Source organism: Paenibacillus sp. P4_A9 (assembly GCF_056402415.1).
Window position 1 is genome coordinate 1 of record NZ_JBFUHL010000033.1, and the last position, 57,671, is coordinate 57,671.

At 46.2% G+C, this 57,671-nt stretch carries 60 protein-coding genes, 2 pseudogenes and 1 riboswitch (1 of these 63 running past the window's edge); of the genes and pseudogenes, 19 read left to right on the top strand and 43 right to left on the bottom strand.

Translation table 11 applies throughout. From position 1 onward, the window contains the following. From AC1DVJ_RS19435 to AC1DVJ_RS19475, 9 genes and pseudogenes are all read right to left on the bottom strand, one after another. The coding region (locus AC1DVJ_RS19435; RefSeq protein ID WP_477592885.1) for a PDC sensor domain-containing protein at positions 1-992 on the bottom strand (992 nt) is incomplete at its 3' end. Between the two features lie 39 nt (positions 993-1,031). Further along, the gene (locus AC1DVJ_RS19440) at positions 1,032-2,597 is read right to left on the bottom strand and encodes an extracellular solute-binding protein (protein ID WP_477592886.1); all 1,566 of its coding nucleotides are present in this window, start codon (positions 2,595-2,597) and stop codon (positions 1,032-1,034) included. Between the two features lie 78 nt (positions 2,598-2,675). Beyond that, positions 2,676-3,557 (bottom strand): carbohydrate ABC transporter permease, encoded by an 882-nt coding sequence (locus AC1DVJ_RS19445; RefSeq protein WP_477592887.1) that lies wholly within the window; start codon positions 3,555-3,557, stop codon positions 2,676-2,678. Positions 3,558-3,582: 25 nt separating this feature from the next. Then, on the bottom strand, positions 3,583-4,440 hold the full coding sequence (locus AC1DVJ_RS19450; protein WP_477592950.1) for an ABC transporter permease: 858 nt from the start codon (positions 4,438-4,440) through the stop codon (positions 3,583-3,585). Between the two features lie 307 nt (positions 4,441-4,747). Then, positions 4,748-4,960: pseudogene (locus tag AC1DVJ_RS19455) on the bottom strand (sugar ABC transporter permease); the annotation flags it as partial. A 401-nt stretch (positions 4,961-5,361) separates the two neighbouring features. Further along, complete coding sequence (locus AC1DVJ_RS19460) at positions 5,362-7,044, bottom strand: hypothetical protein (protein ID WP_477592888.1); 1,683 nt, start codon at positions 7,042-7,044, stop codon at positions 5,362-5,364. Positions 7,045-7,127: 83 nt separating this feature from the next. After that, positions 7,128-8,756 carry an extracellular solute-binding protein gene (locus AC1DVJ_RS19465; RefSeq protein ID WP_477592889.1) on the bottom strand — a complete coding sequence of 543 codons (1,629 nt, stop codon included), beginning with the start codon at positions 8,754-8,756 and terminating at the stop codon, positions 7,128-7,130. Between the two features lie 126 nt (positions 8,757-8,882). Then, positions 8,883-9,758 carry a carbohydrate ABC transporter permease gene (locus AC1DVJ_RS19470; RefSeq protein ID WP_477592890.1) on the bottom strand — a complete coding sequence of 292 codons (876 nt, stop codon included), beginning with the start codon at positions 9,756-9,758 and terminating at the stop codon, positions 8,883-8,885. A gap of 16 nt (positions 9,759-9,774) precedes the next feature. Then, a complete protein-coding gene (locus AC1DVJ_RS19475; RefSeq protein WP_477592891.1) occupies positions 9,775-10,677 on the bottom strand; it encodes an ABC transporter permease in 903 nt (300 codons plus the stop codon). Positions 10,678-11,029: 352 nt separating this feature from the next. Between AC1DVJ_RS19475 and AC1DVJ_RS19480 the strand changes: the two genes are divergently transcribed. Continuing rightward, positions 11,030-11,935, top strand: a complete 906-nt coding sequence (locus tag AC1DVJ_RS19480; protein WP_477592892.1) for an AraC family transcriptional regulator — start codon at positions 11,030-11,032, stop codon at positions 11,933-11,935. Here the strand turns inward: AC1DVJ_RS19480 and AC1DVJ_RS19485 are convergent. From AC1DVJ_RS19485 to AC1DVJ_RS19530, 10 genes are all read right to left on the bottom strand, one after another. Beyond that, positions 11,919-13,001, bottom strand: coding sequence for a Gfo/Idh/MocA family protein (locus AC1DVJ_RS19485; protein ID WP_477592893.1), 1,083 nt, complete (start codon positions 12,999-13,001; stop codon positions 11,919-11,921). The two genes, AC1DVJ_RS19480 and AC1DVJ_RS19485, sit on opposite strands and share 17 nt — an antisense overlap. A gap of 26 nt (positions 13,002-13,027) precedes the next feature. Beyond that, the gene (locus tag AC1DVJ_RS19490) at positions 13,028-14,182 is read right to left on the bottom strand and encodes a Gfo/Idh/MocA family protein (RefSeq protein ID WP_477592894.1); all 1,155 of its coding nucleotides are present in this window, start codon (positions 14,180-14,182) and stop codon (positions 13,028-13,030) included. 199 nt (positions 14,183-14,381) lie between these two features. Then, a complete protein-coding gene (locus tag AC1DVJ_RS19495; RefSeq protein ID WP_477592895.1) occupies positions 14,382-16,073 on the bottom strand; it encodes a helix-turn-helix transcriptional regulator in 1,692 nt (563 codons plus the stop codon). 14 nt (positions 16,074-16,087) lie between these two features. Beyond that, on the bottom strand, positions 16,088-16,528 hold the full coding sequence (locus AC1DVJ_RS19500; RefSeq protein WP_477592896.1) for a hypothetical protein: 441 nt from the start codon (positions 16,526-16,528) through the stop codon (positions 16,088-16,090). Positions 16,529-16,753: 225 nt separating this feature from the next. After that, positions 16,754-17,017: a hypothetical protein gene (locus tag AC1DVJ_RS19505; RefSeq protein ID WP_477592897.1), complete on the bottom strand. Its 264-nt coding sequence runs from the start codon at positions 17,015-17,017 to the stop codon at positions 16,754-16,756. A 237-nt stretch (positions 17,018-17,254) separates the two neighbouring features. Beyond that, positions 17,255-17,878, bottom strand: a complete 624-nt coding sequence (locus tag AC1DVJ_RS19510) for an MBL fold metallo-hydrolase (RefSeq protein WP_477592898.1) — start codon at positions 17,876-17,878, stop codon at positions 17,255-17,257. A gap of 17 nt (positions 17,879-17,895) precedes the next feature. Continuing rightward, positions 17,896-18,462, bottom strand: a complete 567-nt coding sequence (locus tag AC1DVJ_RS19515) for a thioredoxin family protein (RefSeq protein WP_477592899.1) — start codon at positions 18,460-18,462, stop codon at positions 17,896-17,898. A gap of 76 nt (positions 18,463-18,538) precedes the next feature. After that, positions 18,539-19,138: an undecaprenyl phosphate transporter UptA gene (gene uptA, locus AC1DVJ_RS19520; protein ID WP_477592900.1), complete on the bottom strand. Its 600-nt coding sequence runs from the start codon at positions 19,136-19,138 to the stop codon at positions 18,539-18,541. 82 nt (positions 19,139-19,220) lie between these two features. Beyond that, a complete protein-coding gene (locus AC1DVJ_RS19525) occupies positions 19,221-20,036 on the bottom strand; it encodes an acyltransferase domain-containing protein (RefSeq protein ID WP_477592901.1) in 816 nt (271 codons plus the stop codon). After that, positions 20,033-20,938 carry a LysR family transcriptional regulator gene (locus AC1DVJ_RS19530; RefSeq protein ID WP_477592902.1) on the bottom strand — a complete coding sequence of 302 codons (906 nt, stop codon included), beginning with the start codon at positions 20,936-20,938 and terminating at the stop codon, positions 20,033-20,035. The genes AC1DVJ_RS19525 and AC1DVJ_RS19530 overlap by 4 nt, the downstream gene beginning before the upstream one ends. Before the next feature lie 117 nt (positions 20,939-21,055). On the opposite strand from AC1DVJ_RS19530, the gene AC1DVJ_RS19535 reads away from it, so the two are divergent. The 9 genes from AC1DVJ_RS19535 (at position 21,056) to AC1DVJ_RS19575 (ending at position 29,481) form a co-directional block, all read left to right on the top strand. Continuing rightward, a complete protein-coding gene (locus AC1DVJ_RS19535) occupies positions 21,056-21,535 on the top strand; it encodes an HPP family protein (protein ID WP_477592903.1) in 480 nt (159 codons plus the stop codon). Between the two features lie 81 nt (positions 21,536-21,616). Beyond that, a complete protein-coding gene (locus AC1DVJ_RS19540; RefSeq protein ID WP_477592904.1) occupies positions 21,617-22,063 on the top strand; it encodes a cupredoxin domain-containing protein in 447 nt (148 codons plus the stop codon). Positions 22,064-22,211: 148 nt separating this feature from the next. Next, positions 22,212-22,892 (top strand): response regulator transcription factor, encoded by a 681-nt coding sequence (locus AC1DVJ_RS19545; protein ID WP_477592905.1) that lies wholly within the window; start codon positions 22,212-22,214, stop codon positions 22,890-22,892. After that, positions 22,889-24,268, top strand: coding sequence for a sensor histidine kinase (locus AC1DVJ_RS19550; protein ID WP_477592906.1), 1,380 nt, complete (start codon positions 22,889-22,891; stop codon positions 24,266-24,268). The genes AC1DVJ_RS19545 and AC1DVJ_RS19550 overlap by 4 nt, the downstream gene beginning before the upstream one ends. A gap of 74 nt (positions 24,269-24,342) precedes the next feature. Beyond that, positions 24,343-26,526, top strand: a complete 2,184-nt coding sequence (locus tag AC1DVJ_RS19555) for an MMPL family transporter (protein ID WP_477592907.1) — start codon at positions 24,343-24,345, stop codon at positions 26,524-26,526. 162 nt (positions 26,527-26,688) lie between these two features. Then, positions 26,689-27,006, top strand: a complete 318-nt coding sequence (locus AC1DVJ_RS19560) for a dehydrogenase (RefSeq protein ID WP_477592908.1) — start codon at positions 26,689-26,691, stop codon at positions 27,004-27,006. Between the two features lie 471 nt (positions 27,007-27,477). Further along, positions 27,478-27,747: a DUF421 domain-containing protein gene (locus AC1DVJ_RS19565; protein ID WP_477592951.1), complete on the top strand. Its 270-nt coding sequence runs from the start codon at positions 27,478-27,480 to the stop codon at positions 27,745-27,747. Further along, the gene (locus AC1DVJ_RS19570; protein WP_477592909.1) at positions 27,687-28,133 is read left to right on the top strand and encodes a DUF421 domain-containing protein; all 447 of its coding nucleotides are present in this window, start codon (positions 27,687-27,689) and stop codon (positions 28,131-28,133) included. The genes AC1DVJ_RS19565 and AC1DVJ_RS19570 overlap by 61 nt, the downstream gene beginning before the upstream one ends. 343 nt (positions 28,134-28,476) lie before the next feature. After that, entirely contained in the window at positions 28,477-29,481 is a 1,005-nt protein-coding gene (locus AC1DVJ_RS19575) for a methyltransferase (protein WP_477592910.1), read from the top strand. A 475-nt stretch (positions 29,482-29,956) separates the two neighbouring features. Here the strand turns inward: AC1DVJ_RS19575 and AC1DVJ_RS19580 are convergent, their stop codons facing one another. The 5 genes and pseudogenes from AC1DVJ_RS19580 to AC1DVJ_RS19600 all read right to left on the bottom strand — a co-directional run bounded on the left by AC1DVJ_RS19580 (position 29,957) and on the right by AC1DVJ_RS19600 (position 33,100). Beyond that, positions 29,957-30,115 (bottom strand): hypothetical protein, encoded by a 159-nt coding sequence (locus AC1DVJ_RS19580; RefSeq protein ID WP_477592911.1) that lies wholly within the window; start codon positions 30,113-30,115, stop codon positions 29,957-29,959. Positions 30,116-30,189: 74 nt separating this feature from the next. Continuing rightward, positions 30,190-30,300 (bottom strand): annotated as a pseudogene (locus tag AC1DVJ_RS19585) (IS1595 family transposase); the annotation flags it as partial. Positions 30,301-30,416: 116 nt separating this feature from the next. Then, complete coding sequence (locus tag AC1DVJ_RS19590) at positions 30,417-30,713, bottom strand: hypothetical protein (RefSeq protein WP_477592912.1); 297 nt, start codon at positions 30,711-30,713, stop codon at positions 30,417-30,419. Positions 30,714-30,904: 191 nt separating this feature from the next. Beyond that, positions 30,905-31,783, bottom strand: coding sequence for a hypothetical protein (locus tag AC1DVJ_RS19595; RefSeq protein WP_477592913.1), 879 nt, complete (start codon positions 31,781-31,783; stop codon positions 30,905-30,907). 348 nt (positions 31,784-32,131) lie between these two features. Further along, positions 32,132-33,100 carry a helix-turn-helix transcriptional regulator gene (locus AC1DVJ_RS19600; protein ID WP_477592914.1) on the bottom strand — a complete coding sequence of 323 codons (969 nt, stop codon included), beginning with the start codon at positions 33,098-33,100 and terminating at the stop codon, positions 32,132-32,134. Between the two features lie 107 nt (positions 33,101-33,207). On the opposite strand from AC1DVJ_RS19600, the gene AC1DVJ_RS19605 reads away from it, so the two are divergent. Further along, positions 33,208-33,687 (top strand): hypothetical protein, encoded by a 480-nt coding sequence (locus AC1DVJ_RS19605; protein WP_477592915.1) that lies wholly within the window; start codon positions 33,208-33,210, stop codon positions 33,685-33,687. Between the two features lie 80 nt (positions 33,688-33,767). Next, positions 33,768-34,244 carry a GyrI-like domain-containing protein gene (locus AC1DVJ_RS19610; RefSeq protein ID WP_477592916.1) on the top strand — a complete coding sequence of 159 codons (477 nt, stop codon included), beginning with the start codon at positions 33,768-33,770 and terminating at the stop codon, positions 34,242-34,244. A gap of 505 nt (positions 34,245-34,749) precedes the next feature. Here the strand turns inward: AC1DVJ_RS19610 and AC1DVJ_RS19615 are convergent. From AC1DVJ_RS19615 to melA, 3 genes are all read right to left on the bottom strand, one after another. Then, the gene (locus tag AC1DVJ_RS19615; RefSeq protein ID WP_477592917.1) at positions 34,750-36,036 is read right to left on the bottom strand and encodes an IS110 family RNA-guided transposase; all 1,287 of its coding nucleotides are present in this window, start codon (positions 36,034-36,036) and stop codon (positions 34,750-34,752) included. A 108-nt stretch (positions 36,037-36,144) separates the two neighbouring features. After that, the gene (locus AC1DVJ_RS19620) at positions 36,145-36,708 is read right to left on the bottom strand and encodes a hypothetical protein (protein ID WP_477592918.1); all 564 of its coding nucleotides are present in this window, start codon (positions 36,706-36,708) and stop codon (positions 36,145-36,147) included. Between the two features lie 227 nt (positions 36,709-36,935). Next, positions 36,936-38,234: an alpha-galactosidase gene (gene melA, locus AC1DVJ_RS19625; protein WP_477592919.1), complete on the bottom strand. Its 1,299-nt coding sequence runs from the start codon at positions 38,232-38,234 to the stop codon at positions 36,936-36,938. A gap of 145 nt (positions 38,235-38,379) precedes the next feature. On the opposite strand from melA, the gene AC1DVJ_RS19630 reads away from it, so the two are divergent. Continuing rightward, the gene (locus AC1DVJ_RS19630) at positions 38,380-39,246 is read left to right on the top strand and encodes an AraC family transcriptional regulator (RefSeq protein ID WP_477592920.1); all 867 of its coding nucleotides are present in this window, start codon (positions 38,380-38,382) and stop codon (positions 39,244-39,246) included. A gap of 79 nt (positions 39,247-39,325) precedes the next feature. Here AC1DVJ_RS19630 and AC1DVJ_RS19635 read toward each other — a convergent pair whose 3' ends face one another. The 3 genes from AC1DVJ_RS19635 to AC1DVJ_RS19645 all read right to left on the bottom strand — a co-directional run bounded on the left by AC1DVJ_RS19635 (position 39,326) and on the right by AC1DVJ_RS19645 (position 42,086). Beyond that, a complete protein-coding gene (locus AC1DVJ_RS19635; protein WP_167067077.1) occupies positions 39,326-39,619 on the bottom strand; it encodes a Dabb family protein in 294 nt (97 codons plus the stop codon). Positions 39,620-39,749: 130 nt separating this feature from the next. Then, entirely contained in the window at positions 39,750-40,433 is a 684-nt protein-coding gene (locus tag AC1DVJ_RS19640; RefSeq protein WP_477592921.1) for an NAD(P)H-binding protein, read from the bottom strand. Positions 40,434-40,454: 21 nt separating this feature from the next. Next, complete coding sequence (locus AC1DVJ_RS19645; protein ID WP_477592922.1) at positions 40,455-42,086, bottom strand: sensor domain-containing diguanylate cyclase; 1,632 nt, start codon at positions 42,084-42,086, stop codon at positions 40,455-40,457. Between the two features lie 178 nt (positions 42,087-42,264). Here AC1DVJ_RS19645 and AC1DVJ_RS19650 point away from each other — a divergent pair, with 178 nt between their 5' ends. Beyond that, entirely contained in the window at positions 42,265-44,412 is a 2,148-nt protein-coding gene (locus AC1DVJ_RS19650) for a DNA topoisomerase III (RefSeq protein ID WP_477592923.1), read from the top strand. 87 nt (positions 44,413-44,499) lie between these two features. Here the strand turns inward: AC1DVJ_RS19650 and AC1DVJ_RS19655 are convergent, their stop codons facing one another. The 4 genes from AC1DVJ_RS19655 to AC1DVJ_RS19670 form a co-directional block, all read right to left on the bottom strand. Further along, a complete protein-coding gene (locus AC1DVJ_RS19655) occupies positions 44,500-44,835 on the bottom strand; it encodes a hypothetical protein (protein ID WP_477592924.1) in 336 nt (111 codons plus the stop codon). A 93-nt stretch (positions 44,836-44,928) separates the two neighbouring features. Next, complete coding sequence (gene lspA, locus AC1DVJ_RS19660; protein WP_477592925.1) at positions 44,929-45,405, bottom strand: signal peptidase II; 477 nt, start codon at positions 45,403-45,405, stop codon at positions 44,929-44,931. A gap of 157 nt (positions 45,406-45,562) precedes the next feature. After that, on the bottom strand, positions 45,563-46,198 hold the full coding sequence (locus AC1DVJ_RS19665) for an HAD-IA family hydrolase (RefSeq protein WP_477592926.1): 636 nt from the start codon (positions 46,196-46,198) through the stop codon (positions 45,563-45,565). Then, positions 46,192-46,488: a hypothetical protein gene (locus AC1DVJ_RS19670; RefSeq protein ID WP_477592927.1), complete on the bottom strand. Its 297-nt coding sequence runs from the start codon at positions 46,486-46,488 to the stop codon at positions 46,192-46,194. The genes AC1DVJ_RS19665 and AC1DVJ_RS19670 overlap by 7 nt, the downstream gene beginning before the upstream one ends. A gap of 164 nt (positions 46,489-46,652) precedes the next feature. Between AC1DVJ_RS19670 and AC1DVJ_RS19675 the strand changes: the two genes are divergently transcribed. Continuing rightward, positions 46,653-47,258, top strand: coding sequence for a CcdC protein domain-containing protein (locus tag AC1DVJ_RS19675; protein WP_477592928.1), 606 nt, complete (start codon positions 46,653-46,655; stop codon positions 47,256-47,258). Positions 47,259-47,563: 305 nt separating this feature from the next. Here the strand turns inward: AC1DVJ_RS19675 and AC1DVJ_RS19680 are convergent, their stop codons facing one another. From AC1DVJ_RS19680 to AC1DVJ_RS19715, 8 genes are all read right to left on the bottom strand, one after another. Further along, positions 47,564-49,516 (bottom strand): ABC transporter ATP-binding protein, encoded by a 1,953-nt coding sequence (locus tag AC1DVJ_RS19680; protein WP_477592929.1) that lies wholly within the window; start codon positions 49,514-49,516, stop codon positions 47,564-47,566. A 44-nt stretch (positions 49,517-49,560) separates the two neighbouring features. Continuing rightward, the gene (yyaC, locus tag AC1DVJ_RS19685) at positions 49,561-50,094 is read right to left on the bottom strand and encodes a spore protease YyaC (RefSeq protein ID WP_477592930.1); all 534 of its coding nucleotides are present in this window, start codon (positions 50,092-50,094) and stop codon (positions 49,561-49,563) included. Positions 50,095-50,272: 178 nt separating this feature from the next. Beyond that, positions 50,273-50,929, bottom strand: a complete 657-nt coding sequence (locus AC1DVJ_RS19690; protein WP_477592931.1) for a hypothetical protein — start codon at positions 50,927-50,929, stop codon at positions 50,273-50,275. A 186-nt stretch (positions 50,930-51,115) separates the two neighbouring features. After that, a complete protein-coding gene (locus tag AC1DVJ_RS19695; protein WP_477592932.1) occupies positions 51,116-52,006 on the bottom strand; it encodes a C40 family peptidase in 891 nt (296 codons plus the stop codon). 3 nt (positions 52,007-52,009) lie between these two features. After that, positions 52,010-52,172, bottom strand: a riboswitch (cyclic di-AMP (ydaO/yuaA leader). 142 nt (positions 52,173-52,314) lie between these two features. Then, positions 52,315-52,827 (bottom strand): GNAT family N-acetyltransferase, encoded by a 513-nt coding sequence (locus AC1DVJ_RS19700; protein WP_477592933.1) that lies wholly within the window; start codon positions 52,825-52,827, stop codon positions 52,315-52,317. A gap of 47 nt (positions 52,828-52,874) precedes the next feature. Beyond that, positions 52,875-53,045: a hypothetical protein gene (locus tag AC1DVJ_RS19705; protein WP_477592934.1), complete on the bottom strand. Its 171-nt coding sequence runs from the start codon at positions 53,043-53,045 to the stop codon at positions 52,875-52,877. Then, the gene (locus AC1DVJ_RS19710) at positions 53,039-53,986 is read right to left on the bottom strand and encodes an acetylxylan esterase (protein ID WP_477592935.1); all 948 of its coding nucleotides are present in this window, start codon (positions 53,984-53,986) and stop codon (positions 53,039-53,041) included. Before AC1DVJ_RS19710 ends, AC1DVJ_RS19705 begins: the two co-directional genes overlap by 7 nt. Positions 53,987-54,314: 328 nt before the next feature. Continuing rightward, complete coding sequence (locus AC1DVJ_RS19715; protein ID WP_477592936.1) at positions 54,315-54,608, bottom strand: hypothetical protein; 294 nt, start codon at positions 54,606-54,608, stop codon at positions 54,315-54,317. A gap of 794 nt (positions 54,609-55,402) precedes the next feature. Here AC1DVJ_RS19715 and AC1DVJ_RS19720 point away from each other — a divergent pair. Beyond that, positions 55,403-55,738 carry an S-Ena type endospore appendage gene (locus tag AC1DVJ_RS19720; RefSeq protein ID WP_477592937.1) on the top strand — a complete coding sequence of 112 codons (336 nt, stop codon included), beginning with the start codon at positions 55,403-55,405 and terminating at the stop codon, positions 55,736-55,738. A gap of 48 nt (positions 55,739-55,786) precedes the next feature. Beyond that, on the top strand, positions 55,787-56,158 hold the full coding sequence (locus AC1DVJ_RS19725; RefSeq protein ID WP_477592938.1) for an S-Ena type endospore appendage: 372 nt from the start codon (positions 55,787-55,789) through the stop codon (positions 56,156-56,158). Positions 56,159-56,220: 62 nt separating this feature from the next. On the opposite strand, the gene AC1DVJ_RS19730 is transcribed toward AC1DVJ_RS19725, so the two are convergent. Then, positions 56,221-56,721, bottom strand: coding sequence for an S-Ena type endospore appendage (locus AC1DVJ_RS19730; RefSeq protein WP_477592939.1), 501 nt, complete (start codon positions 56,719-56,721; stop codon positions 56,221-56,223). A 440-nt stretch (positions 56,722-57,161) separates the two neighbouring features. Between AC1DVJ_RS19730 and AC1DVJ_RS19735 the strand changes: the two genes are divergently transcribed. Together AC1DVJ_RS19735 and AC1DVJ_RS19740 are read left to right on the top strand one after the other, a co-directional pair. Beyond that, the gene (locus tag AC1DVJ_RS19735; protein WP_477592940.1) at positions 57,162-57,458 is read left to right on the top strand and encodes a copper amine oxidase N-terminal domain-containing protein; all 297 of its coding nucleotides are present in this window, start codon (positions 57,162-57,164) and stop codon (positions 57,456-57,458) included. Next, on the top strand, positions 57,406-57,671 hold the 5' portion of the coding sequence (locus tag AC1DVJ_RS19740) for a S1C family serine protease (RefSeq protein ID WP_477592941.1). 772 nt of this gene lie beyond the right edge of the window; only the first 266 of its 1,038 coding nucleotides appear in the window; it begins with the start codon at positions 57,406-57,408; the stop codon falls past the right edge of the window. The genes AC1DVJ_RS19735 and AC1DVJ_RS19740 overlap by 53 nt, the downstream gene beginning before the upstream one ends.

Consider the following 57,671-nt stretch of genomic DNA (forward strand, 5'->3'; position numbering starts at 1 on the left):
GCACCAGCCCTCGAATCAACTAATYGGTACAATTTGCGAACTGGTGAGTACATCTTTTTCGAACCGTACCATGAAAGCAATGAAATTAACAACGTAATCATAAGCGCTGTTAAGAATGTGAACCAGCCAATTGCTTTCGCATCCTTCGTCATGTCGCTTATGGCATTATCCGATATATAAATCCAGCCATTATATGACGACTTTCGGAATGTGATACTATGTTTGTCGTCTTCAAGTCTGACTGTAAATGTGCCCTCAGATAGTGACGAGGATTCCGCCAAAAGCTTATCGTAATACACGCCTGATAACTTCGTGCCAAGCAACTCGGTCCGTGAATGAGCCAATATCGTAAAATCTCGATCCAAAATCATCATGTTGCCGATACGTTCCCCGTTTGTTATGAGCTGGTTCAACTCAAAGCTAGGAATTTGTATCTTCAGTAATCCGACAGCTTTTGGCATATTGATTGGCATATGCTTAACCAAACTGACATCATAGGCAGAATGATTGGATGATGACCTCATCTTGATCCATTCGGAGGCAGATGAGAGACTTCCATATTGTTCCAACCAGGTGTTATCAACCATATCTTTCAAATCATACAGCCCTCTATCTTCAAGCACCCACTGATTTTTCAGGTTTATCAATTGTACTTCTTGTGCATCCAATCCTGGCACCTGCAGATCTACAATACTTTGTTGCAGCATCTGAAACAAATCAAAGCGAAAGGTATCTTTCGCCTGATCAAGTGCGTCATAAGCAAGGTTAGAAATAATGAACGACGTCATCTTCTGGTCTGCCGATTGAAGCACATATTCTACTTTCAGTTGACTTTCCAGCAACAACTGCCTGTTGCTTTCCCCTACCTTTGATTGAATAGCGGACGAGGACTTCCAATAAGAGGAGATGCCCAAGACGATAACTGGAAGTGTTCCCAAGAGAAGGCTGTATAGCAGCAATCTCCTCAGATATGATGGTTTCTTTATCGGCATGGGCAAAATCTTCCTCTCACTGCATACTCCGGTCTAAAATCATTTTTTCATTTTAGCATATTCAGCGGTCATTTCCTCAATAATTTTGTCACCGCCTTCTTTGCGCCATTGTTCAATCGCCGCGTTCCAACCTGCTTCATCAAGTTGTCCCATTACAAATTTAGTACGGGCATCCTTATAGATTTTTTCCAAATTAGGACCTTTTGTCGAGAATGTATCCGAAATAATCGCTTCACCTGGGTTAGTTATTACCATTTTCTCATTCTCTTCTGTCGCTTTCGCAACTTTCACACTAAGCGGCGAATCTTTATCAGTTATCTCTGATGGTGCTTCTTTCGAATAGGTCAATTCATAAGCCCATACATCATTTTTCAGCTTATTCCAGGAATCAGTGTCAATCAGTTTCTTCACTTTACCATTATCTAACTCCCAATGCTTCCCTTTAATCCCGTAGTATTGCAAATCAGTTCCTTCTTGTGAAGACAGCTTATCGAATGCAGCCAAAATTTGCTTCAACTCAGCCTCGGTCTTAACACTGGTTTTCGGGAATAAGAAGACACCATTGAATCCTGGCTCAGAAGGCCACTTAGCGCCTTTCGTACCGTTAATTACGTTTTGAACATCAATTTGTGCGTTCGGGAACAATTTAAACAGGTCCGCGTGCTTATTCGTTGAATCGCCCATATTGCCCACATATACGCCAGCTTTGCCCTTGTTGATATTTTCAAAAATTTGTGTTGATTTCGCAACTGCAAAGTCTTGATTAATCAAATTTTCAGTATACAGTTTTTTATAGAACTTCAGAGCTTCTAAGTATTCCTTAGACATAAACTCTGGTGAAAGTTTGTTGTCTTTAACTTCCCATTTGTTTGGCACACCGAACCAAGAGGAAACGGCAGTGAAAGCCAAATCTTGATTCACGTAAAATGGAATGGTATCATTCTTGCCATTTTTGTCAGGATCTTTTTCTTTGAATGCTTGCAACATTTTGTAGAATTCATCGATTGTTGTTGGTGCTTTCATACCTACATTATCCAACCAGTCTTTGCGGAAAACGACCCCAGCTCGTGACAATGGTCGTGGACGATACAAACCATACGTTTTTCCGTCAATTGAACTATTTGCCACGGAAATTGGATTCATTTTGCTCAGGTTCGGATAGTCCTTCAACAATGGACCGATCTCCCAGAACGCGCCTGAGCGAGCAGAGTTAACAATAATTGGCGCTTTAATGTCTGTAGCTAACATAACTTTTGGCATGGTGTTGGAAGCAATGGTTGTATTGACTTTGTCATTATAGCTTGCTGAAGGTACCCAAGTTGTATTGTACTTAACATTCAGCAGCTTTTCGTAGGCAACTATGATTTCATTGTCCGCTTTTGGCGGTTCTGTACCATAGTAGATCGTCATAATACTGAGATCAAGCGGAGCCTTGTTTTCTGTAGCCTTTGCCGTTGACTGTGTCTGTTCCTTCGCAGCTGGCGTGCTGCTACCTGCCGGAGCTCCCGTGTTGCCACCGCAAGCAGCAAGCAAACTTGCGCTCATTGCCATAATACAAGTTGAAGCAAGCGTTGTTTTAAGTAGACCTTTTTTTCCCTGTTTCATTTGGCCATGTCCCCCTAAATTATGATTTCGTCTAAAAGTACGCACATTATATCAAAAATTAATTTGCATGAGGACAAATCAACCTTTAACCGAACCTAATAGTACACCTTTCGCAAAATGCTTTTGCAAAAACGGATACACGAGTAAAATTGGCACTGTAGCAACAACGATAACGGCCATTTTAATCGTTTGCACTGGCGGAAGTACAAAATTGGAGTCCATCGTCGTCTCATCTCCGATGCCACCCTGAGCCATAATAACAATTTGACGTAATAGCACCTGAATCGGCCACTTGGTGGAATCGTTCATATAGAGTAGTGCCGAGAAATAACTATTCCAATGACCAACTGCGTAAAAGAGTGAGAATGTAGCTATTGCTGGCATGGATAGCGGCAGTACGATTCGGAATAAAATGCCGATATCGCTGCACCCATCAATTTCGGCCGATTCCTCCAGTCCATCAGGCAATTGCTGAAAAAAATTTTTAAGAATGACAAGATTGAAAGCGCTAATAAGTCCTGGAATGATTAACGCCCAAATCGTATCCAACATATGAAACTCTTTGACAACTAGAAACATTGGAATCATCCCACCGCTGAACAACATCGTGAAAACGACCATCATCATAATTGCTTTTCTTCCAAATAACGTTGACCTTGCTAGCGGGTAAGCCATAAGACATGTAAAGAAAAGGTTCATGAAGGTTCCGAAAACCGTTAAATATACGGTAAATGAAAGACTTCGGAATAACGTTTCAGTAGAAAAAATATACTGATACGCATCGAGCGAGAAGGCAGTAGGAAATAAGACAAGTCCTTTTCGCGTTAACTCTTCGGAAGTCGTAAATGAAGCCGACACAATATAAATAAATGGAAGAATTGTCATGATCGAAAATAAAGTAAGCAACACTACGTTGATGCCGTCGAACAGACGCTCGCCCCAAATTCTGCTCTGTACCATGGTTATACCTCCTCATTCGAACATTTTAGTAAACCCCTTCTTCGCCGGCCTTTTTCGCCAAATAGTTCGATGTCACAACCAAAATAAGCCCAACGACTGACTTAAATAAACCAACTGCCGTTGAATAACTGAATTGTCCTTGACGAATACCCGTATCATACACATAGGTATCAAACACTTCACCGACATTACGATTTATTGCGTTAAGCATCAAAAAGATTTGTTCAAATCCGTTATCCATAAAGTGCCCCAGACGCAAAATGAGCAAAATAATAATCGTAGTGCGCAATGCAGGCAGTGTAATGTGCCACACTTGTCTCCAGCGATTAGCTCCATCAATGCGCGCAGCTTCATAGAGCTGGGGATCAACGCCAGACAGTGCAGCCAAGAAGATAATTGTTCCCCAACCTGTTTCCTTCCAAATGACCTGCGATGTAATCATGGTTCGGAACATGTTTTCACTTGAGAGGAAGTCAAGTTTTTCCCCACCCATTTGGACAATGAGATCGTTTACAACCCCACCTTCAGTCGTAAACATGATATAGCTTATCCCGATGACGACAACCCATGAGAAGAAATGCGGTATATAGATAAGCGTTTGCACAAAACGCTTGAACATTTCTAACCGCAACTCGTTCAGCATCAACGCGATAATAATTGGCAACGGGAAGAAAAACAGCATATTGTATAAAGCCAAAACGATTGTATTTCGAAATAGCAGCCAGAAAGATGATTCATTAAAAAACGTGATAAAATGTTCGAAGCCTACCCATTCGCTTTTATTGAAACCAAGAAATGGTTGATAGTTTTTAAACGCAATGAGTACACCCCACATAGGCAAATACTTCATTGTGATAAAAAATAGCACGCCCGGCAATAACATCAAGTATAACCAGCGATCTCGGTACAATGCTTGTTTAGAAGGCAAAAAACTGACTTTGTTTTTGCGCGTTTTTGGCGCATTTTGTCGCAAGGCAGTTTCACTTGTAGCCATCATTTTTCCCCACCCATCAACTATTATGTTATGCGTTTATCATATGAGATGGCTGAATAAATTTCTATAATCACTTCAGAAGCACGCTGTGATTCTAGCAAAAACCTTATTTAGATGCAGGATCAACAATGCAATAATCTCTATGGGTGATCTTATAATCATCTGAGGTTATAAAAAAGACGATCCCCCTTATGGGATTCCCCAGCAGCTCGCGATAATTCGCTATCCCCACGAAAGAGCCGTTAATCGGGCTGTCCATGAGCGAATAATAAAACCCCATCCCAAAAGGTATCAAGAAAAACACTGCAAATCCTGCCAGGCTCGGCAATAGAAATAGAAGTGCTGTAAGACCCTCGTTGTTGCGTATCCATCTCAGCACAAATGGGTTCCTCCTTCCCTCAGAGCACATTCTCTCATGTGAAAATTAGAAATGGATTAGAGCGTGTTCACGCAGATGGCCGATGCACCCAAAGCAAATAAGCCCAAGACTATGTCTTGGACTTATTTTGATCGCTAGCTAAATACACTCATCCCGCGCTGAATCGCGATATTTCCGCACCACGACAAAGTTACGGAACGTCGTTCCGCTATTTGCCGAAAGTTGCACTAATGCGCCAAGTTGCGGAACGTGGTTCCGCTATTCGAGCGATTTGTGCCCAAAATACTCTTATATCGCGTAAATAGCGTCCTCTCGTTCCGTTAGTGCGCCAAATCTCCTAAAAATCAGGAAATAGCGGAACCACGTTCCGTATCTATTTCCTGATCTAGACCCCCTGCGCATCCTCGTTCCCCTCCGACTACTTAACCCCATTAACGATCCCGCTCGAGCAGCTCCATCTCCACTCCTGCGGCCTTCACAACCCGAATGGTGAAGTGCATCCGATCGGCTTCACCTGGCACATACAGATAGATCAAATCCAAATACCCCTCACGCGCAACCACGGATGGCGCTGACGCATCTGCTTCTACAGCAAGCACAATGCCTGGTTGTTTCCACACAGTAGGCGTTAGTCCTGCCGCATCCAGCCCTGATCCCCTGAACTCGAAGACCAATTCAATCGGCTGCTCCGCCGTAAAATGGACATCGATCGAAAGTCCCTTCTGATCTGCCTTGGCATCATATCGAATCCCTCTCAAATGCTTATTCCAGTGACCGCCTACTTCTCGGCGAACGAGCCGCACCGAATACACTTCGCCGTCTTCCGCTTGCCAATGGATGGTTGCAGCGTGAAGCTGACCATTCGTGTTCTCACTCCCCGACAGGCCGCCCATCATGTAGGTCTCGTCGATCCAAGCTGTAGCCGTGCAAAGCGGTGTGTTCTCACCTGGCTTATTTCGCTCACATAACTCGCGGAATTGCTTCGTCACTTGTCTTGCTTCACGATGCTCAGCGAGCAACGGCTTCACGCTATTCGGCACTTGCCCACCGACATAAATCAGCAGCGGGTCAAGCTCCTCATCATCACCATTTTCAACCAGATGCTCATATCCCTCACCTAATGCGAGATAAATATGTGCGCCTAGCGAACTGTGATGCAGCATTTCCATTTCATAGGAACGTGCATACGGACCCGATAAGTTCTCCAACTTTGGATGATAAAATAACGCAATATTTTCCCAAAGCCCCTGTTGCACCTGGGCACCTACTTCGTTAATGGCAGCCGATTTACCAAAGCTTCTCCATAAACCAAGTGCCGTGAGATCGACTGCATAGTAGACCGTCGAATTAAACTCCGCAAAGGAATTAAATTCACTAAAATGCACGCGGAATTTAAGGATTTCCTTTTGCGCATGCTGAACCCAAGCTGATTTCCCAAACCGATGACCGAAAAAATCGACGATAAAAATATGCATCAACACAATATTCGTATTCATCGGAATCGCATCGGACAGGCGCCGAGCAATCGAGGCACCAACCGTTTTATCCATCGCCGCATCCATTCGGGCCACGAGCTCAGCAGGCAATTTCTCCTCGAACATCTCTAGAATGGCCCCGAACGAACATCCGATGAATTCGCGCCAATTGGGATCATAGCTTGCCCATACCCGAGGGAGAACGCGATCCACCGAATCCCGAAATTGCGCTTGTACACCGCTCTCTTGGCCCATCGCCTTCCCCAGCTCAACGCCAATACGTGTCAACGTCTCTTCTAAAAAGAAAGCGAAGCCCGGTGTATCCACCTGTTGCCATGGATAATTCCCCTGCGGTGGCATCCCATCGGTCGGCCTCCTCTTGAATGTCCCATGATAGATTTCCTCTGGCGCATCGTATTGTAAGCCAATAACACTTTCAATGAGGTCACAAGCCCGCTCCACATCTCCTGACTGATCCCGCAGCAGAAGTCCGAACGCATAATGCGCGCTAGCACGAGAGTCATGTTGGGACGCTAGATTGCGAAGCAATTTGGCCTCACCATCATAGCGAACGTCACACCCTTTTACATAATGACGTAATAAATAATCCTGTTTCTCGCTCAACTGCTTCTTTCCCATTCTTCTCCCACTCCTTTTTAATAGATAAATACGAGCCTGCATTAAGGCGCAGACCCGCATTTTGTATTTTTCATTATTATCGCTTATTTCTTACCTTCCGCATAGGCAGCTTTACGCTCGTCAGCCACCTGTTGTCCGCCTGCTTTGAGATATTGGGAAAGTGCCTCGTCATAAGTTTTATCGAAGTCAGCGGCTTTCGCCATGATCGATTTCGCAAGAAGCTCTCTGTACTTGTCGGCTAATGCAGCGCCGAATTTACCTTCGGATTCGATTGGACGTGTGAAGTGCGATTGGGCAAAACCGTCATGCAATGCAATATTCGTTGATTTAACAATGAGATCCTTGGCTGCTGGATTTGCAGTTAACGCGTTAGCTTCAATGCTTTTGCTAATATCGCCGAAGTCATTCCCGTTTACCACGATCGCCATATCTACATTGTTGTAGAATGTGGCTTTGGCTTCATCGGTTGTAATTTTTTGCGGGAAGCCGTCTTTCATGTTGAAGTGCTGCCCTTCAATCCCATTCACTAATGGGAAGAGAACATCTTGCTTGCTCATCCAATCCAAGTATTTGATCGCTTCTGTTGCATGTTTGCTGTTCTTAGGCACCATCACGAATAGACCTGTTGGGTCATACAGCGGTTTGATATATTTGCCTTCTGAGTTTTTGTACGGCTCGATTGGCAGAAGTGATGCGCTAGGATTCGTTTTTTGCAGCGTGTTCAGAATGTTCGGTGTTGTTACTTGGAACGGTTCGTTAATATCCAATGTGGAGAAGCCGACCAATCCGTTCGCGATATCCGCTTGCAATTTCTTCTTATCTTTATCTAATCCAAAATCCGGACTTACAAGACCTGCGTTGTACAGCTCGTTGAGTTTCTTAACGCCATCTTTGAAGCCAGCCATCAAGATTGGCACATCGTGTCCTTCGAGCTTTTGACTTTGTGTGCTGAATTGCTCATCTGTTGCTGGTTTGAGGAAGGCGTACAAGAACTGCTCATACGTACTGGAAGGACCGTTGGAGCCGATGGAAAGACCCATTGGAATCACTTTACCACCTGTGCCGCCTGGATCCTTCTCTTTAAACGCTTTCAAAACCGTGACCAACTCATCAATGGATTTCGGCTCAGGCAAGCCAACCTTATCTAACCAATCTTTGCGAATAATAGAGGAGTGAATGCCGCGAATGACGCGTTTAGCTGGGATCGCATACTGCTTGCCACCGTCGAATTGACCATATTTCAACAAGTCTGCACCCAAATATTTGCTCAAATTAGGACCATCAGATTTCAAAGCTGCGCTCAGATCCGTTAATCCGCCTGATTTCACATAGTTGAACACAACACCAGCATCGTATGTGAAAACGATATCTGGCGCATCGCCAGTCGACATCAATACATTAAGCTTCGTAATTTCTTCCGAACGTTGAACCGGCGTTAATTGGACATCAATGTTGTTCGGTGTCCCGAATTTATCTTGAATCCATTTCGCGAAGAAATTCGTAGATACAGTCACACCTGATGGGGAGTTACCACGATCGAATACTTCCACTTTCAACGTTACTTTCTCTTTCGGCTTCGCCGCTTCCGTTGCAGCAGCTGTTGTAGATGGTTTGGACGTATCTGTTGCCGTGTTCGTTGAAGAAGAACAACCTGCTAATAGTGCACTTGCACTTAAGAGTGAAACAAGTGTAACAGCTAGTGCTTTTTTCATGTGGACAACTCCCTTAGGTTCTTTTTTTATTATACCTTTTATTTAAAACTTCTTGGAGAGAGTCGAACGAATTCGCCTCTCATCTGAAGAAGAAGTTTACGGTGTTAACCATTTACGTGGTGTACCTTACCCTTTGACGGCACCAAGCATTATACCCGAGACGAAATACCGCTGCAGCCACGGGTAGGCTAGTAGAATAGGAATCGTTGCATAGATGACACTCGCTGCTTTGATGCTTTCCGGTTGAACGACCACCGAGGAGTTCCCTTCAAGCTGTGCGAGATCACCGGTCATGGAGCTAGCGACGATGATTTGGAACAGCTTCATTTGGATCGGGAACAAGTTAATATTGTTAATGTAGTAAAGCGCATCCGTAAATGAATTCCAGCGATACACTGCGTAGAATAGGCTCAGCGTGGCCAGTACGGGAAGCGAAAGCGGCAAGATGACGCGCCACAGGATTTGAAAATGGGAAGCGCCGTCCATATGGGCTGATTCTTCCAAGCTTTCCGGAATGTTCATGAAGAAGGAACGCATGATAATCAGATAGAACGGGCTCACCATCGTCGGCAGCACCATCACCCAGAAGCTGTCTAAGAGGCCTAGCGACTTTATGAGCATATATTCAGGAATCAGTCCGCCGCTAAAGAACATCGTGAAGACGATAACGAACATGAAGAATGATCGGCCTTTCAGCTTCGATTTGCTAAGCGGATACGCCGCAAAAATCGTAAGTGTCATGGCGAACACGGTAAATACCGCTGTTAGGAAAAAGGTAAAGCCAATCGATCGTATAATCGAGGAATCCATAATGACCTTTTTATAAGCCGTCCAGTCCAGTTCTATGGGGTAAAAGCTCACTCGCTGCTGGAGTATCGGACCGCTGCCGCTTAACGAAATCGCTATAATATGCACAAAAGGAATGACACAAGCAAGGATAACGATGATCATAAAGATCGTGTTGAAAAACTCGAAGGGCTTCCAGATTCTTGTCTGTACCATGATTCGCTCACCTACCTTACAATATGGATTCATCTGTCGTTTTCTTAGCGATAAAGTTAGCGGATAGTATGAAGAGCATCCCGATCACGGCTTGGAACAAGCCAATCGCTGTTGCGATCGTGAACCTGCCTGATTTCAAACCAATCGAATACACGAAGGTACTGATCACTTGGGAGAAGTCCTTCACCGTATCATTACCGATGACATAAGGCCGCTCGAAGCCAATGCTCATCATATTTCCGATTTGGATAATGAGCAGCACAATGATCGTGGAACGTAAGCCTGGGAGTGTGATACTCCACATTTTGCGAAATCTGCCCGCTCCATCCACTTCCGCTGCTTCATACAATTCTTTATTAATACCGGCCAGTGCCGCCATGTAGATGATCGTGCCCCAGCCTGCGCTTTGCCAAACGCCGATGGCCAGATACGTAAACAGCCAGTGGTATTTCTCCGTTAAGAAGGGAACCGCGTCAAAGCCCATCGACGTAATCATATTGTTGATGATCCCCGACTTCGTTGAGAACAATTGCAGCGAGATCCCGCCGATAATGACCCAGGAAATAAAATGAGGCAGATAGATGATCGTTTGAACACCCTTCTTCAGCCACGCCCGACTAACTTCATTCATAAAGATTGCGAGGATGATCGGAATCGGAAAAGAAAATAGAATGTCGAGCAAGTTCAGCACGATCGTATTGCGAAAAGCTTTGTAGAAGTCATCCATGTGGAACACTTCTTTAAAAGCATCCAAGCCGATCCAAGGACTTTCGGAAACACCGCGAAATACATTGAAATCTTTGAATGCTATTTGGATCCCCCATAAGGGTCCATATTTGAAAATAATGAAATACGTCAGTGGCAGCGCTAATAGTAGGTATAGCTGCCAATCTCTCTTTAAGGTTCTCACCCTGCTCACTCCTTCTTCATCAGCTTGTGCCCTAACTATAGCCGACCGAATCGAAGAACTTCAATCTTCAAGAATCGCTGTATGCAACCAGATTCACAGGAGATTAAGGAAGGCTGAAAGCCACGTCTGGCAAGGATTTCTACGATGCGATATGCATGATTCGTAGAGGCAACCGTTTTCTCTGCAGACGCAAAACCGCTATCGCGGAGGGAAACAAAATTCCCAAACGCGATAGCGGTTGTTAGTTGATTCTTGTTATACGCAAAGCTCTGAATAGTCTTGCCGATTCAGACCTCATTCTTGTATACTTTGGCTGTAAGGAACGCCTATTACCCTACACAATGGAAAGGAAGTGTCCCTGATGTCCTATGTTCAAAATATCGGTCTGAACGAGACCCCGCTCTATTTTGCCTATCAGCGGAAAACCATTGGATCGGACAAGTTTCAGGGGACGTTCCACGCCCATCAAGGCATCGAAATCCTAGTCGTTCACGAGGGTCACGGGACACTAATTGTTGATCAGAAGAGTTATGAAATCACCTCTGGTATGCTGTGCGTTTTTCAGCCCTATCAGCTGCACCATATTCAGATGGACGCCGAGACGCCATTCGTGCGCACGGTCRTTCAATTCGAACCCTCCGTATATGAAGCCTATTTTGAGCATTGGCCGCGATTGTTGGCTTTTTTCAAGCATATCCATACCAGTGCGTTGCATGCGCCTTGTCTACATGGGCTACGCGAGGCCGAGCAGTTTCATTCCCTATTCCAAAGCTTAGAAACGAAGCTGCCCTCCTTAAATAAAAAAGACGAGCTAGAGGAGTATTCCCTCTTTCTCGTCGCTTTTTACCGTAGCTTCATGCCGCTGTGGGAGCAGCGCGAAGGTCAGATTCGCTCTCGCTCTGGCCCTACGCGCAAAACCCATCAAGCCGAGCGTATTCTCAGCTGGTTGGAGGAGCATTATACAGAACCGCTGCGCTTAGAAACGATGTCCGCTGAGCTCCACCTTTCCCCCTACCACTTGTCTCATCTGTTTACCGAGTGCACAGGCACTAGCATTTCCGACTATGTGACCGCTCGGCGGTTGCAGCAGGCCGTGAAGCTGCTTACGTCAACAGATCAAGCGGTCGCTCGCATTGGCGAGGCGATTGGTGTGACGAATTGCTCTTACTTTTGCAAAATGTTCAAAAGCCACATCGGCATTACGCCACACCAATATCGCAAGCAACTGCAGAAGCAGCATGACGCTTCCCTTACTCAGCTGTCGTAATCATGATCGCATCGCGCTGCGCAATGAGGCACAGCTCCGCTGCTTTGAACGTATGCTCCTGTGTCATTGCCACTTCTGTGTGATTCAAGCAATCCAAGATCAGTTGCCCGAAGTAAGGGTAACCGACTTGGCCGCTAACAGCGAAATGCTGCTCGCCATCCTTGTTCACAAGGTACACATGATTACTCGTCTGCTCTCTGGCGATATCGACATATTTGCGCAGCTCGATGTACCCTTCGCTCCCCAGAATCGTCATGCGGCCATCGCCCCATGTACTTAATCCGTCCGGCGTCATCCAGTCCACTCGGAAATAGCCGGTTGCTCCATTGTCCCCGATCAAAGTCGCATCTCCAAAATCCTCAAAATTCGGATACTGCGGGTAATTGTAGTTCGCTACTTTACTGTGCACAACCTTCGCATCTTTTGCCCCAGTAAAATACAGGAACTGCTCAATCTGGTGACTCCCAATATCGCACAAAATCCCGCCAAATTTCTCCTTCTCAAAAAACCAATCTGGTCTGCTCGATAAACTAATGCGATGTGGCCCTAGTCCAATGACTTGATGCACACGACCGATCGCGCCTTGTTCAATTAATTGCCCCGCGTAGATTGCGCTTTCGACATGTAGACGCTCGCTGTAATAGACCGCATATTTCTGACCTGTCTCCGCTACCTTCGCACGCGCAGCTTCAAGTTGCTCCAGTGTCGTGAATGGTGCTTTATCTGTGAAATAATCCTTACCGCTGTCCATGACGCGCAGCCCCAGAGGTCCACGATCACTAGGAATCGCTGCTGCTGCAACCAGCTTCACTTCGGCATCCTCCAGAATCTCCTCCAGCGAGCTTGCCGCACGAACACTTGGGTACGTGCTTAGGAACTTATCTACTTTTGCCGGATCCGGATCATAAACCCATTTCAATTCTCCGCCTGCTTCCCGCAGACCATTGCACATCCCATAAATATGCCCATGATCCAGCGCCGCCGCCGCAAAAACAAACTCCCCAGGCTGACATACCGTGTTAAAACTCCCTTGTGGTGCGTAATTCATGCCGTCGCTTTTTTGCATCTTCGTCAAGTCTCCTGTCGCTGATTTTATTTGAACGTGCTTCCCGTTGTAATGGTTTGTGGAGCGAAATTTTCGATCGACGTATTCTTCTCGTAGAAGTGCGTCGCATTCGCCTGCACACCGCTTCTCGTATAGAAGGCATCCTCCGCGCCTAGCGGGAATTTCACAAGCTCACCCGTGCTCGCTGATTTGTAAATACCCGTGATAAGCTCCAATGTTTGACGCCCACTAATCCCATCGATGAGAACAGGTGCGCCAGTTTCAATGGCCGTTAATACATTGTCGATCTGACCGACATGCCCTTCATAGATCACTTCTGGCAGCGTATCATAAAAAGCTTGCAGTTCCTTCTCCAGCTCCGTGTTCGGCTCGGGAAAACCATTCGACGTCGAGTTCGACGCCTTCACCTTCCATGGCGCAGATACACGTGCTTTCGCACCTTGGAAAATCAACTGCTGCTCCTCGCCATGATGCACGACCGAGCTCGTGATTTGCCCTAAAGATCCGTTCGCGAAGCGCAGCATCCCGATCGAGAGGTCTTCGACCTCTGCGTTATCATGCGACACATTGCTCATGAACGCTTGCACTTCCGTCGGGCTGCCCATCATCCAGAGCAGCGCGTCGATATGATGCACCGCATGGTTCAGCGTTGGCCCGCCGCCTTCCTTTTCCCACGTGCCGCGCCACCACAGGTCATAGTAGCAGTGGCCGCGCCACCAGAAGGAATCGACTTGGACGTGGACGACTTTGCCCATGAGGCCGCTTTCCAGCACCGATTTAATTTTCATCATCGGCGTCTTGAAGCGATTCTGCGCGACCACTGAGAGGAGCTTGCCTGTCCGCTGCGCAGCCGCATTCATCAGATCGCATTCCTCGAGCGAGGAAGCCATCGGCTTCTCCACCATCACATGCGAACCAGCTTCTAGGAACTCAACCGTCAATGAAGCATGCGTGTATGGTGGCGTACAGATGGACACGAGGTCAATGTCCTCCTGCAGCAATGCTTTGTAATCCTTCACAGCCCTCGCACCTTTTAGCTCGAACTGATCAATGCGCTCCTGCGCCTTATCCTCATAAATATCACTAATCGCAACAATCGTACATCGCTCCGGAAATTGTAAATACGCTTCAATATGCGCCTTTGAGATCGCGCCTGCACCAATAATTGCTACCTTCAGCATCCACTTCATCTCCCTGCTTTTTGTTGTTCCAAGCATACCAAGAATACGATTTCAAAAGTGACACTATCTTGTGAAAATATACCGTTACTTTGCGGTTTGGATGAACAATGAATCGATGAGGAGAAGGTATGAGCACTATCCCCTTCCGCTCAACCACTAAACGCAAAAAAGCCCTTGCACCCCGCAAGGACTCTCACTTTTATTTCTGCACCCATTTCCGATAATCACCAGGTGATATGCCTACGATCCGCTTAAACGTACGGCCAAATGAATTATGGTGCATATAACCAACCTTCAGCGATATCTCGATCAAGGACTCGTCCGTCTGCTCCAGCAGCAGCTTGGCGGCATTCATCCGCACATCGACCAAGAAGTCGACGAATTTCTCATTCGCTTCCTCAATGAACAATTTGCTGAGGTTCTTGGGATTCATATTAAACCTATCACTCAAATGGTTGAGCGACAGCTCGGGATTGCTGTACTGCTCTTGAATGTAGCTCTTGATCTCGATGATCAAGTTCGCATGCTCATGTGAGTTCCGAATCTCTTTCACCATTTCGAAAAACTCGGCGAAAAGCGGACCCACCTCCATTTTCAAACTTTCGACTGTCTCGGAGGCCTTCATCATCTCATTCAAATGCGGAAGGAAACGCGACTCCCATGGCTGCCGCAAGGCATCGCCCTCACCCGCCACCTCCTGATTCATGAGATACATGAGATACTCCATCAGGTTATGAATATCGGCTGCCTTCAAACGATCCTCCTGAATACACCCCATCATGTCCTCGAATGTAGACTTCCATTTCTCATTGCCCAGACTAAATTCCTGCACCATAGTGCGGATTTTCACCAAATAGCCGTAGAAATCGTTCGTCGGATTATCCGCTGCCTGATTCGCAGGAATGATACGATTCTCGCCCAGCGCCATCTTCAATTTAAGTCCTTCTAACGCGACAACGCTGGAGCTATGAACATCCATTAAATTATCGACCACATCACCCAATCCAACAGTAACGGTGAACTTCATTTTCTCTGCCACCCATACCCGATACCGTTCCATGACATCGCGCACTAGCTCTGGAAATTCACTAGCCTCCGACTCCGCTAAAAAGAGGACGTTAAACTGATTCGGTCCCATCCATTCGGACCAGCTCGTGACTTGTGTGCTTTTGGACATTTCATCCATCACGTTCATTAAAGCAAATTTCAGCAACTTCTGATCCCGCACTGAATATCGACTGCAGAATTCCGTGTACCGATCCAACTCCACGACCACGACCATGAACTGACTATACGGGCCTTGCAGACGCAGCTGCTTCAGCATACGATCCCAATCCTCTGGCGTGACGATGCTTTCTCCTTCAATTAACTGCTCGAAGAACTGTTTTCGCTGCAAAATCAGATTCTGATGACTATGCGATTCATACTCGCTTGCTTGTTCGATTAATTGATCGAGCGCAGATTCAATTAACGAAAAATCGCCTGCACCGCCGCTGACCTGCTGATTCTTCTGAAAAGCCTCCACCCGATCCCATATTCGCTCAATTGGCATATAGTTTCGTTTCGTAATGATGTACAGCAGGAGGATGCCGCCAAAAATCGCCAGTCCACCTAACCCCGCCCACACATACGAAATAATCGAAATCCAACTGAATAATTGATATTTGATAATGCCCGTTTGCACATCCCAGCCCAAATAATTCGAATGAATCGTCGTCGTATAACGAGGAGTCGCATTCGGATGTTTGACCTCTGTTGTCGAGTAAATCACGTCATCTCCTGCTCGAATCTGCATATTCGTTACATCGGGATTGACCATTTCCGACGCAAGCTTCTCCAGCATGGTGAAGTTGACATTAATAACGACTAATCCCTCTTGGCCAAGTGGCAATCAAGCCGGCTTCGTCATTGTTTCATTTGTTCCACGACGAAGTTCCTGTCATAAAAAGAATCTAACGAGGACTTCATACTTTGCGTAACAATAAGCTGATCGCTCTTGCGATATAAGTACGTCGAGGCAACCGTCGGATGACTTCCCATGAACTGAAATAAGTTATTCGATACATCGAAATTGACCAACTGCGGATCGGCTAAGGAATTGTTATAGAAAAAATCCCTCATATGATTGTTGCTGACAATTTCCATTGTCATATCATTTTCAATGGATTTGAGCGAACGCTCCATCTGATCCACAAAATACTTCGTCGAAATATAATCCGACTGCTCCGAGTCTTTTTTCAAAATTTGACTAATCAGAAGGAAAGACATCAGCAACAACACTAGCACCGTGACGAAGAAAATAGGCAAGTAGGAGAAGAATAACTTCTTTTTCCAGAGATTCTTCATGTTATTCATCGTATCACGTTCCCTATTATGTAGAATCTGGACCCGCCTCCATCATAGCTGAAAAGCGTTTCAAAGGGCAATCCACATAATTCGCTTCTCTCTACAATTTTCCACGCTAAAAAACAGCGACTCCGCTGGGAGAGCCTCGAAACAAAAAAGGCAACCCCACGAAGACCCGAAGTCCCGTAGGATTACCTTCCCTCTTTTACCCGTGCAATCCGTCAATTAATATTTACAAATGCTGCTCGTAATGATGACTAGCAAAATGAAAAGCACGAGAATACTAGCGGCCGAATTGTTCGGAGGACAAGCGACTGCTTGCGTGTGAACTGGTTTCGGGAATACATATTCAGTTTGTTGGTAGGACGCGTGCAGGTGGATAGGTTGCTGCATTATAGGGGCTGGAGCTGGAAGTGGAGTCGGCATTGGCATTGGCATTGGCATTGGCATTGGTTGCATTGGGTAATTCGGAACTTTTATATGTTCCATGAGTGAGCACCTCCTTCGTATTTTCCCTAAGGGACTTTCACGTTCATAACCGGGCTAAACAGGATTGTAATTGTTGAAGTTGGGTGAATAGCTTACAACATCAGTCTATGGGGAACCACCTACGTTGCACACGGTAAACACCCAGATTATAAATAAAATGGTTGGGTGTCATGGGCGAACAAGCATATGCGCGGTACAAAAAGGACCGCCCCCACATTGGGGGCAGTCCTAATCACTTTACACGTATGGGTTATTCTCACGTTCGAAGCCGATCGTTGTTTTCGCGCCGTGCCCGGAATAGACGTTGACATCGTCATCCAGCAAAAACAGTTTATCCTGAATGGAATCCAGCAGGGTATTGTTATCTCCACCGAGCAGGTCGGTACGACCGACCGATAGTTTAAACAATACATCACCGCTGAACAGGTGTTTGTCATACAAAAAGCTCACACTGCCTGGCGAGTGGCCAGGGGTATGGAACACCTTGAGCTGGATGCCCAGGAACTCAAGCGTTTGTCCTTCATCCAGCGCGAATTCCGCTGGATCCGTAACAATCGGAGCGCCAAGATCCGGCCAGCGTGCAGAGCCGTTTTTCTTCGGATTCGTCAGCCAATCGGCTTCCAGATCGTGAATATACACGGGACAGCCTTTAAGCTTACGAATCTCGTCAACGCCACCGATATGATCGAAATGTGCGTGAGTCAGCAGAATCGCAACAATATCCATATCGGTGATCTTTTTGATCAGCGACTTCGGATTCATACCGGGATCGATAATAATGCCTTGATTCGTCTCTGGATTCGAAAGCAGATACGCGTTCGTCTGAACCGGACCCAAGACGAAGATTTGAATGTTAATCATCGTGATGCCACCCTCACTTAGAACGACTCGATTAATGAACGAAGTTCCTTCACAATAACAGCATGATATCCGTTACCTTCGCCATATTGACGGCCCATTTCGGCTCTGGCTACTTGAATTTTTTCGTTATAATCAGCCGCATCGCGATCTGGATTTTCTTTCTTGAACTGCGTCATTACCGCTTGTACATTTTTCGGACGAGGTCCCCAGTGTCCAAGCACGAAACCGCCTGTATCTGTGAAGATAACGATCGGAATCGCACGGCCGCCGCCAGTTAGGAACTGGTCGATCACATCATAATTTTGCTCGATAATCAGAACTTCTGTCGGCACGCCGCTGTCTTCCAAAGCCTTGAAAACAACAGGTACGTTGCGAACAACGTCTCCACACCACTCAGCAGCAACAATCACGCAACGAAGATCGTCGCGATTATTGAGGGAATCAAAATATTCCTTATCCTCTTCATTATCCCAAGCGAAACCATCGTAATACGCTAGGAATTGCTCTTTATTTTTCTCCATGCCATCGATAAATTGTTTCGGTTTCAAACCTGTGCGCAGCTTACTAGCAAGATTCGTACTCATTGATTTCATCCTCCCAAGATCATCCATATTCTCATTCATTGTAACAAAAGCGAGCGAAACCGCCAAATCTACCTTGCTAGACTTTCGTTTTTCTTTTGAGATAAAATTGATAGCCCGCATACAAAATCGTCAGCACGATCGCAGCGATAATCAACGGTTTGATATAAGGTCCTGCGTACTCGCCAATCGTCTCCCAGTTGTCCTTCAATTTCATGCCCAAATAAATATACAGAAACGAGTAAGGAACTAAAGCTAACGCCGTGTACAAGGAGAATTTGCCCAAAGGCATTTTCGCCATTCCACCTGGCAATGAGATCGCATGACGGACAATCGGAATAAATCTCGCTGTAAAAATCATCCCCGTGCCATACCGGTTAAACCAGGCTTCCGCTACATCAATATGATGCTTACTGATCAGCAGATATTTCCCATACTTCTCCAGAAACGGCCTGCCACCGTAGCGTCCAATCCAATATAACACTATTTGAGCCAAAGTCCCCCCAACGACCGCGCAAAGCATGGCCCCAACGAAGTTAATTTGACCCTTGGATACGAGATATCCTGCATAAGCTAAAAGCAATTCGTTCGGAATGACCTCTAACATGAGTCCAAGGAAAATCCCCCAATACCCTAAGCCTTCCAAATACACTAAAACACTATGAATCAACTCACTCATTCTTAACCCTCTCTTCGCTTCGCTTTCCAGATCATACGTTATTCTATTCCTATTCATAGTAACATAGACGAGCTCTCTTGCTCTACTGTTGTGAAGCTATTCGGATGCCGTACCCGCTTCCCAGCTTATGACCCTCAAGCAAATAAGCTTTGGCGCTTCGCTGCAAGGACGATCCTTCGGCATAATCGTTTGGATCTTCACTTATCCGTGTAAAAATCCGTTCCTCCGCTTGTCTGGATTCATCGTCCACATGGTAAATCTCGAATTGTTTTTGAAAATGAAGAATATTCGAGTCCGCATCTAAGATCTCATGTAATTGTGGATAGAGCAGCCAAGATTGACATATAAACACAGGAGCGATGCCTCTAAAAAAGCTTATAGCCCGCACAAAGGATTCCTCAACGTCCCCAGGACGTAACGGCTCTCCCGCGGGAATGTGGACATTCAGCACGATACGATTGTGCTCCATGGTGTGCCCATCTACGATGACCTCACGATCTAGCGCATAAGGTTGGAATTGCAATCTACCCAATCGAAATAAGCGCAATTGTACATGCTCTTTCAGCCAATTGAATTGTTCGATCCCATACTCATCGTGATTCTGCTTACAAGCTAAGCACCAGATCTGAATATCCGAGAAGGTGTCATAATAAATCGCATCATCAATCCCTCGCACGCGATACGCCTCATGGGCATCAACTGCAAATCGAATGAAGAGATAGAGAAGCAGCTGCCGATCGTCTTCCCGTTGCTTCACCTCAGTTAAAAACGCAGCATTGTCTTTATAAAAATGTTCCTTATACGCCCGATATTCCTGCTGGGCCATCACTCGCTCATACACGAGCTGCTGAGCTTCAGCAGCAAGATCAATACCCTCGCAAAATTGTTGAAGATTCAACGCAAACCCTCCCCCTCATTGAAATACGCCACAATGTGCGCTTTGCACGCTTCCACAGGTGCGCTAAGTTCTTTGCTAGCGCGGTGAACCAGCCCATGCTCCAACGGGATCGATTTCTCCGTACCCACGCGGAGCAGCTTGCCCGATGCAAGCTCTTTCTCCACGGAAGTGACAGGCAGCAAGGAAAGCCCCATGCCGCACATCATCGTCTGTTTGAGCATTTCCGTGCTATCGAAGGCCATTTCGGTAAACGACGTGAGACCTTTATCCGCCAGCACTTGCGAAGCCATTGACTGATAGATGCAGCGGCTGCCGAAGCCGATAACCTGCGTTTGTGCGACAGCTTCCCAACCTTCCAACTCGATGCGCTGCACTAGTGCTGGAGCGCCTACCCACACCAATTCATCCGCTAGCAACGGGATAAACGTAAGATTCCGCACCTTGGGATCCCGCGGCACAATACCTAAATCCACGCGATATGCCGATACCTCCTGGATAATGTCGCGTTGAAAGCCCGTCTCCAGCTGCAGCTGGATGTGCGGAAATTGCGCGAACAACGTAGGCAGCATCATTGGTAGATGCGGCACACAGAACGATTCCAGCGCACGCAGGCGCACCACGCCTTTGGGCTCTTGCAGGCCCGTTAGTTTCTCCTGCAAGGAATCTCCTAACTGCAGGAAGCGATACGCATAGGGCGCCACTTCTCGGCCTGCCGCTGTCAATTCAACCCCGCGCGGCAATCGTGTAAAGAGAGACTGTCCCAAGGTTTGCTCCAGCTGAAGAATATGCATCGTGACGGTGGACTGCACATAACCAAGCTTAAGCGCAGCTTTGCTGAAGCTCTTTTCCTCCATCACCGTAACGAAGGTTTTCATGCTTCGACCATCTAGCTGTTCCAACATACGATCCCGCCCCCAACCCATCGGAATATCAAATATCAATTATCGGAATCATTCGTTATTCAAATATATATACTCATGATACCATCAGGGATATCACAATGAAAAGAGGTACACCCCATGTTAACTCGTCTTCGACCGCTCTCCCCTTTGTTCATCAAGCTCATCCCTGGCATCGGCGGCTTCATCGCCATTCTGTTGTGCAGCTTGCTCGGCGATTTCGTCAGCACCTCGCTGCTGATGGCCCCCTTCGGCGCCTCCTGCGTCATCGCCTTCGCGCTCCCTCAGAGCCCGCTCGCCCAGCCCCGCAGCCTCATCGGCGGCCACGTGCTGAGCACGCTCGTCGGGCTCTGCGCCCTCACCGCGTTCGGCGTGCACGCGTGGAGCCTCGCCCTCGCCGTCGGCGCCGCGATCACGCTCATGCAGCTGACACGCACGCTGCATCCGCCTGCTGGCGCAGACCCGCTGCTCGTGATGCTCACGTGCGCCGGCTGGAGCTTCCTGCTGACGCCGGTGCTGCTCGGCGCAGTGGTGATCGTGCTTGTTGCCATCGGGTATCACCGGGCAACCCGTTCCACCTACCCTACCGCCTGGTGGTAGCACCGCCAGCTCAAACCCGATTCATGCGCTGACAAGCCCCCGCATAAGATGTACAAGACCCTTGTACAGGAGGCGGACCCTATGTCCCGAGTATGGATTGTCAAACGCAAGCATGTTGTTCAGCTTACAGCCGCACTTCTACTCATTCTTATCGGTTGGCTGTATCTAAATCGAGCAAGCATCCTGCCGACCTTAGCCGAACCCACGGCAGAACGCACCATTCATATGGTTGTTGGCGAGTTCAAATCCACCACTGCGGATGGCAAAACCATCGAAGCGTATCGATGGGACCCCGGCTCTGTCGACGTGAGGAAAGGCGAACATATTAAGCTCAGTATCTATGGTGTCAACGGCGAGAGTCACCCCTTTCTCATCGAGGGACTTAATATCAGCGGTGAGATCAAAAAAGGCAAAGAAACCATCGTACATTTTACCGCTAATCAAGCTGGCACCTATCGCCTCATCTGCATGACACATACGGATATGGCGCATAGCGGGCCGATGATCGGCTATATTAATGTGCATTAGTCTCTAGTCCAAGCGAACCTTAAGTCATCCTTCTGCTACCTCGAAACGTCAATATCAGGCGGCTCGATATCAGAAGTGGCATTAAGGTTTTTTTTCGTTTACACTGAGGCCAAGCTCAATTGATTCCAATGAAGAAGGTGCTTCCCCTGTGAAAACACATATACTCGTCGCCGATGACGATGCCCATATTCGCGAACTGATGCGCTTCCTCTTTTCCAAAGAAGGCTATGCTGTCTTTGAAGCAAGTGACGGTGAACAAGCTTCGAGACTGCTGGAAACGGAACAAATCCATCTCGCTGTTGTTGATGTCATGATGCCGCTGCGTGACGGTTTGGAGCTATGCGCGGAAATCCGCGAACACTACGATATTCCCATTCTACTTGTAACGGCCAAAGGTGAAATTGAAGATAAAGAGCGAGGCTTTGCCTCTGGCACCGACGATTACGTCGTAAAGCCGTTCGAGCCGAAGGAATTACTCTTCCGAACGCGCGCGTTATTGCGGCGATACCAGCTGGTTTCCTCGGAGATGATTACATTGGGTCAAACGGTCATCAATCGCAAAAGCTATGAAGTCACGATCGCAGGTGAAACACTGCTGCTGCCGCTCAAAGAATTTCAGCTGCTCGCCCAATTGGCGAGCCATCCGGGACGCATTTTTACACGTGAGCAACTGATTCAAATGCTCTGGGGCACGGATTATGAGGGTGACAGCCGAACCATCGATGTTCATATCAAGCGACTGCGGGAGCGTTTTTATGAGAAAACGAATGATTTTATGATTACGACCGTGAGAGGACTTGGTTACAAGCTTGAGGTGACAGAAGGGTGAAAACATTATACTTTCGCATTGTGGTTACGTTCATTCTCATCGCCATGGTCAGCTCCGTGCTCGCACTCTTTCTTTCGAATTGGTATTATTTAACGAAATTAAAGGATCAGAACGAGGAACAAATCTGGAAGATCACGACGGAAATTCGAGCGCTTTATGAAGAAATGCCCGACGTGGCGCCTGCCACCTATTTCACCCATATTGCCAATATGGGGTTCCAGCTTTATGTCGTGAATGAGCAGACGGCGGGGACCTTTTATGGAACACCGTATAAACATACGCAGTTGGATCCGGAGCAAATTCATCGTGTTTTAGCGGGTGAAACGTACCGCGGTATGCTGCAGGAGCGTCATTTTCTGAAGGTGATCGGGTATTTTGAAAATAGCCTGCGCAACAGCATCGGTGTTCCCGTTGAGGTGCAGGGAAAAACATATGCCTTATTTGTTCGACCTAATTTGGAGCAGCAGATCGGCGGCGTGCGCGTACTGATGGCTTTTCTGCTCGGACTTACCTTCCTTTTCAGCATCGTCCTTATCATTATTTTCTCCCAATTCATCGTGAAGCCAGTCAAAAGATTGAGAGAAGCTACCAGACGGATCGTTGGCGGCAGCTACGAAATGACGATGGACGTTTCCCGTCAGGATGAAATCGGGGAGCTTGCGCGAGATTTCACCTACATGGCGCAATCGCTCAAACAGGTAGAAGCTATGCGGCAGGAATTCGTGGGCAACGTCTCCCATGAAATTCAGTCTCCGCTAACCTCGATTCAGGGCTTCGCCCAATCCATTCTGGATCAGACGACCTCCGAGGAGGAGAAGGCGCGCTATCTTCATATCATTTTAGACGAAAGCAAACGATTGTCCTCTCTCAGTAAGCAGCTCCTAACACTAGCCTCATTAGATAAAGAGAGTCATGTAATTAAGCGCACCGTGTACAGGTTGGATGAACAAATCCGTCAAATTCTCATTCATACGGAATGGCATTGGTCGGATAAAGACCTGGCGATTGAGTTGGATCTACCGGAAACAGACGTCTCGGCCGACCACCAATTGATGCATCAGGTTTGGCTTAACCTCATTACGAATGGCATAAAATATGCGCGGCTTGGCGACTCGTTGCACATTGCGATTCAGTCGTCAGAGACGGGGGTCACCGTCGTGGTACGCGACACAGGGATTGGCATTTCTGAGGCGGAGCTGCCTCATATTTTTACCCGCTTCTACAAAGCGGATCGGTCCCGAAACCGCGCCAGTGCTGGCACGGGCCTTGGTTTATCCATTGTTCAGAAAATCATCGAGCTGCACGGTGGCTGCATTCATGTGCAGAGTGAGCAAGGCAAAGGTACGACATTTACTGTTCGATTGCCACGAATGTAATGACCCATTCATGGTCCGTTCATATTTCTCTCCTACAATCTGAAGTAGATTTAGGAGAGAGGAATGAACCTGCCATGAAACATGCTTTAACACGTCTTGCTCAGTTCGTTAGCAGTGCCAAAGGTGTCAAAATCGTACTCATCAGCTGGCTAGCTGCCATTCTTTTATTAAGCGCTTTTGCGCCATCTTCCAAGGAGGTCGCCCAAAGCGGAGGTGAAGGCAGTGTAAGTGGCCGTACCCTGTCTGAAGTAGCTGAACAGCTTTTACAACAGGCATACCCTTCCCAAGACGGCTTAACCGCCATCCTCGTGTTCCATTCCGAGCAACCTATCACGGATGCTGAACGTAGCGCCATAACTAGCATCAGTTCATGGCTGGCTTCAGATCAGAAACCGCCATACGTCACGCGTGCTATGCCCTTCCATCAAATGCCCGCCGCGCAGCAAGAGCTCTTATTTTCCGCAGATCGGACAACGCTCTTGTTAACGCTCACCCTCCAGAAGGATCTGGCCTCTGGTCCTGTCTACGATACGCTTGAACAAATTCGTCATAGGTCGGAGCAGCAAGGCTTGGGGACAATGAAGCTTGAAATCACAGGTCCCGCGGGCATCTCATCCGATACCATAATGCTCTTCAAAAAAGCCGATTTTGTGTTAATGCTCGCCACACTTGGTATCATTCTTATCATTTTAATCGTCATCTATCGATCCCCGCTGCTGGCCTTGTTACCCTTGGTTATCGCAGGCATGGTGTATGTAGTCGTCGATCGCGTCATAGGCTTAGCAGGCAAAATGGGCTGGATTTTCGTCGAAAAGCAATCCCTCTCCATCATGATGATCTTGCTTTTTGCTGTGTTGACGGATTACTGCTTATTCATTATTACGCGCTATCGTTCTGCCCTGCGGACAACCGATTCCAAATACGATGCGATGTCGAAGGCCTTCTCCAACGTGGCTGAACCGATTTTCTTCAGCGGCGGCACCGTGCTAATCGCCATGTTCACCTTATTCACAGCTGTGTTCAAGCCCTATCATAACTTTGCCCCTGTTTTTTCCATTGCAATGCTGGTCATTCTGCTCGGTGGACTGACGTTAATTCCTGCTATGTTTGCCTTGATTGGGCGGAAAGCTTTTTGGCCGTTTATTCCACGTACTGATGACGTGACTCTTGCAAATGAGCAGCCTCGCGGCTTCTGGGCTTGGGTAAGTACTCGCGTTACCACAAAGCCACGGATTACCGCTTTAGTACTCATTATCGTTCTGTTGGCACCTGCTATTTCTACACTAGGCATGCGCTACTCGTTTAATCTCATGAAATCCTTCCCTAGCGATATTTCTGCCAGACAAGGCTTTGAAATTCTGGAAGCACGATTCCCGGAGGGGCAATTAGCGCCAGTCACCGTTCTTTTGGACTCGAAGAAGGAAATCGTTTGGGATGAGGCGTTTATTGGCAAAATGAACACACTGACCGAACTTATCCGGGGGCATGAGGGGATTAGTTCGCTTACGCCGGGGATAACTGCTGAGAATGCCGATTTACCTAAGCATACGATGAAGCTTCAGCTGATTCTGAAGATGAATCCCTATGATCAATCTGCGCTTGAGGTGATCTCCAGCTTACGCAAGAATAGCGATGCCATGCTTAGGCAGAGTGGCTTCGAGCCTGATCAGTTTACCCTGCATTACGCAGGCCAAACAGCGGAGCAGCTTGATGTTCGTACCATGAATAAGCGTGATACGTTGATTATTTTCTCTCTCATTACGTTATTGATTACCGTTATGCTAATCTGGCAGGCCCGCTCCATTCGATTGGCGCTTACCATGATGGCCACTATGCTGCTGTCCTACGCGGCTACGATGGGCATTGTATGGAGTGTGTTTCATTTCGGCTTTGGACACGATGCCTTCAGTTACCGTCTACCTGTGTACACCTTTATCTTCCTCATCTCGTTAGGCGTGGACTATAACATCATTTTGGTGTCTAGAGTGCAAGAGGAAGCGCGGCGCCATCCATGGCGAGTAGCCGTACAGCGTGGCGCGGCGCTAACTGGCGGCGTCATCTCTTCGGCTGGCATCGTGCTCGCGGCGACCTTCTGTGTCTTAATGACGCAGCCTTTGCAGGAGTTGCTGCTGTTTGGGTTCGCGATGGCGGCAGGCATCCTCATCGATACCTTCCTCGTTCGAGGAATGCTGCTCCCGGCGCTCATGACCAATTTGGGGCCGCGTGAGGCGAAGCATGCTGCGGTGCTGGAGCAGTAGCTAAGCAAGAGTAACGTGTGGACAGGAACAGTAGCGCAAGGGAGCAAAGACAGTTCCCGCCTCAAACCTGACACGAACTTGGGCGTCATAGGTTCTTGTCCCTAGTGGCTCTCCGCCCTCTCTGTGCATACACATAACAGAGAGAGGAGCGTCGATCCCAGCATGGTGTACCAGAAGCAAAGTGAACGACATAAACAGCAATACCCCAACGCTCGTGCCATTCGGAGAGCCTGCGATAAGGAGTTATATCGGACCATTAAGCGGTTAAAAATATGGCTCACCCCCGAGCAAATCAAGTCAGCCGAGACCATCTATGTAAAAAAAGTAATGCTGAGTCTCCCCTTCATCGTCGATAATGGCAGCAACCGCCGACTGCTCGCCGATTGGTTTGGCGAAAACGTAGCGCCAGAGGTCGCCCCTATATGGAACGTGGAGCTCGAAAGCTTAAAAGAAGCGTTTCGCGACGCGTTTGGCGGGTAGGGCAGCCATTACGCGAGCCTATCTCTCGCGCAGGCAAACGAAATAGGCTCGGTTTCCGAGCCTATTTCGCGCGGGCCAACCATTTAGGCTCGGTTTCCGAGCCTATCTCGCGCGGCACAACCACTTAGGCTCGGTTTCCGAGCCCATCTCGCGCGGGTCAACCGCTTAGGCTCGGTTTCCGAGCCTATCTCGCGCGGAACAACCGTTTAGGCTCGGTTTCCGAGCCTATTTCGCGCGGAACAACCATTTAGGCTAGTTTTCCGGGCTTATCTCGCACGGAATATTGTATAAAAAGGTGAGCGCTGTGATTCCAGCGAGATGGGTTCTTGTCTTTTAACTTAACTTATTCTTGTCCACATGTATTCTTTTCTAGGAAAAGAAAAGAATAACAAAGTATTTATATGGGCAGGGAGGATAGTTGATATGTTGTTGGAAACAATTCTCCGGACGGTGGTTGCTTTCGTTCTTATTATGTTAATTACGCGAGTTCTCGGAAAACACACGATAGCACGAATGACTTACAATGATTTTGTCGCTTCGATCACACTAGGTGCCATAATCGGTAATTTAGCATTTAATACTCATTTGAAGACTTGGAATCTTATCACTTCTTTTTTGATCTTCAGTGGCATTACCTATCTCATCTCTTTTATATCCTTGAAGAACCGCAAAATTAGGAAATGGGTTGCTGGAAAACCGACGGTAGTGATAAAAACGGCAAAATTATGGAACAGAACTTAAGGAAAATTCAATTTACACTCGACACTCTAAATCAAGAATTGCGAGAAAAGGACATTTTTGATATCGAAGAAGTACAATATGCCATTTTAGAGCTTAACGGTAAACTATCGGTGCTCAAAAAGCCAGAATATCGTCCCCTTATACATAAGGATTTGCTTTTGACAAACACAACAAAGCTCCAGTTTCCTGTTGAACTAGTTATGGACGGAAAGATTATGTCAGATAATTTACAGCAAATTGGTTTATCGAAAGAATGGCTCTCGAAGCAGCTACAGCAGCGGGGTGTTACAGCAGAAGAAGTCTGTTACGCGATCAGGGGAACGCAAGGCAAACTATTCTTTGATCTATATCAGGATCAAATCCGGCATCCAATTGATCAGGAGTAATAGTCATTTATTGGCACCATTAATTCATCTATCGTTCATTATATCCTCCAACTAAGTTACATCTTCACAAAATGTGAGCATGTCAAAAGGATCTGCCGCGGCAGATCCTTCATCGTTTTTATAAAGCCCTTTATTGAGCTGACTCATTTCTCATTATTTTTCTTATAAATTATCTGAAACCTTTCACATAAAAGAAACAATGTTCACATGCGTGGTTACCACAATTTCAACCTACTTTCTTTCAGACAATATTGAATATAGATCTCGCCGATCCAACGCGTTCTACATGTTAAGAGAAGCGAATAAATTTAATCTTAAATTTATCAAATGAAGGAGAGATCGCATGGCAGGCGAATCGCAGCATTTATACCAATTGATTTTTGGTGGATGGATTCAACAATCCTTATCCGTTGCCGCGAAGTTGGGCATTCCGGATTTGTTAAAAGAGTCTCCTAAAAGCCATGAGCAACTTGCTATAGAAACAAAAACTCATGCACCTACGCTATATCGTCTACTGCGAGCGCTTTCAAGCACCGGGATATTCAAAGAGTTGGACAATAAGTGCTTTGAAAATGGTCCGCTTGGTGTATTCTTACAGACAGACATTAAAGGTTCTGCCAGAGCCATCGCCATTATGGTAGGAGAAGAATGGGATAGGAATTCATGGAGTAATCTTCTGCATGCAGTTCAAACCGGGGAACCCGCCTTCCGGAAAACGTATGGCATCCCCTTCTTCGATTACTTATCGGAGAACCAAGAAGCTGGAGAAATTTTTAATAATGCGATGTCAGGACTTTCAAAAGTAATTGGTCCTACGTTGGAAATTTACGACTTTTCTCCATTCAACAAGATTATTGATATCGGTGGCGGACATGGCCGATTGATGGAAGCGATATTGTGCAAAAATCCTCATGTTACAGGGGCAATTTATGATCTTCCAGTCGTCATTGAAGGAACAAAAACATTCATTCAGAGCGTAGGACTTGAAAATCGTTGCGAATGCATTGCTGGAAGTTTCTTCGATTCGGTTCCGGTAGGCGCGGATGCTTATATTTTAAGAAGTATTATTCACGACTGGAGTGATGAGGAGTCCATCAAGATCCTTCAACATTGCAGACAAGGAATACTTGATCATGGAAAAATTATATTAATTGAAAATGTCATTAAAACAGATAGCGAATCTGATCCCTTTCTCAATTTTGTTGATTTGGAAATGGCTGTGCTCTTAACTGGCAAAGAGCGTACGGAAGCTGAGTTTCGCGAACTATTCGAAAAAGCAGGGTTTAAATTATCGAAAATAGTCCCTACACCAATGAATAATTTTATTATTGAAGGGATACCCGTATAAGGATCCTAATAATTTTGGTGAAAAATTATCTCCGCTCATCCGAGATGATTCCTCTATACATATAGTCATAAATACCTCCAGGGATTTCTTTTTTACTGATAATTCTGTATGAGTGATGTTATTCCTTTTCCCTGGATTACTGACTGTAAGCTGAGAAGGCTGCCGTTCTATGCTGTCGGTAGCCTTCTCCTGATGTCTATTGAGCTATAGTTCTCCGTTTGAGCGCAATGAAATGTTATCTCTGGAAAGAGTTTTAAATTCCCTCTTACTATTGTGACGACTGTGACTATCCCGTTTATTTAATTCTTTGCGGTATTTTATAAGAAGGCTCTGTTAAAGTTCAATGTTGATATTAGGTTAAAAATAGAACTTCCATAAAATTGGAAGTTCTATTTTTATTTATTTGCTTATTAAATTAACCTATCCTTAAGTTATACATCTAACTATTTATAGGTGATTTTTAAAACTGGATATTTTAAAAAAGTGAAATGGTCAGAACTATCGTTGATAAGGTACATGCGGACATTAAAGTTATTATTTTTCCTTTGTTTTTCTCTTCTGAAGATTTTACAAGTTCTCGGGATACAGCAATCCATGTAACAATAGATACGATGGCTGCTATTAAAAGCAACATATTATCTCCCCCTGTTTAAAATTTTCACATACGTTATTTCATTAAATGCTCATTAGTTGAATAAGAAGCAAAAATTATATCATGAACTTAGATAACCTAAGTGTATCATATGTTTCTGTATTTTGAATTAGATTTCCTTTAATAATCTAGTCTTTCATAGTGACTTCGTTTCTCTGGTGCTGGATACCTATCCGCACGCTCTCAGTATCTCCTATCCACACTCCTAGTCGATCCTGGCGACATCACCTTTAGGTTACGCAATGACACCAGAATGCACAAGCACTTAACTATCGGTTCGCCGTTAGTTTAACTCAATCGTTTTATATTCCCTCCAATCTGAGAGGAAACAAAGGAATTTATCACTTGTATCTAACATGCCATGACGAGTTTTCCAAGATCCTCCACCATTAAAAAGATCAATTAATGGTTTGAATAGCTCATTAAATTGAATTGCTATTGGATCTCCTTCATCAGCTAATGAACTCCAAATAACATGATTCGCGCATAGTGCTTGAGTTACTCCATTTGGTGCTGCAATGAGATTGGGACATAACTCAAAAACCTTATCATAATCAATTTCACTTTCCTTATTGGTCAATTTAACTGGATCGATATATGGGTATTTTGATTCCACCGAAAGAAAATCAAGGAAATGTATAAATAAGTTGTTACCTTTTTTGTAACTATTCTGCCCGAATAACTTAATGAGACTGCCACTCGTTTTCGCGGTGGCAGCCTTAATTTGTAGTTTTTTGAAGTAACGTTCTTCTGTTAGTTGAATAAATATTGCTATCTTAAACCCACGAAATCATATAGGCTATATAAAATCTGTAAACTCCTTACTGGACTTACTTCTCCTTCTTTTTGCACTAAATTATCTATAGCAAGATGTGCCCGCCGATGTGTTTGACCTAAAAAACCTCCACCAAACCCATGGCAACCACGTGCTAATGCCCATCCGAAGGCTATGCACTTATTTCTTCTTATCTTTGTGGCTTTCATTCCAGTAGAGCGTTTCCAAGCCCACAAAATGGCCAAGTTTATAAAATAAAAGACATTATCTTCCCAATCTTCTGAACGAGCATCAAGACCTTCACTCTCTAAGACTTGCCCCATTTCCTCAGCGGTTAATATATAGGGGCCGTTCAATAAATCATATCCCATTCTGTCCCGCACTGTAGGAATATGCATTAATGGTTTAATATAATTAGGTGTTGAGTTCCAAAAACTTCGATCATACGCTGATGCATGCAAAGGAATTTGAAGAAGCTCTGGATTTACAATATCCTTCTCACTTAATCCAGGAAACTCCGTAAGTTCATTGGCAGTTTGTCCAGTTGCTTTTTCGGAATATTCGAACCAATACCCACTCTCGTCTTCAATTGTAAGACTCTTTAACATTGGCTTTATCTCATAAAATAATTTCACAATTTTCTGGTGAATCTCTAATGGAGCAAAGCTGGTTTTAACAAAACCAGTAAACCTTTGGTTTTCATTAATACAGAAACCGAGAGTCTCGCAATCAGGGTGTGGTGAGATCATGATAGAATTGGTTTCACAAGTGCTAATCTGCCACTCGTTAATCCTTGCGTAATCTTCAATGTAACTTAAAACTTTTACTACATTTGCTTTCCTAGCTGTGCCCTCATAATGAATCGTTACTCCCATGCCTCGCCTCCAAAAAATCGCTTTATTGGTAATAATCCTGCCCGTTAGCGTATCGCGGCTCCGTTGCAAGCCGGAGTTGTTAGTTAGCTCCCCTCAGTTAGATCAACAAGAAACTGAAGTGATTAAGAATACATAAGATATCCATAGCGCGATCCGTCGGGAATGTCCTCAAGTTCTTGTCATCTGATTTTGACAAGAACTTGAGGACACTAAAAAGAAAAAGCCGCATCACATGCGACTTTTTGTCACCCGACAGCATCTTACTTCCAATCGTGGTAAATATCTCTTCTTTGCTAATTCGTTACTTCTCTACTGGTTTATCGCAAAAAGAAAAATCTCAGATAAGACTCAAGAGAATCTTAAAGTGGCTAAACGCTCTTCCAAAATCACACACAGTTCATCAGGAATCCGTTCAAACTCGACCCCTTTCCCCAAAAACAAAAGCCAATCCGCATAATACGCCAGCGCCTCAACATCGGTCGCATCCAACTGAACATTGAAAATCCCGCTCGACTGAAACATCCCAGTTAAGGACAGAATTATCCCAGGCGGGTGCATACGCTTAAAGCGCTGAATCCCAATCGTATCAAGTTTCACAACAAGATTGGATTCACGTGCACGTAGCAGTTTCTTGTTTAAAATCTCTTGTTCAGTCCACTTCATCTCCCGCTCAGAAATTGCCGAATCCCGCAGCATCTCAACAGGCAAATAAAGAAACTCATCCGTATCAAAATTATAAACCTCGACCAGCCACTTAGCGTTCGAGTTAAATATATGCAACAAAAAAACGTCCAGTAACTGCGGCCATCCAAGACTCAGCTCATAAGTCATGCGTAAATGCTTATCCCGCACAGCAAGCGAAATCAGCTGGTTTAGCTCCGCAGGAGCCGCATCATCGAGCTCCAAAAGATTCGGATTGGCGGGATTTGTATTTTCGAAAAGCAAGATATTATTCAGCTCGATCAGCTCGTCTTGCTGGGTTTGCGACGCGATGCCGATAAGTTTTTCAGTGATTGAGCGGCGATTTTGCAGATAAGGAAGCTGCGAATTTTTCGAGGCGATAAAGCTGATAAAAATCGCCTTCAGCTCTTCTGTCGTGAAGCGAGCGGCGGGCAGATATTGATTTTGCAGGACATTGTATCCGCCACCGCGCCCAAGCTCAGACGTCAGCGGAAAACCCATCGCCTGAATCTCGTTTATGTCGCGGATCGCCGTCGCGCGGGAAATCTTGAACTCTCGCTGAATCTCGGCAATCGTAAAATGCGCACGGTTATTGATGTAACGCATGATCAGGTTCACTCGTTCTGTTTTCTTCATGATTTTATTGTATCATTTCTGTTTTCAATAAAGAGTATCAATTTTTGATACATTTAGCAAATAGAATCAGTCTTGTAAAGAATAAATCCCAAAAAGGAGAGAACAAAATGTCTAACTACTCCATCAAAACAATCTCAGAAAACTACAAAATGACTGCTTTCGGTGTTTCATTTGATGACTACAACGACTGGGCAGGTAATGCAGCTAAAACTGCAGCGAAAAAAGCTGAAATCACTGAAAACGGCAAGCTTGCTGAACTTCTCGCACTCGCTGACGGGCAAGAATATCAAATCAACTACAACCTCGACCGCAAGCCTTGGCGCGGCTTCGGCGTAATGGGTGAGTTTAACGTGGAAGGCGCGGTCGTCCTCGATTTCCTCGCTGGCGATTACATCGTCGTGCCTGGGACAGGCGCTGACAAAGACCGCCTTGCTGACGAAATCACAGGCAAAGTTTTCGGCGGCCTGATCCAAGAAATCACAGAATACAAATACGTTGGTCCTGGTAACTCAACGTTCGTTAAAGCAAATGAAACAGGTGAATTCTACGGCGAAATGTGGCTTCGTGCAAATAAGGTCGAAAACTAATCCTTGTCAAATTTGCCAAAATCAAAAAGCAAGTTGAGTCTGACCTCCCAGAAGTTATACCGGATAAAAGGAGCAATCACATGGCAGTGTATACACTTGAACACAAAAAATCATTCACATTGATCGCTTATGGTTTTTCAATTCAGTCGAATTTTCAAGACATGCCAGCTTTGCAAAAAGAAAAAACCGAGTTTTGGGACAGACTCAAGGCTGACGGGCGTTTTAATAAGCTCAAAGACGCTGCAAAAGATGATCGCGAATGGTCAGTCAATGAGGTTTATCAAGGAAAACCGTGGAATTATTTCGCTGTAGAAGCTGGCAAATCAGTGGCTGACGCAACGCGCATCATCGAGTTTCCAGAGAGCGAGTACATCGTGGTCGCAGGAAATGGCGACAAGGAAACTTTGTTTGATCAGCTGACTTACCGTGCTTTTGGCGAAGTCTTGGCCCAAATCACTGATTATGCTTACATCGGTGGTCCAAATGCGACTTATCGCAAAGATAACGGCAATGGCACTTTCTACGGGGAATTTTGGGTGCCTGTGGTTAAAAAATAAGGGAATTCGGAAGACAAACTTAACCTAATAAATAAATAATTATATCTCAAGTATTCTTTAGTAAAACAGGCAGCCATCATTTAGTCGGCTGCCTGTTGCGTTATATTAAACTATCGTTCTCCCGTCCCTCAGTATTAAGGATTTATCTCACGTAAACTCACTCATTCGCAGGATTTCATCACTTTGGAATACAGCGGCCGTAAGGATATTAAGTTGCAGCGACCTTAAGTTAACCTTTTTAGGCATACGGGAACAGAGGAACACATGGAATATTTCCCCATATCATACTCTACTGCACGCATACTCCACAATCCCTCGGAGATTGACCATCCCAAGGCTCTACGGGTCGTCGCCCTAACATTCCTTCGTTACACCTATCCAAGGTGTGGAGACCGATAGCGTTTAGCGGATGGGTCTGTGCCCTTTTGGAGAACGAACTCGGTCCTCCGTGCTTTCTTTGTTTGAAGTCCTGCGAATGAATCAATTTACGGTTAGTTCAAAGATGTTAGGCAGCTTGAGTATATTGAATGACTGTTTTTTCGGGAGTAAACGATTCCTCGTAATGCACCATGCCAACTAAGATTCGAGCCAGTTTTCCAAGCAATTTAAATATGGACTTCTGCTTACTCATATGTTTGACTTGCACGTTTTTCTCATGTAATTGCTTAAATACAGGGTTTGTTCCCACTAATGTTAAGGTAGCCAGATACAAATATTTTCGAAGTGTGGAATCTCCTCGTTTGGAGAGTATGATTTGGCCTTTTCGCTTTCCAGACATGCTCTCTGCTAGGTTTAAACCGGCTTTCCGTAGCAGTTGACGACCGTGAGCGTACTGCTTTAGATCGCCCGCACCAGCCAGAATTGCTGCGATATAGATTGTGCCCAGACCTTTAATAGTTCGAAGTTGGCTAGAAATTGGGATCTCACCAAGTAAAGCTGCTATCTCTTGTGCTATTTGATTCAATATACCCTCAATGCGCTCGTACTCTTCAATTAAGCGATGCAGATCCTGTTTGGCCTCATTCAGTGCTACAATTTCCCCCACGCTCAAAACCGCTTTAGAGAGCAGTTCAGCTGCCTTCTGAATACCCGTGGAGCCGCCAGCTCGTTTCATATATTTTCTCCAACCTGTAATAATTTCTGATGTAGTTTGACCTTCTAAATCCAACGGGGACGGGAACTCTTTGAGTGTAGCTATGGATCGTGGACAGGTCCAATCTTTAAATACCGAAGCATACTCTGGGAATCGTATATCCAGCCATCGGATGATCCGATTCTGCATACGAACACTATTTGTTACCCAAAATTCCCGATCATTCATTAGGGTCCTTAACCTCTGAAAATGTGTTGCTTGCCGAATGTATTCATAGTAATAGCCACGGCTAACCACATCTGCAATAACAAGGGCATCCTTGGGGTCACTCTTGGAAGGACAATTATCTCGATTCTCCTTGTTTCGTTTCGTCGTTGCAGGATTCACTAATACTACGTTTAAACCTTTCTCAACAAGCCAGTTAGCTAAACTGTACCAGTAATGTCCCGTCGGCTCCATGCCAATTATGATGTTCTTCAGTCGATGTTTCTGTAGCAAACCCTCCATCCAACGATGTAATTTTTCAAATCCCTGGAGTGTGTTTTTGAATGAAAGATGCTGGTTTGTAAGGACAATTCCTCGATAATTAGTAGCTTGAGCTACTTGATTTTCCTTTGCCATATCAATGCCCACAACAAGATGTGAAGTGGTAATTCGTTCAATACGTTGATTTTGTCCGTCTGATTGCTTAAACTTCATAATAAGAGCGCCTCCTTGATGGTGTTGGGTATCTACCCGTCGACAAACCCATCATACCGAGGCGCTCCTTTTTTGACAAAGCCCATTTCTTAGGCTATACAGGAATGTTTAGCGTAACGAGTTTTGAGCTTCTGGTCCCCACTGTATACTGCCAGGGTCTATTTGTGATTGTCTTTTGAGTCCCAATATATTTGCGAAATAATCCAATGTTTCAAATACAGTTAACCGATGTATGTTTTCAGCATTCAATATTGTTGGTTCATTTCTATGGTTAGGTTTGATTGGATTTAAACTGACAACAATTCCACCATTATTTTCACCATGTTCATTAACTGATACATTAAATATAATGTTTTCGTTAAATCCTTTTGCTATGGTAACTAATGTGATAGTTCCCATATGCTTCGTTGGGAACCTCATGTCTCTTTCAACTTTTATTGGTACCATCCACTCTCCTTTTGAATTCGATAAGCCTGTGTTAAGAATCTCTCCATCTTGGTCTATAACAATAAAGCGCGCCTTATTTATTGGGGTAAATGACCCTATTGGTTTAAGTCCATTAAAATAATTAACCTTGAATGTCATTATCGCTTTAATTGGTTTATCGGATTGAGATTCCATTGGTTTCATTCCTAATAACAACAAAGAGAGCAGAACTAATAATATCCGCATAAAATCACCTCAACGGTAGTATTCCCTGGTGTTGGAATTTTTTGCGTTATCCTGCCCGTTCGTAATGCTGAACCCAGTCTAATGCTATATTTTTTCTGTCTAAAACTTTATTTCCATAGTCTAATACCATATTTTCAGTCTAATGGTTTATTTTCTTTTAACACTTAGGCCCGCCCACTAGTCACATAAAAAAGGCCGCGGGGACAACCATCCCCGCGACCTTCTACTTAGTGATACTCAGGCAGCCACTTGCCGTGAGCCGCAATCAACTCATCGCACATCGCGACGATGTCGTCCATCGACAGCTCCGCAGATGTGTGCGGATCCAGCATCGCCGCATGATAAATATGCTCACGCTTACGCGTAATTGCCGCTTCAATCGTCAACAACTGCGTGTTGATATTCGTGCGGTTGAGCGCCGCCAACTGCGGAGGCAGATCACCTACATACGTAGGAGTAACACCATTGCGATCAACCAAGCAAGTCACTTCTACGCACGCTTCACGCGGTAAGTTCGTGATCAAGCCGGTATTCATCACGTTACCGCCGATTTTGAACGGAACATCGGTCTCGATCGCTTCGAAAATATACGAAGCATACTCATGCGAACGCTCATGCGTTAGATTCGCATCGTTCACAAGATCCTCGCGCATTTGCTTCCAGCGGCTAATTTGATCGATACAACGGCGCGGATACTCATCCAATGGAATATTGAAACGGTCCACGAGCTCAGGGTAATTCCGCTTTATAAAATACGGATGGTACTCCGCATTATGCTCAGAGGATTCCGTAATATAATGGCCGAATTTCAGCATCATTTCGTAGCGAACCATGTCCTTGTGCTTCTCTTTTTGCTTCTCCGCCGCCCGCTTCTTAATTTCAGGATAGAGATCCACACCATCCTTTGTCACTTCAAGCAGCCAGGCCATATGGTTAATACCGGCGATTTTCGCTTTGACTCCCGTTTGATCAATCTCCAAGTGTTTAAACAGCTCCGGCACACAACTTTGCACACTATGGCACAATCCAACTGTACGTACACCGCCATACGTATTCATCACATTGGTCAAAACCGCCATCGGATTCGTGTAGTTTAGGAACAACGCATCTGGACATACCTCGCGCACATCAGCAGCGAAATCCAACATGACAGGGATCGTTCTCAAGTTTCTGAAAATACCGCCAATCCCTACCGTATCTGCAATCGTTTGACGCAATCCGTACTTCTTCGGAATTTCAAAATCCGTAATCGTACATGGATCATAGCCACCTACTTGGATCGCATTTACCACATATTTGGCACCGGTCAGTGCCTCTTTACGGTCTGTATACGCTTTAATTATGGATGTACTTCCACTTGTTTTCTTGATGTTATTCAGCATGTTGGCTGAATCTTGTAACCGTTCATGATCAATATCAAAGAGAGCGATTTCAAAGCCTTGCAGAGCGGGTGTAAGTAAACAATCACCAAGTACATTTTTCGCAAAAACCGTGCTTCCTGCGCCTAAAAAAGTAATTTTGGACATGTGAGATTCTCCTCCAATAGTTCATCTAGTATCATATCCTTACTATAGCGCAAGCCCGCTTTGAAAAATATGGATTCAAACAACTCCAATATGGACATTTGTAGTTTATTAGGGTACGCTCAAAACAAAAACATACGAGGCTCCTATGAATCCGGAACACACCTACTTCACAGTAAGTATTAACCCCCTTCACAGTAATCTTGACTTATCTGTCCTTTTTAGCGGTGAAGGCAAACCCAACCCCCTGCATAGAATGGGTCCTGCTGTTCATGACTATTTCTTGGTGCACACGGTTCATGCCGGAACAGGCACCTTTGAAATGTGTGGCCGAACGTACACCTGCACAGCTGGAGATTCGTTCATCATTTATCCAGGCGAGCTGTTCACGTACACCGCTGATGCCGAAACGCCTTGGCACTATACATGGGTTGCCTTTACCGGGCGAGCCGCAGGCACCACTCTCGCACAAATTGGCGTCTCACCCGAGCAAGCTGTCATAACTGGCAGTACGCCGCGTACAATTCGGCACTACTATCGCCATATCCGCTCCTGCTTTAGCCAAACCGCTTTTCCACAGTTAGAGGAGCTGGAAGCCGAGGGCTGGCTGCGCCTGCTGCTTCGTGAGCTAGGACGTGCGAATACACACCATATCTCCGTTAAGCCTGCAGCTGAAAGCGATATCAAACGCCAAATTGGACAAGCCATCCGCTACTTAGAACTGCAGTACACCCAAACGGTCTCTATCGAGCATCTCGCTCGCAGTCTAGGCTATCATCGTACTTATTTGTGCAAAATGTTCAAACAATCCACCGGCTTATCGCCGATGCAGTATCTTTTGAACATCCGCATGGAACGAGCCAAGCAGCTACTGATGACAACCGCCATGACCATCGATCAGGTTGCCTCCTCCGTCGGCTTCAACGATGCACTCTATTTCTCGAAGCAGTTCCACAAATGGAGCGGATCTGCGCCTTCGGTGTATCGCAAAGAAATTCGAAGCTCACAGCCATAAGGCTCGTCAGCCAGCCACTGCAACGAAAAAAAGACAACCGAATACGGTTGTCTTTTTTCATTGCAGTCAGCTTTGGTAGCTAAATCTCAATATCCACAATCAAGCTGTCCTCGCGGCCAACTTCGCGAATATACGCTGCCACCGCTTGGTGCTCAGGGTTAGGTCCATATGCTTCCAATGCGGCTTTATCTTCAAAACGCACGGACAAGACAACCTGATACCCTTTATTTTTCTCGGAAAAGTTAAGACCCGCTTGGATATCAACGATACCTGTCAGATGTGGACGCAGCGCTTTGAAACGATCAACAACCTCTTGCAGCTGCTCCTGTGTTGTTGTTTCACCGAATTTTACAAGGACGATATGATCAATCATGATGTGAACCTTCTTTCTATCATTGTTTAGGACATGAATAATGAACGACACTAATCTTAACAAAAACGTAGACGGAGCACCACTCCATTTTGGATTGTTCTAGCATGCTTCAGGCCGCTGTTCCTACTGATCATCTACCACTAATCGTTGCAATCCGATCCGATCTCAGCACCTGAACGCCCGTTTTTCCCGATTTTGCTGATCGAATAAGCCCAGTTGCAATCGTGCTCGCATGAATAGGACGATACTTCCGAAGACGTCCCGTCATCAGCGGAGCAATGGCTCGCGACACGATGCTTCCCAGCTTCTCGCCTAGTCGGAACTCCCCACGGTCGCCCAGAATCAGAGATGGCCGAAGCAGATACAACGCGCGAAGTCGTATCCCCCGCAATTTATCTTCGACCTCTCCCTTTACTTGATTGTAGAAAAAGGAGGACGTGCGGTCTGCACCCATTGCAGTCACAATGGCAAACGCATCGGCTTGTCCTTTACTCGCCACTTCAGCTAACAGGAGGGGATAGTCACGATCCACTCTGCGGAATTGCTGCTTGGAGCCAGCTTTTTTAATCGTTGTACCTAAGGTACAGAATACGTGGGCATGCGCGAACTCAGACGTCTTCAGACTATCACTTAGCTTAGCAAAATCGATTACTCGCTGCTCGAGCTTTCCATGCCCGCCAAGCTGCTCAACGTCAAATTTCTTACGAACTAAGGCAATAATCTTGTCATAGTCCGGATCGCTCAATAGCTGTTTGATCAATTCTCGTCCGACTAAGCCGGTTCCACCCGCAACAATCGCTGTTTTCCCTTTCATTGCACGCCTCCAGTGTCATCATTATACATGATCATTCTCATCGTAAGACTCTTTGGCGTCAACATTCACACGATTCCTGCCACTGGACTTCGCGCGATACAGGGCACGATCTGCCCGAGATATCATATCTTCCAACACCATTGTACCGTATTCCAGCGTAGGCGAGTATTCCGCAACTCCGATGCTCGCAGTGATTTTAACGGTAAGCATCTCTTTAACGTAAGGTTCGGCCATTATGAGCGCTCTTAATTCCTCAGCCAAATCAGCACTCTCTTGGGCATTTTTCCACAGTAGGAGCAGAATGAACTCTTCACCGCCATACCTTGCCACAATCGCATCATCCCCCGCATACCGCTTCAAGAGACTCGCAACATGATGGAGCACGCCATCGCCAACCAAGTGACCATACGTATCATTAATTTTTTTATAATGATCAATATCCATCATCAAGACTGAGCATGTCTGGCCGGCGAAAATACACGTTTGTAATTGTTTATTTCCTTCAAGCATCATATATCGTCGATTATGTAACTCTGTCAATTGATCCATCCATGCGGAATGCTCCAGGAGCGAAATATTGGCATTGAGGCGGTCGGACATCAGATTAAACGTATTCACCAATTGGCGCAGCTCAATAGGAGCTTTTCTTATTTTATCCGCGTTGATTTGATAATCGTAGTTCCCGTTCTGAATGATCTTCGTGGCACGCAGCAAGTAGCGAATCGGCCTCTCGATCTTGGAGGCAATCATCACGGATGCTGAAACACTGAGAAGGAGCGCGATCAGAGAAATGAAAATAATCGTCATGCTCAATTCATTTAGCTTATGGAAAACTTCCTGCTGCGTAATTTCACCAACAACTAGCCAATTCTTTCCCTGCGACCACTTATATTGCCCATAGACGCGTTCTCCCTGGAATCCAATATACGCACTCTGATCAGGACTATTCGTCTTTGCGCGTTGGAATATTTCAGACTTTTCACGCTGTGTAACTACACTATTCTCCGTATAATTAGAGGCTGTTACAATATTACCAGATGAATCAAGAACATAGACAGCACCCGTATCCCCGAAGCTAAGCTGCGCCATCAATTTGTTCAGCATTTCGACTCTGACAATACCGAGCACAATCCCTTTGAAGTCACCCTGATCGCTAATTACCGGCGTTGAGAGTGTAATGACGGGGCCTCCATTGTCTTCGGAATTAACGATGCTAGAGACGTAGCTCTTCTTTTCCTTCCCCCGTTTGTAATACAGCCGATCTCCCACATAGATCTGGTTATTCGGATTTGAATCTGTACGAATATAACCATCTGGCTCAACAAAGGTAAGGGAATAAAACTCCGAATTTATCCTAGAGTAGTCTTGAAATTCCCGCTTCAGGTCACCAATTCGATGAAACTTGGCATTATCCGAAAGTGCGAATCGTTTGAGTGCATCTAGCTTTTCCTGATTCCAGCGCTCAATATATAAACTCTGCAAGGCAATCACTTGGTTTAATTGAATGCCGGCCTCTTCTAATCGATCTCCCTTCTCTACCAAGTAGAAAGGAACAATGATCGAAAAAGTAAGCAACACGATGATTGTACTTATCCAGAGTTGAAGTCTTGTTTTAATGGTATGATTGGAAAAAAGAGAAAACATGTGCCCCATCGAGGTTTCCCCCCTTTTTATTCTATATATCACCATTATACCTTATTTTAGGACAAAAACAGACAAATTTCGCTGATTTTCGGCACAAAAGTTCGAATATTTCGAGAAATCATCCGTTTGAAAAGAACGTCCCTTTCGCTTATGCTATTTGGTATATAGAAATGAGGTAATTAGCCCGATGAAAATTCTCGTACTGACCGAAAAACCAAGTGTAGCCAAAGAAATTGCTCGCGTGCTGGGCTGTAACCAGAAACAAAAACACCACTTCGAAGGTGCCAAATATGTCGTCACCTGGGCACTAGGCCATCTCGTTACGCTCGCTGAGCCCGATGATTACGATCCCCAGTACAAGACTTGGAACCTGGAAGATCTGCCTATTATCCCAAGCAAAATGAAGCTCAAAGTCATGAAAGAAACCTCGCAGCAGTTTCGCGCCATCGAGCATCTCAGCCGTCGGGGTGACCTATCCGAGATGGTCATCGCAACCGATGCGGGGCGCGAGGGCGAGCTCGTCGCGCGTTGGATTATGGAGCTGATCCGCTGGAAGAAGCCGTTCAAACGGCTTTGGATCTCGTCACAGACGGATCAGGCGATTCGCGAAGGCTTCGCGCAGCTGAAGCCTGGCACCGACTACAACCGGCTGTATCAAGCAGCCGTCTGCCGTTCTGAGGCCGATTGGCTGATCGGCCTCAACGTGACCCGCGCGCTGACCAGTAAGTTCGGCGCGTCCCTTTCCGCGGGGCGTGTCCAAACGCCCACGCTGGCTATGATGATCAACCGTGAGGCGGAAATCCGGGATTTCCGGTCCGTCGACTACTGGTTGATCGAAGCCGAGCTCGGGTCCTTCCGCGCCCAGTGGCGGGACCCGAAGACCGGCGACTCGCGCATATTTGACCGCGAGCGTGCAGATAGCTTGAAAGCGAAGCTGCAAGGCCAGAGCGGCCGAATCGTGCAGGTGAATAAAACCGAGAAGCAGATTCCGCATCCGCTTGCTTATGATTTGACCGAGCTGCAGCGCGATGCGAACCGCAAGTTCGGCTTCTCTGCCAAACAGACGTCGAACGTCCTGCAACGGCTATATGAGCAATATAAGCTAGTCACTTATCCGCGAACAGACTCGCGCTACTTGACCTCAGATATGGTACCGACCCTGCTCGGCCGTTTGAAAGGGGCTGCCATTGGTCCCTATGCGGCGCTTGCGGCACCTTTTATCCGTAAGCCGCTGACCATCACGAAGCGGATCGTGGACGACACGAAGGTCAGTGATCATCATGCCATTATCCCAACCGGAGAGGCAATCTCACTCGCTACGTTAAGCGCGGATGAACGCCGCCTTTATGATCTGATCCTCCGCCGATTCTTAGCCTTATTCAGCGGCCCTTGCCGCTACGATGAAACGAAGCTAACGATCGAGATCGCTGGCGAGAAGCTTTATGCTTCAGGCAAAGTCGTGAAGCAAGCGGGCTGGAAAGAAGTCTACGGCGCCACCGATTTCACCGATCCTGATCGGGAAGATAATGACTCCGAAGACGATGCTGGGCAGCTGCTGCCACAAGCGTCAGAGAAAGACGCAGTAACCGCTCGCAATGTTCGGCAGGTCAGCCGTCAAACGAAGCCGCCTTCTCGTCATAATGAGGCCTCCTTGCTATCGCAAATGGAGAAATATGGCCTTGGCACGCCAGCTACGCGAGCCGATATTATCGAGAAGCTCGTGTCTTCCGACACGATCGAGCGTCAAGGTTCCTTGCTCATCCCAACCGGTAAGGGCACACAGCTGATTGAGCTCGCCTCTGAGGAGCTGCGCTCTCCTGAGCTTACCGCTCGCTGGGAGCAGGAGCTCGAACGTATTTCCAAAGGCAAGGGAAGCATGGATGCCTTTCTTAGTGGAATCCGTAAGAAAACAACGGAGCTGGTTGACGAGGTGAAACGCAGCTCAGCTGCGTATAAACCGCATAATTTAACCGGCAGTAAATGTCCCGACTGCAGCGAGTTTCTTCAAGAAGTCAAAGGCAAACGTGGGCGCTATCTGGTATGCTCCAGTCGGGAATGCTCCTATAAACGGGAAGCTGACGGTCAATTAACGAACCACCGTTGTCCGCAGTGCCATAAGAAGATGGAAATACACACGGGGAAAGCAGGCAAATATTTTCAATGTCGTCCCTGCAATGTGGTCGAGAAAATCGACGGCGAGTCTACTGGCGGAGGACGCAGGGCGTCAGCCAAAGCGAATCGCCAGCTGATTGAGCAATTCTCCGATCAAACTGGGCTCGGCAACTCGCTTGCCGACAAGCTGCTCGCAGCCCTGCAGCAGAAGAAAGAAGACTAATACCACGAATAAAGCCCAAGCGACTTGCTACTTCGCTTGGGCTTTTACATTATGAGAAAACCTCTATCGAGGTAACATAACAACTAGTTACGTTTTCGTTAATACTCTGCCTTTAACCGCTAATTCGAGCTCTTCCAGACTTGTGATACCCAAGCTAACCAGCGCATCGCCTGCTTCCATATAAACATTGGCTAGGATATGCATACTTGTGTGTGGCACAAGTGATTTACGAAACTCGTGAAAAAGTACCACATTATACGTTTTGAGAACCGTCATAAACTCGACTGTTGGCGGGATAAATCCGCGAATTTCAGAGGACCGCCAGAAAAATTCCCTCACATGCATAATATCGGAACCCGTGCGGTTCAACTTTCGAATCATCGCAAAAAACTCATCAACAAGTAGTTGTCGATCGACTTTCATGTGACCATCCCTCCAATAACGTATTCCTACTTGAAGGATAACACAATTAGTCCTTTATATCTATACAGATTCTAATTTTATGGGCTTTTATACCTATGAGGATTGTGAACCCTCCCTATTTCCCTTCAATTTACCCTTCTGCGATAACAGCATGTCCACCACATAGAGCACAACACCCAAATTAATGGCAATATCAGCTAGATTCATGACACCATTTCCGGAGTGAACGACAATGAAATCCGTGACCTTTCCGAATAGAAGCCGTTCTATTCCGTTGCCAATTGCCCCACCAACTAAGAGCGCAGCTGCGCTTTGTTTTAACGGACCTGGAAGCCCCCCATTTCTGCGATACCACCAGATCCCTACGACAATAAGAACCGCAAGTATGCCCAATACGGGAGCCCATCCCTGTAGTGAACTGCCTGCTGCCCCGCTATTTTGATAATAAGTAAACGAAATGAAATCTTTATAAAAGGGCATGGATTCCCCAACCTTCATCACCGAGCGTATCCAATACTTAGACAGCTGATCGACAGCCGTAATCACAAGGATAATCGAATAAAAAAGCATGCTATCTCTCCCATCGCTTATCTGACTTCATCTTTCTCCGTCTTATTTTACTTGAAAAGAAAGGTTAACTGCTAATTCTGCGCTGTGCGCCTTCATGACAACACGAAAAGCCCCCCCAGTCCTCCTGTGGCGGCTCCTGCTATTCATTTTTCTCAACTTAACTTAAGCTCGCTAGCATCCGATACAGCTCTCCAGGGGTGTTTGCGATGTGGTCCGGATTTCCACTAAGCAGCAGTTGGGGAGAATCATACCCCCATGTCACAGCGACGATAGGCACCCCTAATTTCTTACACGATTCAATATCCCGTAATTCGTCACCGACATAAATCATGCGCGCGGGCGTGGTTCCCCATTGTTTCATCACTTTCCGAATTGAGTGGTGCTTGCCGAAAATATGCTTCGCTGAAATGATCTCCTTAAACGCACCCTCCAGCTTGTTTTTTTTCAGGAATAGACGGATATTCGCTTCTGAATTGGAAGAAAGGATCGAACTCTTAACCCCCTGTGCAGAGAGCTTCGCAATGACCTCTTTCATACCAGGCACAATATGCAGCGATCGAATATTCTCGTGATACAGCTGCCGCCCAGTCACCATGAGCTTAGGAATTTGGAGCACGGGCACTCCCAGGCGATCCACTCGTTCAGAAATCGACATCGAGCGTAAAGGGGCCAAGTCCTGTTCACGTATGGGGCGGAAACGATATTGACTCGCCATTTCATTATAGAGTTTAACCAGCAACGCCCTGGAATCGACAAGTGTCCCGTCAAAATCAAACAGTACGTGTTTTACCATGTGGGTGTATATACAAATAAGGCCGGACCCTCGGGCGGCACTTGGCGGATTTGATTATGTTTAAACTCCTGGGCTGGATCTAGGACAACATGCGGATTGCTTACGAGTCGCATATCCTCCCACACACAGGAAACGCCTTGCTTGTAACCCACTGCTCCACCTGCGAACATTTTACACCCTTTGCAAAATTGCTCCTTTTGTTGCGCGTCCAGCTTCACGATTTTATTACGAAGACAACAGTAAATTTCATTAACTTCGTTACATACATTAACATGAGTGATCAGAGCCATTTACCGTCAACTCCTTGCGGCACTTAGAGTGTGTAATAGTAAGTTTATCGAACTACTATTAAGTGTATGACATAATTTTGTAAACGGAATAACATTTCTCACGATGGGCCGTCCAAATTTGCTACAATAAGGAAATACGATGACAGGTTTGGAGGTGCTCCCCCATGCAGGACGCATTGCATTATGTGATTCCGTTCCTTATCTTTGGTTTTTTTATCTATCGACGGGCAAAGCGCACCATTGGCTTTCAAAAGCTTTCCCGCGGCAGACTCACCTTTCGTCTGTCCGTATTTAGCCTCTTCGGGGGGATCATTTTCCTCCTTGGCTTCGTGCACCCCATCCATTTCATCGGCTATCTGATCGGACTTGCAGGTGGCGCCCTGCTTGGGCGAACCGCCATTCGCCATACCCGCTTCGAGCATCGGAGTGATGGTTGGTACTATCGCACACATCTCTGGATCGAAGTTACCGTCCTTGTTCTATTCCTTGGTCGCATCGCGTATCGCTACGCTGCTATTGCCATTTCCACGGGGTCAACAACGACCATTACTCCAGCTGATTTCTCACAGTTTACGAGAGATCCTGTCACCGCAGGTGTCTTCTTCATCATTGTGTCGTACTATATATTGTTTTTCGGTTACTTACTGCGTGAAGGAGCCAAACTGGATCCGGCAGCGTTGGCGGAAAACGATAGCGGCGATTCGATTGCCGGCCATGCTGGCTCCATCGCGGGAGCAGCTAGCCCTCAGGGGAATGTTCGGGTGGAGTAACGGACTCATTTCTCTGATTTGAGTGGAGTTGTCCAGTCAAATCTCTAATTTGGCTTACTAGTTTTCTCCTCGCCCTACTCCTGCGTTAAATTCGAACACTTATGCCAGCTACTTGTTCATTTAAACAAATTAAGCACTTAACAACGAAAGGGATGTTCCCCATGGTCAATTGACCTTGGGAACATCCCTTTTTTATTTACCATTCGGTGGGCGATGCTCGACTTTAGTGCCCTTTTGGGGCGTTAACCACTGCACCGCAGGCGATCCGCCCTGCTGTATGGCCCTTTTCGGGCCTTACAGCCCGCCTACTTCGCTGCCTCCTCGGCAGCTTTCGCGAACTGCGTGCTGTACAGCCGCGCGTACAGCCCTTCCAGTGCGAGCAGCTCGCTGTGCGTGCCCCGCTCCACGACGCCGCCCGCCTCGATCACCAGAATGTGGTCGGCGGCAAGCACCGTGGAGAGCCGGTGCGCGATCACGAGCGTCGTGCGCCCTTGCATCAGCTCCTCGAGCGCCGCCTGCACATAGGACTCGGATTCCGAGTCCAAGTGCGACGTCGCCTCATCGAGGATGAGGATGCGCGGGCGCTTCAGGATCGCGCGAGCAATCGCGATCCGCTGGCGCTCGCCACCCGAGAGCCGGTGGCCGCGCTCTCCGACCATCGTGTCGTACCCTTCGGGGAGCGACACGATGAAGTCGTGGATGTAGGCCTGCCGGCAAGCGGCCTCCATCTCCTCACGCGTAGCGTCCTCCCGCGCAAAGCGCAAGTTGTCGCCAATGGTCGCGTGGAACAGAAAAGACTCCTGCGTCACATACGCGATCTGCGCGCGCAGCGACGCTAACCCCACGTCGCGGACGTTCACGCCGTCGACCTCGACAACGCCGGCCGTCGGGTCGTACAGCCGCGCGATCATCCCGATCAGCGTCGACTTCCCGGCGCCGCTAGGTCCAACGAGCGCGACCATCTCACCAGGCTGCGCCTCAAAGGTCACGTCGCGCAGCGCATACTGAATTGGCTTCTCCTTAAGCCCCGCTTTAACTTGATCCCTCGGCTTCCCTTCCTGCCCCGCTTCGCCCCGATCCCTCGGCTTCCCTTCCCGCCTTGGATCCCCTAACTTCCCTTTGTGCCCTGCTTTCCCTTGTTCCCCTGCCTTATAAGCAAAAGACACCTGCTTATAGCTCACACGCCCCGCCACTGTCCCCAGCTGGCGCGCGCCCTCAGAATCCATAACATCAGGCTCCATGTCCTGATACTCAAAAATACGCTGGAAAACCCCCAATGCTGTCGCTACCTCTACTTGCAGGTTCAACAGTGTCCCTACAGGCATATACAACCGCCCTAAGTACGCCGTGAACGCGACGATAGAGCCTAACGTCATATCTCCCTGAATAACGGAGTAGCCTCCATAGATATAAATAATTGCCGTGCCTAACGGCCCTAGCGTGCTCGTTGCCATCCCGAACCAACGACCGACGAGATTGAGCCGCAGCTCGAGATCCATCACCTTTTGATTCATCGTCGTGAATTCAAGCTCCTGCTGCTTCTCTCTGCCAAAAATCCGCGTCAATAACGCACCTGAGATGCCGAAGTTCTCATTCAGCTGTGAGGTAATGTCCGAGCGCACCTTCTGCGTTTCAAGTCTCAATGCTTTCCGCACCTTGGATACCTTTTTCACAGGCAGCACGAAAAGAGGAAGAATCAGCACTGAAATGATCGCTAGCTTCCAATCTAGTGCAAACAAGATGCCAATTGTCGTGAAGACAATTACGATCTGCGTGATCGAGGAGACAACGATCGAGGTAACCACACTCTGTACGGATTGCACATCGCCCGTGATCCGCTGAACAATTTCTCCAGAGCGCGCATCCGTGAAAAACGCCATCGATTGCCGCTGCAAATTGTGAAATAACGACTGCCCTAAATCCCGAATAACCCCTTGGGTTACTTTGGTATTGAGGTGATTTTGCCATACGCCAAGCACACCGCTCAAAACGGGCAGCAATATTAACAACAGCGCCATCACAGACAATAGCTGGACACGTCCCTGCGGGATGGCTGTATCAATAATTTCCTTCATGACTAATGGCGGGATCAACCCAATCACTGCCGCAAGCAGCGCCAAGCCTATAATTACTAAGAGCTGTCCCCAATACCTTTTGAACAAAACCAAAATCCTTCGTATCGATACATCCTTCAATTTCGCCTTCGGCCGATTCCGGTCGGAAAGCCGTCCCATACCCCCTGGTCCACCTGGCCCCATATCTCACTTATCACTCCGATCTTCCTTGTCTTTGCTGCCCTCCGCTACAAAGGAATTGCATAGCTAATTGCTTGGGTCACTTCATCCGCCATCCTAAGCACATGATATAACGAAGTCGTTTGCAGCACATTATACTGTCTAGGCCCATCCATATTCACGATCGCCGCAATCGTGTAATCACCAATGGGTGGTAACACTTTACCAACTGATTTTCCTGGAGCCAACGGCTGGTTCGAAAACTGATACAGGCCCACGCTTAATTTTTGACCCAAACAAGCATCTATCGCAATAACCACAACACCCGGTGGGATTTCCTGCAAGCGCATCGCCAAGTTACTGGCATCACACGGTGCCGCTAGTGTACCAATTACGTGTGGATAGCCTAACTCTGCAAGCTTACTTCCGACAACCGGCCCCAGAGAGTCCCCTGTTGAGCGATCCGTCCCTATACACACGAAAGCCAGCTTACTAGGCTTTAGCTGAATGCTCACGGCAATGTTTTGCAGAAGCTGCCCTAACTGCTCACCATTCACCTTTTTCCAAAACTGCTCCTGCAGCTCCCTAGGATCTTTCTCCATCTTTGCCTCCCTTTCAGGCATGTACACCTATCTCTTGACCTGTTGAATGATAGTTCTATTCTTTCACAAGGAGGTGGCCCATGTCCACATGCTCCCCCTGCCTTCGCCAACACCAAATAAGCGTTACTCGACTGAGCAAAGCCTATTCATTGCTGGTTCACTTGATTATTTAACCTTATTAATGCACCCGATTCATCCGAACAATCCGATAATAGAGCTGACCGCTTACCTCTTGCTCCACTTCCAGATACCCTTCTGAATGGACGTAATCTCCCAACAAATAGGCAGCATCCGCCGAATTTGCATGCGTTAGAAACAGAAGCGCTACCTTCTCATCCCCAACCACGAATCCCACCTGTTCCTTCACTTGAAACTTCTCAAGAATTTTCCCATGATGTGATCTCACGATATGATGAAACCGCCACGCGCCGTCCTCATTCACGATAAAATAAAGCACACGATTTCGATGGGCATTACTAAACTCCCGTGTCACACCGATCATACACAAATTCTCGTCCAAGCGTAAATATTCATCAATCACATACGATTTCAGTCGCAACCGATTGACATTTTTGCTCTGAATATAGTTTTCCATCTCATCTATAGAGCGGCGATCCTTCGGATCTTGCTTCGTCGCGTAGAATACTTCTTTAATAAACGTATCCGTCTGGAATTGCCTTGCCCCTTTGAAGTGGTTATAGGTTTGAAAAAATTGCTCAATCACTTCCCGAATGTCTTCCGGTATGGCAGGACCCGTTTCCACGTTGTACATGCGATCTGTTCGACCTGACAGTTTTATTTTATGAAACCAGTTTTTCCAGACACTGACTTGCATGACGTACGCGTCACCTACTTTCTTCCAACCATTTTTTCATTATAGGCTATAATTCTCAAAAATTCGATAAAAATCGCAGATTTTCGCGCAAAAAAAGAGCGTCTGCCCGCTAATCTTTCATTTGTGAAAGATATAACGAACATACGCTCTAGAATCATCTTGCTTTTATCTGATTTAGTCCCTAACTTAAAGTACGCGTTTTGCGCCTACATATCTTGAGCTCCAATAGGAGCTAGCGAGACTATCAACCGTTACACCACTGGATGTGGTAGCCGAAATAAATTGATTATTTCCCATGTAAATACCCACATGATTAACGATGCCTGAAGCAAAGAAGACAAGATCTCCTGCTTTCAAATCCGTCACTCTCGCACCCGCTTGATCATACATTTGCACGGATGTGCGGGGAAGCTCAATGCCTTTGGCTTCATACAAATAACGAACGAAACCAGAGCAATCAAAGCCCTTGGGTGTTGTTCCACCCCATCGGTAAGGCGTTCCTTGAAAAGTCGTCGCAGCTTGAATAATTTGAGCTGATACAGCTGGCTGAACAACCTTTGCTACTGGGGCTACTGTAGGCGGAGGTGCAATCCAAGCTGGCTTGTGGGTCTTACCGTCGACTTCCACGATGGCGATTTTATTCGCATCATTCCAAGCGATCTCAGATCCAAACGTCTCTGTTATGAAACGTAGTGGAACGTAAGTATTTCCCTCCAGCAACGTCGGACTGCTCTCTAATTCAACCAACTTACTGTTCACGACAGCTTGCTCTTCGTCCGTTGTTAGTTGAATCGCCTGCTCCTTGTTCATTAGGGTGACGACGACTTCATCGCCTTGCTTCGCCCAGTCCACTTGATAGCCTAACTTCTCCGACAATACACGTAGTGGCACCTGAAGTGTACCTTCCGTATCAATAAACGGCTGTACTTCAGGGAACTGCACCAATTCGTCATTGACCTGAACCTTCACCGCAGAAGCGTCTGGCGCAGAAGCATACGCGGCAGGCGCGGCGAACATGGGAATAGCTGCGCCTAGAAGAGCGCATGAACAAATAAAGCTTTTTGTAAAAAGTTTCAAAACGTTGTGCCTCCTTGAAGCCTCCGAGGTTAGTTGACGGGTTCGGGAAGAGGTTTTCCCTAGTGCGCCCCATTAGCCTTTGACTAACTGAGCATTCATTCACCCCAAGTAAAGAAGTCCCCCGTACCGGAGCTTTTGATGCTCCGAGATTCGGCATTTTTTGTCTATGTTAGACTAGCATAGTTCGTTTTAGCCTGACAACTTTTTCGCGGTGGTAAGTGTTTCCATTTTTGTGTGATCGCGCACAAACAGCTACTCAAGGTAGAGTAGCTGTTTGATCACTATTTTGCCTAATCCGAGCTTACAGATTACTTATATACCTCTGTGTACAAGATGTTCTTGCAGGGTATGAACTCGGTTTCCGTCAATGGATCAGGTGAACTCATGATACGTAGAGGCAGCATCGCCTGCCCTTCTCTGAGAGGAGGCTGTGCATAAGGGAATAGGTTCAAATGAAAGCCACAGCGCTTATAAAATTCAATTCTCCGCTTTGCAACTGTCGCATCTGACGCATCCGGTGGCTCCACTTCTAGCACAATAGGCGTAGTACCACTGCTCATATAAGCCGTCAGCATTTGTTTGCCAATCCCGCCGCCCCTTATTGCAGCATTGACCGCAATATGCTCCACAAATCGAAACGTGCTAAAGCTCCAACTTGCCAGAAAACCAAGCATTTGCCCTTGAGCATCTCTCTCCACATCAATTCGATAGTTCGGATGCGATAACAGTGATCGCTGTCCTTCATACGTTCTTATCTCCGTATCAGGAAAAGCAGATTCCATGAGTTCGAATACTTCAGCAAACGAATCCTCTTGCTTCATCTGTTGGCATCTCCTTTTTGGTATAGGATATCCAACCATGCGGCAAATTATGGAGCAATACTTACCACAACTTCATCAAAATAAGCCTTTAGCAAATGCGTATACACACCGATCTTCCCTGCTGAGAACGTGCTGTCCGTTGCTGTAACAATAAGCTTTCGGCGTTTCTCCGAAGGAACATCGAAAAACGATGTAACTTTGTATGAAGTGCTTACCACTTAGAGAAGTACGCATGCGCTGCACTATGAAAACCCGCCGGCAGCGCATGGCCCATGAATGGGTGAACCTCAATGGATTTATTCTCAGATGAAATGTGATTATAGGCGGCAAATATGGTCTCCGGCAAGCAGGTCATATCCTTTAGTCCTACCGTCACATGAACGGGCTGCCCGATACGATCCCCGAGGTTCATGATATCAAAATAGGATAGCGTCTTCAGCACGTCTGGCAAGTGATCTGGGAATCTCGTAACGAATTCAGCCGCCTCACTAAGGGAACTGACGGAATTCAATAGGCCAAGATCCATGTGACACAGATTCGGCACATGGGCAACTGCTGCTCGGATGCGCTTCTCGAGCGCAGTTACGAGCAGGGTAAGCCCACCGCCTTGGCTCCCTCCGAACACGAATACGCGCTCGCTATTGATTTCCGGCTGCTCCAGCGCACATTGCACAGCGCGCAGGGAATCGATGGCAACTGCACGATAATAGCTCTTCTCGGCATCGAGGATGCCCTGCGTGATCCACCCCTTCGTCATGCCGTGCTCCTGCGGCAGCATGTTACCGCTATCGCCGCCTTGCCCTCGAACATCAACCGCAAGTACTGCGTACCCCATGAGCAACCAAGCTGCATGATCCTCGGGTTTCCCCTTGGAGCCAGAGTAGCCGGGGAATGTGACGACACATGGAACTTTCCTTGGGTTCGTTTCTACGTTCGGCAGCATCAACCAGGCATGGATAGGTGTTCCCTCCGCTCCCTCCAAGACGATCTTATTCACTTCTGCTAGTACAAAAGGGGATGCGACCGGCTCCCGGGTATAAGACAAGGTTTGTGAAGCCTCCTTGTAAGCCCGCTCCCAGAATGCGCTAAGATCATCTGGCGCAGTTAGAGCTGTCTGATACTGACGTAACCCATGGATACGACTTTCAATGGCGTTCATGATGACACGACTCCTTCTTTGTTATTTCTATTGTAAGTTAAGTGCGTATATCGCCTATTGTAAGCTTCCCATTGTCTCGCTGACAATCCTAAAATAGAAGAGCCCCAGTTACATGAACAAGGGCTCATCTTCAGCGAGAAATTAAGCTTCATAGCATCGAATCTCATAGATAGCAGCTCAATTATGCCTAACTGATACAATCGACTAAAAATGATGTATAAAGTAAGGAGAACTGTCTATTTAACCGTCTACAGCGATAATCCATTAAACGTATGGTGAGTGTACAACAATAAAAAAGCCTCTCCCGAATATCGGGGAAGCTGCTTGTCTAGTTCATAGACCGTATTTTCTTAGTGCGCTGTTTATCATATTCCATTTCGAGATTAGGCATTAAGTTCTTATTGCCCAACATCTTAAACAGCCATTTGACCTTTTCTTCATGCCATGCGTACTTTTTCAGCATTTCAGATTGAACAGCGACTAAGGCTACTAGAAAGCTCCGTTCCTCGATATCTCCTTCAAAACGATTATTAGCATATTTATCGAACAGATCAGTGATCGGATTATATTCAAAGGGATCAATTTCGGTTTCTTCAAGCAGTTTCAATTCGCGGGCGTTCATAGGATCACTTCCCTTTCAAATATTAATTGGCTTCATTTTAACACAAATCAGTTCTCAAATATCGGCGTTTAGAGTTTAGTGATCCAGGATCACCCAAACACCAAAGCAGCTGGCAAGAAGAAGTAATATAATCGATAATAACACCCAATCTTTGTATATTTCTCGATCCTGCTGTTTTTCCAATGCTTTAAAGCTGTCTAGTACAAGTGATTTTTCTGTATTTGGGCTTTTGCTTTTCATTTTTTGATTTACTTTAACGCTGTCTAATACAAGTAATTATTCTACTTTTGGGATTTTGCTTTTCATTCTTCGATACTCTTTATTAATTTCCTTTTTCGCCAAGTGACGGAACATTTTGCGTTGGTATTTATTCGCGTAGAATTTCACCGCTAATCTCCCCTTATCCGACTCCAATCTTTTCGAAGATTATTCTGCGTATTAGGTATGTATACCTTTAACTCACCCCTTCTCTAATTCAATATTAACCGCAGCCGGTTTACCGATTCTTGTTTGCTGCTCTTCAAATGTGATCCGATCACCGACCACCTTCAATGACTTCCCACCTGGTCTAGGAACGTCATCTAGCTGCACAATGTTCCTGATTTGTGGGTGTCACGTCTTACAAGACTTAGCGCTGTCAATTAAAAAATGTTGTAAAAGTTTATATCCTTGCTATTCAAATCGACAAATATCCGCTCATTTTTAGGTAATCCATTCCATTCTTGTCCATCCCAATCGAAGTAACTTTTTCATTTAATAATACCATGGACAACTAGAAGGGAGGTTTGTTCCAAATGTTTAGGGGATTTGCCAACGACGGATGCAGGGTTAATAGAGTCCAAGATAAAGTATGCCTAATCGCTTCAAGAACGCTAGCTCCAGGCAATTTAGTAGAAAGAATTTATAATTCCAATACCCCGGTTACTGCCACAGGCTATTTTAAACTCTTAAGCGCTCCCCCGGGTGCGGTTGTTCTAATTCAAAATCTAAATCAGGGAGTAGCTAAACTCCTCACGACAGGAGAAACCGTTGCGTTCACTTTCACGAATTTAACTACTATAATCATYGCTTCCATCCAAGGTGGGACAGTTACCTACGAACTCAGTTTGACTCCACGCTATTCTTTGTAAGGATTCAAATGATGAATTAAAAATAAACATGTGAAAGGATGTTGGATTATGTCATGTGAGAATGTTTCTTTCGGGTTTGCAAATGACGGATGCCAGGATAATAACGTACAAGATAAAGTATGTATAGTCGGTGCAAGAACATTAGTTGCTGCTACTGCTGAACAAATCTACTTCTCTAATATTGCAGTTAGTGCAACAGGTTACCTAAAGATTCTAAGTACTCCCACTGCTGCGACGACTATTACGTTGACGTTCTTATTAAATAACACTACTGTAACGATACCGGCACTCATCGATCCCCTCACCGCAGGTGAAGCGGTCGCGTTCACTGTCGTGAAGTTTGATGAGATATCAATTACTTCAAGCACTGCAGGAACAGTTACCTTCGAACTCAGTTTGACTCCCCGTTATTTAGCCTAATAACAGGGAACCGACCTTCGAAAGAAAAACCAATGAAAGCGTCAGCTTACAGTTGACGTTTTTTAATACACTTTTCTTCTTTTCTTTCTGCGTCTAATCAAAACAGGTCGAAGATAAACAGCGTACAAGCCTCTACAGAAACTGTTTTCCTCGCCACTACATTCAATTATTAGGTTTTTAATACTTGGAACATCGATCGTAACTTGTTGTTCCTGCTCGATACTCTCCGATATAACACGTCCATCCCCCAGTGTTACCAAAGCATACATAATACAATTCGATTTATTTTCGACTTGTACAAGTGCGGAAGGTCGGACATCCACTGATCTAAAGTAAAGCTTGGGATCGGAATTGCATTTTTGAAAAATCTTACCGCATACCTTTTCGGCGATTTTGCCTCTTCTTTTGAGATTCCCCGATTTTTTTTTACAGGAATTGCGTTTAGGTTTGCATCCATCCCCAACTTTAACAATGGTTGATTGTTCATTAACCTGTATCACGTTCGTACTGTTTATATGCGCATCTTTCGGCAAATCGTCGGAATTGTCCAAGGTTCGAGTCACACCACCCTCATGTTATCTTGAATCATTTTATTTGATCATCGGGATAAATGAATTAGACATCTATCCTCCATCCATTAAAAATGATGAATGAACCCATTATTGTGCATAAGGTCTGACTTTCTCCGATTGCGCAGAGTCTTCATTTTTCAGAACTGTCTTATCTGATTTAACTAACCATTACAAACCACCTACCCTACGTATTTTAGTGTTTAACTCTTCGGTTACTCCAGCCCACATCCTACACTCGGTGCGCTCAATCGCTCTGTGGAGCCTCCAATATGTTCTCCAGTGCATTCCCTTAGGCTTATGAGGTATTGGCTCCATTGTGTTCCGCGAGCCTCCTAACCGCGCTCTGAGCTTCTGTGACTTACTCAGCATACGGTCTAAATAGCGGTCAAGTTGTGATTGATAAGCCATGTTCCCACAATGCCGACATAGAAATGTTTTACCGTATAGCATCAGCTTGGCAGATCGGTGACTGCATTGGGTGCACGCTCGGTGCCACTGTGGGCTGGGTACAGGAAACTCAGACAGTGAATGCGCGAAATGCCACAATATCCATTAGTTTGCAAATAGGTGTAAAGAAAGGTTGGGTTGTTCGAAATAATCAGCAATCGTCTATTGATTTGGAGGTGGAGCCTCAAGTAGTCAATGGATCTACTTTGGTTCCGGTTCGGTTTGTGAGTGAATCCCTTGGTGCTGAAGTCTCATGGGATAGCGATACCAGCACCCTCTAAGCCCAATACATTATCTGTTGAGGAAGTTGGAAAACTGGGAGACCGGATTGTATACATCGAAATTTTGGATTCAAATTATAAACCGCTTGGAAGTGGCAGTGGTATTGTAACCAACGATGGGGTGTTAACAAATTATCATGTCGCTAAAGATGCAGTTCATCTTAAAATTGAATTTACAAACGGGGAAAGTTACATTAGTGATGAACTCTTATT

Bases quoted from the DNA above. Each gene is read 5' to 3' on its own strand.
- AC1DVJ_RS19610 (WP_477592916.1), top strand. From the start codon at position 33,768: ATGGCAGTGTATACACTTGAACACAAAAAATCATTCACATTGATCGCT.
- AC1DVJ_RS19710 (WP_477592935.1), bottom strand. From the start codon at position 53,986: ATGAACGCCATTGAAAGTCGTATCCATGGGTTACGTCAGTATCAGACA.
- AC1DVJ_RS19570 (WP_477592909.1), top strand. From the start codon at position 27,687: ATGGGTTGCTGGAAAACCGACGGTAGTGATAAAAACGGCAAAATTATG.
- lspA (WP_477592925.1), bottom strand. From the start codon at position 45,405: ATGCTTTTTTATTCGATTATCCTTGTGATTACGGCTGTCGATCAGCTG.
- AC1DVJ_RS19680 (WP_477592929.1), bottom strand. From the start codon at position 49,516: ATGGGGCCAGGTGGACCAGGGGGTATGGGACGGCTTTCCGACCGGAAT.
- AC1DVJ_RS19615 (WP_477592917.1), bottom strand. From the start codon at position 36,036: ATGAAGTTTAAGCAATCAGACGGACAAAATCAACGTATTGAACGAATT.
- yyaC (WP_477592930.1), bottom strand. From the start codon at position 50,094: ATGGAGAAAGATCCTAGGGAGCTGCAGGAGCAGTTTTGGAAAAAGGTG.
- AC1DVJ_RS19575 (WP_477592910.1), top strand. From the start codon at position 28,477: ATGGCAGGCGAATCGCAGCATTTATACCAATTGATTTTTGGTGGATGG.
- AC1DVJ_RS19560 (WP_477592908.1), top strand. From the start codon at position 26,689: ATGGTGTACCAGAAGCAAAGTGAACGACATAAACAGCAATACCCCAAC.
- AC1DVJ_RS19535 (WP_477592903.1), top strand. From the start codon at position 21,056: ATGTTAACTCGTCTTCGACCGCTCTCCCCTTTGTTCATCAAGCTCATC.
- AC1DVJ_RS19670 (WP_477592927.1), bottom strand. From the start codon at position 46,488: ATGGCTCTGATCACTCATGTTAATGTATGTAACGAAGTTAATGAAATT.
- AC1DVJ_RS19605 (WP_477592915.1), top strand. From the start codon at position 33,208: ATGTCTAACTACTCCATCAAAACAATCTCAGAAAACTACAAAATGACT.
- AC1DVJ_RS19645 (WP_477592922.1), bottom strand. From the start codon at position 42,086: ATGGGGCACATGTTTTCTCTTTTTTCCAATCATACCATTAAAACAAGA.
- AC1DVJ_RS19675 (WP_477592928.1), top strand. From the start codon at position 46,653: ATGCAGGACGCATTGCATTATGTGATTCCGTTCCTTATCTTTGGTTTT.
- AC1DVJ_RS19490 (WP_477592894.1), bottom strand. From the start codon at position 14,182: ATGCTGAAGGTAGCAATTATTGGTGCAGGCGCGATCTCAAAGGCGCAT.
- AC1DVJ_RS19600 (WP_477592914.1), bottom strand. From the start codon at position 33,100: ATGAAGAAAACAGAACGAGTGAACCTGATCATGCGTTACATCAATAAC.
- melA (WP_477592919.1), bottom strand. From the start codon at position 38,234: ATGTCCAAAATTACTTTTTTAGGCGCAGGAAGCACGGTTTTTGCGAAA.
- AC1DVJ_RS19650 (WP_477592923.1), top strand. From the start codon at position 42,265: ATGAAAATTCTCGTACTGACCGAAAAACCAAGTGTAGCCAAAGAAATT.
- AC1DVJ_RS19510 (WP_477592898.1), bottom strand. From the start codon at position 17,878: ATGATTAACATTCAAATCTTCGTCTTGGGTCCGGTTCAGACGAACGCG.
- AC1DVJ_RS19640 (WP_477592921.1), bottom strand. From the start codon at position 40,433: ATGAAAGGGAAAACAGCGATTGTTGCGGGTGGAACCGGCTTAGTCGGA.
- AC1DVJ_RS19460 (WP_477592888.1), bottom strand. From the start codon at position 7,044: ATGGGAAAGAAGCAGTTGAGCGAGAAACAGGATTATTTATTACGTCAT.
- AC1DVJ_RS19515 (WP_477592899.1), bottom strand. From the start codon at position 18,462: ATGAGTACGAATCTTGCTAGTAAGCTGCGCACAGGTTTGAAACCGAAA.
- AC1DVJ_RS19485 (WP_477592893.1), bottom strand. From the start codon at position 13,001: ATGCAAAAAAGCGACGGCATGAATTACGCACCACAAGGGAGTTTTAAC.
- AC1DVJ_RS19665 (WP_477592926.1), bottom strand. From the start codon at position 46,198: ATGGTAAAACACGTACTGTTTGATTTTGACGGGACACTTGTCGATTCC.
- AC1DVJ_RS19620 (WP_477592918.1), bottom strand. From the start codon at position 36,708: ATGCGGATATTATTAGTTCTGCTCTCTTTGTTGTTATTAGGAATGAAA.
- AC1DVJ_RS19635 (WP_167067077.1), bottom strand. From the start codon at position 39,619: ATGATTGATCATATCGTCCTTGTAAAATTCGGTGAAACAACAACACAG.
- AC1DVJ_RS19555 (WP_477592907.1), top strand. From the start codon at position 24,343: ATGAAACATGCTTTAACACGTCTTGCTCAGTTCGTTAGCAGTGCCAAA.
- AC1DVJ_RS19630 (WP_477592920.1), top strand. From the start codon at position 38,380: ATGAATCCGGAACACACCTACTTCACAGTAAGTATTAACCCCCTTCAC.
- AC1DVJ_RS19715 (WP_477592936.1), bottom strand. From the start codon at position 54,608: ATGAACGCCCGCGAATTGAAACTGCTTGAAGAAACCGAAATTGATCCC.
- AC1DVJ_RS19540 (WP_477592904.1), top strand. From the start codon at position 21,617: ATGTCCCGAGTATGGATTGTCAAACGCAAGCATGTTGTTCAGCTTACA.
- AC1DVJ_RS19530 (WP_477592902.1), bottom strand. From the start codon at position 20,938: ATGTTGGAACAGCTAGATGGTCGAAGCATGAAAACCTTCGTTACGGTG.
- AC1DVJ_RS19690 (WP_477592931.1), bottom strand. From the start codon at position 50,929: ATGCAAGTCAGTGTCTGGAAAAACTGGTTTCATAAAATAAAACTGTCA.
- AC1DVJ_RS19505 (WP_477592897.1), bottom strand. From the start codon at position 17,017: ATGGAACATATAAAAGTTCCGAATTACCCAATGCAACCAATGCCAATG.
- AC1DVJ_RS19465 (WP_477592889.1), bottom strand. From the start codon at position 8,756: ATGAAAAAAGCACTAGCTGTTACACTTGTTTCACTCTTAAGTGCAAGT.
- AC1DVJ_RS19580 (WP_477592911.1), bottom strand. From the start codon at position 30,115: ATGTTGCTTTTAATAGCAGCCATCGTATCTATTGTTACATGGATTGCT.
- uptA (WP_477592900.1), bottom strand. From the start codon at position 19,138: ATGAGTGAGTTGATTCATAGTGTTTTAGTGTATTTGGAAGGCTTAGGG.
- AC1DVJ_RS19450 (WP_477592950.1), bottom strand. From the start codon at position 4,440: ATGTTATTGCCGGGCGTGCTATTTTTTATCACAATGAAGTATTTGCCT.
- AC1DVJ_RS19735 (WP_477592940.1), top strand. From the start codon at position 57,162: ATGTTTTACCGTATAGCATCAGCTTGGCAGATCGGTGACTGCATTGGG.
- AC1DVJ_RS19565 (WP_477592951.1), top strand. From the start codon at position 27,478: ATGTTAATTACGCGAGTTCTCGGAAAACACACGATAGCACGAATGACT.
- AC1DVJ_RS19470 (WP_477592890.1), bottom strand. From the start codon at position 9,758: ATGGTACAGACAAGAATCTGGAAGCCCTTCGAGTTTTTCAACACGATC.
- AC1DVJ_RS19445 (WP_477592887.1), bottom strand. From the start codon at position 3,557: ATGGTACAGAGCAGAATTTGGGGCGAGCGTCTGTTCGACGGCATCAAC.
- AC1DVJ_RS19700 (WP_477592933.1), bottom strand. From the start codon at position 52,827: ATGAAGCAAGAGGATTCGTTTGCTGAAGTATTCGAACTCATGGAATCT.
- AC1DVJ_RS19655 (WP_477592924.1), bottom strand. From the start codon at position 44,835: ATGAAAGTCGATCGACAACTACTTGTTGATGAGTTTTTTGCGATGATT.
- AC1DVJ_RS19725 (WP_477592938.1), top strand. From the start codon at position 55,787: ATGTCATGTGAGAATGTTTCTTTCGGGTTTGCAAATGACGGATGCCAG.
- AC1DVJ_RS19595 (WP_477592913.1), bottom strand. From the start codon at position 31,783: ATGGGAGTAACGATTCATTATGAGGGCACAGCTAGGAAAGCAAATGTA.
- AC1DVJ_RS19500 (WP_477592896.1), bottom strand. From the start codon at position 16,528: ATGAAGAATCTCTGGAAAAAGAAGTTATTCTTCTCCTACTTGCCTATT.
- AC1DVJ_RS19440 (WP_477592886.1), bottom strand. From the start codon at position 2,597: ATGAAACAGGGAAAAAAAGGTCTACTTAAAACAACGCTTGCTTCAACT.